Annotated in this window: 69 protein-coding genes and 3 tRNA genes (2 of these 72 cut by a window edge); 21 read left to right on the forward strand and 51 right to left on the reverse strand. The window is 60.6% G+C overall.

The features are described from left to right. On the reverse strand, window positions 1-86 hold the 5' portion of the coding sequence (locus tag M673_RS12105) for a hypothetical protein (RefSeq protein ID WP_061976294.1). 4135 nt of this gene lie to the left of the window's left edge; the window shows 86 of its 4221 coding nt (coding positions 1-86); the start codon lies at window positions 84-86; its stop codon lies beyond the left edge, outside the window. Then, window positions 83-424, reverse strand: a complete 342-nt coding sequence (locus M673_RS24210; protein ID WP_148640046.1) for a hypothetical protein — start codon at window positions 422-424, stop codon at window positions 83-85. Before M673_RS24210 ends, M673_RS12105 begins: the two co-directional genes overlap by 4 nt. Before the next feature lie 54 nt (window positions 425-478). Here M673_RS24210 and M673_RS12110 point away from each other — a divergent pair, with 54 nt between their 5' ends. After that, the gene (locus M673_RS12110; RefSeq protein WP_061976295.1) at window positions 479-829 is read left to right on the forward strand and encodes a hypothetical protein; all 351 of its coding nucleotides are present in this window, start codon (window positions 479-481) and stop codon (window positions 827-829) included. Window positions 830-865: 36 nt separating this feature from the next. Here the strand turns inward: M673_RS12110 and M673_RS12115 are convergent, their stop codons facing one another. After that, the gene (locus M673_RS12115; protein ID WP_061976296.1) at window positions 866-1795 is read right to left on the reverse strand and encodes a P63C domain-containing protein; all 930 of its coding nucleotides are present in this window, start codon (window positions 1793-1795) and stop codon (window positions 866-868) included. Window positions 1796-2557: 762 nt separating this feature from the next. Between M673_RS12115 and M673_RS24215 the strand changes: the two genes are divergently transcribed. Beyond that, complete coding sequence (locus tag M673_RS24215) at window positions 2558-2809, forward strand: hypothetical protein (protein WP_148640047.1); 252 nt, start codon at window positions 2558-2560, stop codon at window positions 2807-2809. Here the strand turns inward: M673_RS24215 and M673_RS12120 are convergent. The 20 genes from M673_RS12120 to M673_RS12195 all read right to left on the reverse strand — a co-directional run bounded on the left by M673_RS12120 (window position 2774) and on the right by M673_RS12195 (window position 22983). Beyond that, window positions 2774-4909 carry a hypothetical protein gene (locus M673_RS12120; protein WP_061976297.1) on the reverse strand — a complete coding sequence of 712 codons (2136 nt, stop codon included), beginning with the start codon at window positions 4907-4909 and terminating at the stop codon, window positions 2774-2776. The genes M673_RS24215 and M673_RS12120 overlap by 36 nt on opposite strands. Window position 4910: 1 nt before the next feature. Next, a complete protein-coding gene (locus M673_RS12125; protein ID WP_061976298.1) occupies window positions 4911-6428 on the reverse strand; it encodes a hypothetical protein in 1518 nt (505 codons plus the stop codon). 64 nt (window positions 6429-6492) lie between these two features. Continuing rightward, window positions 6493-7488: a hypothetical protein gene (locus M673_RS12130; protein ID WP_061976299.1), complete on the reverse strand. Its 996-nt coding sequence runs from the start codon at window positions 7486-7488 to the stop codon at window positions 6493-6495. 1 nt (window position 7489) lies between these two features. Continuing rightward, the gene (locus M673_RS24630; protein ID WP_156421119.1) at window positions 7490-7648 is read right to left on the reverse strand and encodes a hypothetical protein; all 159 of its coding nucleotides are present in this window, start codon (window positions 7646-7648) and stop codon (window positions 7490-7492) included. Further along, entirely contained in the window at window positions 7648-9801 is a 2154-nt protein-coding gene (locus tag M673_RS12135; RefSeq protein ID WP_061976300.1) for a hypothetical protein, read from the reverse strand. The genes M673_RS24630 and M673_RS12135 overlap by 1 nt, the downstream gene beginning before the upstream one ends. A gap of 9 nt (window positions 9802-9810) precedes the next feature. Then, on the reverse strand, window positions 9811-10614 hold the full coding sequence (locus tag M673_RS24220) for a hypothetical protein (RefSeq protein WP_148640049.1): 804 nt from the start codon (window positions 10612-10614) through the stop codon (window positions 9811-9813). 69 nt (window positions 10615-10683) lie between these two features. Beyond that, window positions 10684-11325 carry a hypothetical protein gene (locus M673_RS12145; RefSeq protein ID WP_148640050.1) on the reverse strand — a complete coding sequence of 214 codons (642 nt, stop codon included), beginning with the start codon at window positions 11323-11325 and terminating at the stop codon, window positions 10684-10686. A gap of 52 nt (window positions 11326-11377) precedes the next feature. Continuing rightward, entirely contained in the window at window positions 11378-11707 is a 330-nt protein-coding gene (locus tag M673_RS12150; RefSeq protein ID WP_061976303.1) for a hypothetical protein, read from the reverse strand. Further along, window positions 11707-13578, reverse strand: a complete 1872-nt coding sequence (locus M673_RS24225; RefSeq protein ID WP_148640051.1) for a hypothetical protein — start codon at window positions 13576-13578, stop codon at window positions 11707-11709. Before M673_RS24225 ends, M673_RS12150 begins: the two co-directional genes overlap by 1 nt. Beyond that, window positions 13578-13712, reverse strand: coding sequence for a hypothetical protein (locus M673_RS25095; protein WP_274534658.1), 135 nt, complete (start codon window positions 13710-13712; stop codon window positions 13578-13580). Before M673_RS25095 ends, M673_RS24225 begins: the two co-directional genes overlap by 1 nt. A gap of 4 nt (window positions 13713-13716) precedes the next feature. After that, window positions 13717-14352 carry a phage adaptor protein gene (locus M673_RS12155; RefSeq protein ID WP_061976304.1) on the reverse strand — a complete coding sequence of 212 codons (636 nt, stop codon included), beginning with the start codon at window positions 14350-14352 and terminating at the stop codon, window positions 13717-13719. 2 nt (window positions 14353-14354) lie between these two features. Next, window positions 14355-14885 (reverse strand): hypothetical protein, encoded by a 531-nt coding sequence (locus M673_RS12160; protein WP_061976305.1) that lies wholly within the window; start codon window positions 14883-14885, stop codon window positions 14355-14357. A 54-nt stretch (window positions 14886-14939) separates the two neighbouring features. Then, entirely contained in the window at window positions 14940-15968 is a 1029-nt protein-coding gene (locus M673_RS12165; protein WP_082639399.1) for a P22 phage major capsid protein family protein, read from the reverse strand. A 142-nt stretch (window positions 15969-16110) separates the two neighbouring features. After that, window positions 16111-16635: a hypothetical protein gene (locus tag M673_RS24230; protein ID WP_148640053.1), complete on the reverse strand. Its 525-nt coding sequence runs from the start codon at window positions 16633-16635 to the stop codon at window positions 16111-16113. A gap of 172 nt (window positions 16636-16807) precedes the next feature. After that, window positions 16808-16963, reverse strand: coding sequence for a hypothetical protein (locus M673_RS24235; RefSeq protein WP_148640054.1), 156 nt, complete (start codon window positions 16961-16963; stop codon window positions 16808-16810). A 54-nt stretch (window positions 16964-17017) separates the two neighbouring features. Continuing rightward, window positions 17018-18013, reverse strand: coding sequence for a hypothetical protein (locus M673_RS12175; protein WP_061976308.1), 996 nt, complete (start codon window positions 18011-18013; stop codon window positions 17018-17020). Between the two features lie 85 nt (window positions 18014-18098). After that, complete coding sequence (locus tag M673_RS12180) at window positions 18099-20402, reverse strand: portal protein (RefSeq protein WP_187301260.1); 2304 nt, start codon at window positions 20400-20402, stop codon at window positions 18099-18101. Further along, complete coding sequence (locus tag M673_RS12185) at window positions 20345-21901, reverse strand: hypothetical protein (protein WP_202814319.1); 1557 nt, start codon at window positions 21899-21901, stop codon at window positions 20345-20347. The genes M673_RS12180 and M673_RS12185 overlap by 58 nt, the downstream gene beginning before the upstream one ends. Further along, on the reverse strand, window positions 21898-22068 hold the full coding sequence (locus M673_RS24920) for a hypothetical protein (RefSeq protein WP_244493163.1): 171 nt from the start codon (window positions 22066-22068) through the stop codon (window positions 21898-21900). The genes M673_RS12185 and M673_RS24920 overlap by 4 nt, the downstream gene beginning before the upstream one ends. Before the next feature lie 354 nt (window positions 22069-22422). Then, window positions 22423-22983 (reverse strand): hypothetical protein, encoded by a 561-nt coding sequence (locus M673_RS12195; RefSeq protein ID WP_061976311.1) that lies wholly within the window; start codon window positions 22981-22983, stop codon window positions 22423-22425. A gap of 2167 nt (window positions 22984-25150) precedes the next feature. Here M673_RS12195 and M673_RS24245 point away from each other — a divergent pair. Next, the gene (locus M673_RS24245; protein ID WP_148640056.1) at window positions 25151-25489 is read left to right on the forward strand and encodes a hypothetical protein; all 339 of its coding nucleotides are present in this window, start codon (window positions 25151-25153) and stop codon (window positions 25487-25489) included. A gap of 329 nt (window positions 25490-25818) precedes the next feature. On the opposite strand, the gene M673_RS24250 is transcribed toward M673_RS24245, so the two are convergent. From M673_RS24250 to M673_RS25100, 15 genes are all read right to left on the reverse strand, one after another. Beyond that, on the reverse strand, window positions 25819-26061 hold the full coding sequence (locus M673_RS24250; RefSeq protein WP_148640057.1) for a hypothetical protein: 243 nt from the start codon (window positions 26059-26061) through the stop codon (window positions 25819-25821). Between the two features lie 24 nt (window positions 26062-26085). After that, window positions 26086-26162 (reverse strand) — tRNA-Met (locus M673_RS12200). Window positions 26163-26245: 83 nt separating this feature from the next. Then, complete coding sequence (locus tag M673_RS12205; protein WP_061976312.1) at window positions 26246-26845, reverse strand: hypothetical protein; 600 nt, start codon at window positions 26843-26845, stop codon at window positions 26246-26248. Then, window positions 26842-27051: a hypothetical protein gene (locus M673_RS24255; RefSeq protein ID WP_148640058.1), complete on the reverse strand. Its 210-nt coding sequence runs from the start codon at window positions 27049-27051 to the stop codon at window positions 26842-26844. The genes M673_RS12205 and M673_RS24255 overlap by 4 nt, the downstream gene beginning before the upstream one ends. 148 nt (window positions 27052-27199) lie before the next feature. Continuing rightward, window positions 27200-27664: a helix-turn-helix domain-containing protein gene (locus M673_RS12210; protein ID WP_061976313.1), complete on the reverse strand. Its 465-nt coding sequence runs from the start codon at window positions 27662-27664 to the stop codon at window positions 27200-27202. Further along, window positions 27661-28329: an FAD-dependent thymidylate synthase gene (gene thyX, locus M673_RS12215; RefSeq protein ID WP_061976314.1), complete on the reverse strand. Its 669-nt coding sequence runs from the start codon at window positions 28327-28329 to the stop codon at window positions 27661-27663. The genes M673_RS12210 and thyX overlap by 4 nt, the downstream gene beginning before the upstream one ends. Then, on the reverse strand, window positions 28329-29009 hold the full coding sequence (locus M673_RS12220) for a hypothetical protein (RefSeq protein WP_061976315.1): 681 nt from the start codon (window positions 29007-29009) through the stop codon (window positions 28329-28331). Before M673_RS12220 ends, thyX begins: the two co-directional genes overlap by 1 nt. Then, window positions 28984-29775, reverse strand: coding sequence for a hypothetical protein (locus tag M673_RS24260; protein WP_148640059.1), 792 nt, complete (start codon window positions 29773-29775; stop codon window positions 28984-28986). The genes M673_RS12220 and M673_RS24260 overlap by 26 nt, the downstream gene beginning before the upstream one ends. Then, window positions 29768-30274 carry an endonuclease domain-containing protein gene (locus tag M673_RS12225; RefSeq protein ID WP_061976316.1) on the reverse strand — a complete coding sequence of 169 codons (507 nt, stop codon included), beginning with the start codon at window positions 30272-30274 and terminating at the stop codon, window positions 29768-29770. The genes M673_RS24260 and M673_RS12225 overlap by 8 nt, the downstream gene beginning before the upstream one ends. Then, window positions 30271-30600 (reverse strand): DUF1064 domain-containing protein, encoded by a 330-nt coding sequence (locus tag M673_RS12230; protein WP_061976317.1) that lies wholly within the window; start codon window positions 30598-30600, stop codon window positions 30271-30273. Before M673_RS12230 ends, M673_RS12225 begins: the two co-directional genes overlap by 4 nt. Beyond that, window positions 30600-30818, reverse strand: a complete 219-nt coding sequence (locus tag M673_RS12235; RefSeq protein ID WP_061976318.1) for a hypothetical protein — start codon at window positions 30816-30818, stop codon at window positions 30600-30602. Before M673_RS12235 ends, M673_RS12230 begins: the two co-directional genes overlap by 1 nt. 3 nt (window positions 30819-30821) lie before the next feature. Further along, on the reverse strand, window positions 30822-31070 hold the full coding sequence (locus M673_RS12240) for a DUF2312 domain-containing protein (RefSeq protein WP_061976319.1): 249 nt from the start codon (window positions 31068-31070) through the stop codon (window positions 30822-30824). A gap of 24 nt (window positions 31071-31094) precedes the next feature. After that, window positions 31095-31409: a hypothetical protein gene (locus M673_RS12245; protein ID WP_061976320.1), complete on the reverse strand. Its 315-nt coding sequence runs from the start codon at window positions 31407-31409 to the stop codon at window positions 31095-31097. A 587-nt stretch (window positions 31410-31996) separates the two neighbouring features. Then, window positions 31997-32197 carry a hypothetical protein gene (locus M673_RS12250; RefSeq protein WP_061976321.1) on the reverse strand — a complete coding sequence of 67 codons (201 nt, stop codon included), beginning with the start codon at window positions 32195-32197 and terminating at the stop codon, window positions 31997-31999. Further along, window positions 32194-32457, reverse strand: a complete 264-nt coding sequence (locus M673_RS25100; protein WP_082639403.1) for a helix-turn-helix domain-containing protein — start codon at window positions 32455-32457, stop codon at window positions 32194-32196. Before M673_RS25100 ends, M673_RS12250 begins: the two co-directional genes overlap by 4 nt. A 114-nt stretch (window positions 32458-32571) precedes the next feature. Here M673_RS25100 and M673_RS12255 point away from each other — a divergent pair, with 114 nt between their 5' ends. The 16 genes from M673_RS12255 to M673_RS12325 all read left to right on the forward strand — a co-directional run bounded on the left by M673_RS12255 (window position 32572) and on the right by M673_RS12325 (window position 41889). After that, window positions 32572-33171: a LexA family protein gene (locus M673_RS12255; protein WP_062215165.1), complete on the forward strand. Its 600-nt coding sequence runs from the start codon at window positions 32572-32574 to the stop codon at window positions 33169-33171. 14 nt (window positions 33172-33185) lie between these two features. Then, the gene (locus M673_RS24265; protein WP_148640060.1) at window positions 33186-33410 is read left to right on the forward strand and encodes a hypothetical protein; all 225 of its coding nucleotides are present in this window, start codon (window positions 33186-33188) and stop codon (window positions 33408-33410) included. Beyond that, window positions 33394-33831, forward strand: coding sequence for a hypothetical protein (locus tag M673_RS12260; protein WP_148640061.1), 438 nt, complete (start codon window positions 33394-33396; stop codon window positions 33829-33831). The genes M673_RS24265 and M673_RS12260 overlap by 17 nt, the downstream gene beginning before the upstream one ends. 195 nt (window positions 33832-34026) lie before the next feature. Beyond that, window positions 34027-34284 carry a hypothetical protein gene (locus M673_RS12265; protein WP_061976324.1) on the forward strand — a complete coding sequence of 86 codons (258 nt, stop codon included), beginning with the start codon at window positions 34027-34029 and terminating at the stop codon, window positions 34282-34284. A gap of 363 nt (window positions 34285-34647) precedes the next feature. Next, window positions 34648-34992, forward strand: coding sequence for a hypothetical protein (locus tag M673_RS12270; protein WP_061976325.1), 345 nt, complete (start codon window positions 34648-34650; stop codon window positions 34990-34992). Next, window positions 34989-35705: an ERF family protein gene (locus M673_RS12275; RefSeq protein WP_082639409.1), complete on the forward strand. Its 717-nt coding sequence runs from the start codon at window positions 34989-34991 to the stop codon at window positions 35703-35705. The genes M673_RS12270 and M673_RS12275 overlap by 4 nt, the downstream gene beginning before the upstream one ends. After that, window positions 35702-36334: a lambda exonuclease family protein gene (locus tag M673_RS12280; RefSeq protein ID WP_244493164.1), complete on the forward strand. Its 633-nt coding sequence runs from the start codon at window positions 35702-35704 to the stop codon at window positions 36332-36334. The genes M673_RS12275 and M673_RS12280 overlap by 4 nt, the downstream gene beginning before the upstream one ends. Further along, a complete protein-coding gene (locus M673_RS12285) occupies window positions 36331-36843 on the forward strand; it encodes a hypothetical protein (protein WP_061976326.1) in 513 nt (170 codons plus the stop codon). Before M673_RS12280 ends, M673_RS12285 begins: the two co-directional genes overlap by 4 nt. After that, complete coding sequence (locus M673_RS12290; RefSeq protein ID WP_061976327.1) at window positions 36843-37238, forward strand: hypothetical protein; 396 nt, start codon at window positions 36843-36845, stop codon at window positions 37236-37238. The genes M673_RS12285 and M673_RS12290 overlap by 1 nt, the downstream gene beginning before the upstream one ends. A gap of 50 nt (window positions 37239-37288) precedes the next feature. Then, window positions 37289-37600 carry a hypothetical protein gene (locus tag M673_RS12295; RefSeq protein WP_061976328.1) on the forward strand — a complete coding sequence of 104 codons (312 nt, stop codon included), beginning with the start codon at window positions 37289-37291 and terminating at the stop codon, window positions 37598-37600. After that, entirely contained in the window at window positions 37597-38253 is a 657-nt protein-coding gene (locus M673_RS12300; protein WP_061976329.1) for a hypothetical protein, read from the forward strand. The genes M673_RS12295 and M673_RS12300 overlap by 4 nt, the downstream gene beginning before the upstream one ends. Next, on the forward strand, window positions 38250-38930 hold the full coding sequence (locus M673_RS12305) for a hypothetical protein (protein WP_061976330.1): 681 nt from the start codon (window positions 38250-38252) through the stop codon (window positions 38928-38930). Before M673_RS12300 ends, M673_RS12305 begins: the two co-directional genes overlap by 4 nt. 2 nt (window positions 38931-38932) lie before the next feature. Further along, window positions 38933-39811, forward strand: coding sequence for a hypothetical protein (locus M673_RS12310; protein WP_061976331.1), 879 nt, complete (start codon window positions 38933-38935; stop codon window positions 39809-39811). Continuing rightward, entirely contained in the window at window positions 39808-40305 is a 498-nt protein-coding gene (locus M673_RS12315; RefSeq protein ID WP_061976332.1) for a DUF551 domain-containing protein, read from the forward strand. The genes M673_RS12310 and M673_RS12315 overlap by 4 nt, the downstream gene beginning before the upstream one ends. After that, window positions 40302-40592 (forward strand): hypothetical protein, encoded by a 291-nt coding sequence (locus M673_RS12320; protein ID WP_061976333.1) that lies wholly within the window; start codon window positions 40302-40304, stop codon window positions 40590-40592. Before M673_RS12315 ends, M673_RS12320 begins: the two co-directional genes overlap by 4 nt. Before the next feature lie 199 nt (window positions 40593-40791). After that, the gene (locus M673_RS12325; RefSeq protein WP_061976334.1) at window positions 40792-41889 is read left to right on the forward strand and encodes a site-specific integrase; all 1098 of its coding nucleotides are present in this window, start codon (window positions 40792-40794) and stop codon (window positions 41887-41889) included. A gap of 63 nt (window positions 41890-41952) precedes the next feature. Here the strand turns inward: M673_RS12325 and M673_RS12330 are convergent. Further along, window positions 41953-42029, reverse strand: a tRNA-Pro gene (locus tag M673_RS12330). A 173-nt stretch (window positions 42030-42202) separates the two neighbouring features. Here M673_RS12330 and M673_RS12335 point away from each other — a divergent pair. Next, window positions 42203-42277 (forward strand) — tRNA-Gln (locus M673_RS12335). A gap of 528 nt (window positions 42278-42805) precedes the next feature. Here M673_RS12335 and M673_RS12340 read toward each other — a convergent pair. Then, the gene (locus tag M673_RS12340) at window positions 42806-43231 is read right to left on the reverse strand and encodes a hypothetical protein (protein ID WP_061976335.1); all 426 of its coding nucleotides are present in this window, start codon (window positions 43229-43231) and stop codon (window positions 42806-42808) included. Between the two features lie 310 nt (window positions 43232-43541). On the opposite strand from M673_RS12340, the gene M673_RS12345 reads away from it, so the two are divergent. Further along, window positions 43542-44009, forward strand: a complete 468-nt coding sequence (locus M673_RS12345) for a hypothetical protein (RefSeq protein WP_061976336.1) — start codon at window positions 43542-43544, stop codon at window positions 44007-44009. A gap of 920 nt (window positions 44010-44929) precedes the next feature. On the opposite strand, the gene M673_RS12350 is transcribed toward M673_RS12345, so the two are convergent. From M673_RS12350 to M673_RS12395, 11 genes are all read right to left on the reverse strand, one after another. Then, a complete protein-coding gene (locus M673_RS12350) occupies window positions 44930-47416 on the reverse strand; it encodes a hypothetical protein (protein WP_061976337.1) in 2487 nt (828 codons plus the stop codon). Between the two features lie 13 nt (window positions 47417-47429). Then, window positions 47430-49046, reverse strand: a complete 1617-nt coding sequence (locus tag M673_RS12355) for a terminase large subunit (RefSeq protein WP_061976338.1) — start codon at window positions 49044-49046, stop codon at window positions 47430-47432. Beyond that, on the reverse strand, window positions 49018-49419 hold the full coding sequence (locus M673_RS23685) for a phage terminase small subunit P27 family (protein ID WP_187301261.1): 402 nt from the start codon (window positions 49417-49419) through the stop codon (window positions 49018-49020). The genes M673_RS12355 and M673_RS23685 overlap by 29 nt, the downstream gene beginning before the upstream one ends. Beyond that, the gene (locus tag M673_RS12365; RefSeq protein WP_061976340.1) at window positions 49416-49736 is read right to left on the reverse strand and encodes a head-tail adaptor protein; all 321 of its coding nucleotides are present in this window, start codon (window positions 49734-49736) and stop codon (window positions 49416-49418) included. The genes M673_RS23685 and M673_RS12365 overlap by 4 nt, the downstream gene beginning before the upstream one ends. After that, on the reverse strand, window positions 49733-50197 hold the full coding sequence (locus M673_RS12370; RefSeq protein WP_187301262.1) for a DUF3168 domain-containing protein: 465 nt from the start codon (window positions 50195-50197) through the stop codon (window positions 49733-49735). Before M673_RS12370 ends, M673_RS12365 begins: the two co-directional genes overlap by 4 nt. Next, on the reverse strand, window positions 50194-50568 hold the full coding sequence (locus tag M673_RS12375) for an HK97-gp10 family putative phage morphogenesis protein (protein WP_061976342.1): 375 nt from the start codon (window positions 50566-50568) through the stop codon (window positions 50194-50196). The genes M673_RS12370 and M673_RS12375 overlap by 4 nt, the downstream gene beginning before the upstream one ends. Further along, window positions 50568-50849 carry a head-tail connector protein gene (locus M673_RS12380; protein WP_061976343.1) on the reverse strand — a complete coding sequence of 94 codons (282 nt, stop codon included), beginning with the start codon at window positions 50847-50849 and terminating at the stop codon, window positions 50568-50570. The genes M673_RS12375 and M673_RS12380 overlap by 1 nt, the downstream gene beginning before the upstream one ends. Window positions 50850-51447: 598 nt before the next feature. Then, a complete protein-coding gene (locus M673_RS12385; RefSeq protein WP_061976344.1) occupies window positions 51448-51804 on the reverse strand; it encodes a phage tail protein in 357 nt (118 codons plus the stop codon). Further along, window positions 51801-52157: an HNH endonuclease signature motif containing protein gene (locus M673_RS23690; protein ID WP_082639415.1), complete on the reverse strand. Its 357-nt coding sequence runs from the start codon at window positions 52155-52157 to the stop codon at window positions 51801-51803. Before M673_RS23690 ends, M673_RS12385 begins: the two co-directional genes overlap by 4 nt. Continuing rightward, complete coding sequence (locus M673_RS12390) at window positions 52157-52747, reverse strand: phage tail assembly chaperone (RefSeq protein ID WP_061976345.1); 591 nt, start codon at window positions 52745-52747, stop codon at window positions 52157-52159. The genes M673_RS23690 and M673_RS12390 overlap by 1 nt, the downstream gene beginning before the upstream one ends. Window positions 52748-52750: 3 nt before the next feature. Continuing rightward, window positions 52751-53114 carry the 3' portion of a hypothetical protein gene (locus tag M673_RS12395; protein ID WP_061976346.1) on the reverse strand. Its footprint extends 134 nt past the window's final position, so 364 of the gene's 498 nt are visible here — the last part of the coding sequence; its start codon lies off the right edge, out of view — the gene reads right to left on this strand; its stop codon occupies window positions 52751-52753.

The raw sequence follows: 53114 nt of genomic DNA on the forward strand, positions 1-53114 counted from the left end.
CCTTTGTCTGCACCCCCCGCACCAAGCGAGTTCGTCGTCAGAGCCGAGAGCGCCAGAGATCCAAACTCAGGGCTGATCCTGCTCATGCCGCCACCCAAGCCAGCTTGTCGCCAGAGTCAACGAACAGGTGAACATCGGTGCCAGCCGGGATGAGACGACGCGGGCCGATCGTCGCGTCAGGCGCTACGCCAATCGCCACCCACGCATCGATAGACGATCGGATGGTGAACACGGGAGCGCCAGCACCATTCCCGCCGGCAGGAGCCGAGCTTGTCGTCGTGGCGGCGCTCGCAAGCGTCTCAGACCAGACAGCCTTGGACAGAAGCGGAATGACCGCGATGGAAGACGAGGCGACACTGCCTGCTTGGCTGCGACCATAGCCACCGACAAAACCGCAAGCGACGTGGAGACCGGAAAGGGCCATGGGATTTCCTTTTCTGCATAAAAAAGGCCGCACGAGGCGACCGGGGGAACTGCTATGGTTCGCTCTCTGGATGCGGAGGGAGCGATGAGGCGAACTGTTCTGGTGCTCGGGTTGGCGATGTTGCCGCTGTCTTCAGCGCTCGCGGCGGAAGGATGCGGCGTCTACACGCTCGATACGCGGCCACCGGGCGAGAAGGTCGCTCGGATCGTTGAGGACCGCGATCTCACGATTGAGGAACAGGGAGCAAAACCGAAGACCTATGAGCTTCGATCGGCTGGAACCGGGATTGCTGCAATGGAAGGCCATCCGACTGGGAAGACGGGTGGCGAGTTGATCGAAGTGCTCGAATTCAGAGGCGGCTTGGTCGTGGATATGCAGCCGTTCGAGCCGTTCTGTAAGCCGTGAAGCGACTTGCCTCACGGCTTACAGGGCCTTGCCGGTCTATACCTTTGCACGAGATTGGGCGCTTGCGAATAATCGTTTGAACATCGGCCAGGAGTCAGACGCGCGCATTAGCGTCGTGGTGGCCGTGATCTGTTTCTGTAAATGTGGGTGCCCAACGTCCTCCGTGAGGAACTGGTGGTTGCGCCTCTTATTGTCAGGATTGCGGCTCTTTAGTTCGTCCAGCACGCCTTCCGGCAGAGCCTTGTAGATGAACTCGTTTGTGAATTTGCCGACGACACCGGGGCGAGCGACGGATTTCGGATCATACCTCCACTTGTGGAGGCGGAAGATCTCTTCGTAGAAGCTGTCAGGGAACCGCTTGCTCCAAGGCAGTAGCTCTTTGGCGATGTACTTCTCTAAGATCGAATGCAGCTCACCGCGCTTGCGGACGGTTTCATAGCCAGTTGCCTCATCGACCAAGGCTACGATGCCGACGCGCGCAAATCCGCGCATAAGGATCTCGCATTGCTGCGCGATAGGTTGCTGTTGCGCTTGGAGCTTGCCGGCTTGTCGAGCCGCTAGAACCGCCTCGCACAGCTCGACCAAGACCTCAGCTTCGTATCCGTAGGCCTTACCATTGGCAGGCGTTCGGAACAAAATCGGGTTCTGGACTCTCTCCCTTAACTCATTGGAAACAAAGGAGGAAATGATCTTTCCCCCGATGAAAAGCTCAAGCCGACTCAGGCCCTTTTTCATGGACCCGCCTTGGGCAATCGCCATTCCAGTTTGGACACCAGACGCACTCAGTACGCGCCTCTCATCGTCCAGAACATAGCACGGCAGGTCGATGTCTCCGACACGCAGTGGGTGATCGCTCGAACCGTAGACCGCACGCGGCAACGCCTTCTCGCCGCTCCATCGTGCAATTGCTGCCTTCTTGGCATTCTCTGAGCGTTGGGCATCCTGATTGATGAGGTCGTCTGACATGCTCGCATTCCTCCGTATGAATGCGAGCCAATTTAAGGCTAGCATTAAAGGCGTTCAATGCGAGCCTATAGATATCCACAAGACAACCCGCCCTATCCTCACTGGTGATCCGGACGAAATCCAGCCACGCGCTAGGCGGGTGTGATGCCATCTTCTCGTTTTGCGGGAGGGTGGAATGATACGAACTCAATACGCCGTCGCTGGAATGCTACTGGTCGCTTTGGCTGGATGCGGGACACCGGAAGAGCGCGCCGCCCGCGCAGCGCAGGAAGCCGCTCAGCAGGAAGCTCGCAAAGACGCTCAGTGCAAAAGCTATGGCTCTCGCCCTGACTCCGACGCCTATGTGAACTGCCGTGTCCAAATCGATCAAAGCGAAGCTGCTATCAACGCCGCAGCGGCCGAAAGAAGCGCGGCCGAGTTGAGGGCGACTGGCGCAAGGCTGATGAACGGCCAGCCCACCACCCGTTGCACGTCAACACCCTTCGGCAATACGATCCAGACGAACTGTTATTGAAGGCCCTCCTCTGGCCCACAGTCGCGGTCTTTGGCATTATGAGCGGATGAAGGTTCTTCACCGCTTTGGCGTTGTGTGTTTCTGGGCTTGCTGCGCAATCGCGGCGGCCAACCCAGCTATGGCGGTGATGATCGCCGCTGGTGGTCAGCCCTTCCCTGCTTCAGGCTGGCTGCAGATTGCGTTTGCAGTTGTCGCTTGGGTCGCAGGAGGAAGCGCGATCCGCTTCATTTTTGGATGGTCCGCGAAAGATGTCTGATCTACCGAAGACCATTGAACACGATGAGAACGAGCCGCCGCGCGACACCTCGAAACCGCCTTGGCTGCTTTTAGCCTGCATCCTGGTTTTCGTCTGGTCCGTCACGCTGACGAATGAGGGCATCGAATGGCGGTCTGTCCTCTTGGGAGGCTTCACCGCCATGATCTTCACTCTCTGGGCTATTGATGCGACCGGCAACAAGGTGCCGTTATCGTGGCGCCGCCGACCGACCGACCGCTTGTGATGTGATGCTGTTGAGAACGCCAATCACGACGTTCCTTCGGCCTTCGTCTGATAGCGCCTTGGTGTTCGCCGCCGTCAAGATTTTCCGTGCCGCCGATGGATTGGTCTCCAGAAGGCCTTGAGCCACCTGCTCCACGACACGCGGAGGAAGCCCCTTCGCTTCGTTTACCATCTTGGTCAGAGCCTGAAGTCCAGCGCCAACGAAGTCACGGTTCAGCAGACGGGACACCACAGCCGGGTCGAAGTTGGCAAAATCCTCGAAATCGGCCAGATTGTCAGCGGTCTTAGAGCCGCCCGTGGCCGAGGCCGCCGTTTCGAACATGCGCTGTTCACGCCCTAACCGTGCCACGAGTTCGTCGCCAGTGCCAGGTGCAGCAAAAGCCGGAAGCTCCCGTCGCGCCGTGTTGCTCAGGAACGGACGAGCAGCATTTGACATGTTGCCGGTCGAAGCTTCAGCCGCCGCTATCTTGGGGTCGAAATAGCCAACGCGCGCCGCATCCCGAGCGGCGTCGTCTGGAAGCTGTTCGAAGGCAACCAGATTCTCGTCCGTCCGAGTGCGGGGTTTCGCCATGTTTTTGCCGGTCTCAACTGCATCCACGCGAGCCGAAGCGGCCTTATAGGCGTCACGAGCACCGGCATAGGTCGGTGATGTCCGCGCCAGTGCATCATCAAGCGCTTGCTGGATAGGCATTAAAGCCTGAACTTCGCCACCGCGACCATTGGCCGTTGCTGACGCGATCATGGCGTCAATATTCGTCTTCGCCCGGAAGGCCTGGGAGACGTTCGTCACCGTCAGGTTGTCGCTTGCCAGATAAGACCGAGCCGTCCTCAGCGCTTCACGAATAGGATCGCGGATCTGCGCCTCGCCGGCCTCAATCGGCGCACGGATTGCGAGATCGGTTGGCACGGCACCTTGCGAGCGCGCGAACTGGTCGGCAAGCGGGCTGATGCGCTCATTGGCGTTGCCGATTGCTGCGTTCACATTGATCGGCGCCGTCTCGCTCATGACCGGGCCGTAATTGATGCCCGCTTCCGTCTGGCGAAGCTTCTCTAGCGTGCGGGTGTATTCAGCGGCCGAAAGCGGGGAGCCGGAAGCGTCAGTGAGCGCCGATGCCACACGCCGGCCCGCATCACCTTGGCGACGGCCGAGGAATTCGACCGCCCCCTGACGAGCCTCGTTCGGGGTGCGAGTGACGACGTTCAACATGCGCTGACCAGCATTGCCGAGAGCATCGGCCACGGTGAACACGTCTTGACCGGAAGCCTGCGCATCTTCGAGCTGGCGAACAATGCTATCAGGCGTCGCGCCGGAGCGTTTCATGGCCGTTGCGAGGGCCTTGTCCGCGAAGGGCTGCGGGGTAATGCGAGCGGTGACGATATTGCGGATAGGAGCCGTGACAGCGCCCGCGCCGGCAATAGCCAGCGGGATAGCGCCACCAGAAAGGCCTCCAACCAAGGCGCCATCACGCGCGCCAGCAAGACGCCCGCCAATTCCCTCACCCTCACCAGCGCCAGCGATGCCGCCCATGATCGCACCATCAGCAGCCGATCCAGCAGCGATGCGAGCCAGGCCGCCGCCACGAGCCATCGTGTTTGCGGCTACAGACAGGCCAGCCTTCGCCATCGCAGAACCCGCTCCGACACTGCCGGCGACCGTTCCCGCCGTCGCTGCCAACGGATGCTTACCTTCGGCGTATGCCATCAAATCGTCGCGCTTTCGCAGGCCACGATCGTAACCGTCCTTGATGCGCTGGGTGAGAGACTTCCCCTCATCCTCGCCTGAGTATGCACCGATCGCCGCCTCGATTGGCACGCCAAGGGCCGCGCCGATCTCATTGCCCCAGCCTAGCAGAAGCGAGTCGCCACCCTTCATCACCGAAGTCCCGAGCGCGCCGGGGTCACCGGAGGCCGGCTCCAGCGGGTCAAGCTCCTTACCAGTCGGGCTGGCGGCAACCTCGGGAGGCGTATAGCCGATGCGCTTCTGGAATTCGGCTTCCGGCATGTCGGCATAGTACTTACGATGCAGAGCGCTCGCCAGATCCGCGTCGCTCATGTCCTCGTACTGCGGGAATTTAGCCCGCACCTCCTGCATCGTCGGCATTTTATCGCAATCCTAGCGGGTCGGCGTCGGAAGCCGGGACAGTCGGGGCGGCAACGGGGGCGGCGGCTGGCGGAGCGCCATCCACGCGTGGCTTGTAGTAGGTTCCACCGCGAAGCTCGGAGGCACGGTCACGGTTGAATTCGACACGGCGCTGGACGGCGGCTTTAGCGCGCTTGATAATCTCTTCACGCACCGCCTTTGGCTGGCTCGACATCCCCTGCACATCAAGGAGAATTGCCCTCTCCCCTTCAGTCGGAGCACCACCGAAGATCGCCTTTAGGGAGCCTAGTGCCTGAGTTGTGATGATGTTGTCGTAGGTCTTCGTGGCTTGAGCGGTTTTCGCGTCAGCAACACCATCGGGTACGGCCCAATCAGGCAGGTTGTTGCCCATCCAAGTCCGAGCCCCTGCCGTTGCGCCCTCATAAGCGTCAGGGCTTAGCTTCAGAGCCTCATCTAGCAACCCAATCACGCCATCGCCGTCACGAGCAATGTCGTCCGCTTCCCGAATGGCAAGCCGATCGCCAGCGGTAACGCCCTTATCAGGCGCTGGCAGGGTGCCTGTCAGGATGAAACGCTGACCCTCTGGCGAGTTCGGATCAATTCCGTAGCGCTCCGCAAGGCTCTCACGCTGGCTCGCGTCGTTGGCCTCTTTCTGGCTGCTGCGACGCTGGTTGGCGAGGCTCACTGCAACATCGATTGGCAGGTCTGCCAGATCAGGGTGGTTCTGACGGAGCCAGTCACGCGTGACGTTCTTCTCGCGCTTGGCTTCGTCTAATGCGAGGCCGTCCATCGCGGCGTTCGCAACGCTCGGGTTCGAGCTGTATGCCTCAGCTTGCTGCGGGGTGAACCCACGACTTACGAGAAGGCTTCGCATCGCGGCCCGGTCGTTCGCCTTTTCAGCCCGGGCGATATCAAGAGCGTCCTGCCGCTGCCTCTGGCCCTGTCGGTTGGATAGGTTCTCGCTGAACCCCTGGAGCGGGTTGTTCGACGGCGAAGACATTAGACTGGCACCGATGGCCGAGAGCCAGTCTCCGAAGCCATCAGAGCGGGCAAAGCCGCCCAAACCACCCAGCCCGCCAGGATTGCTCGTAGACGCCATAGCATCACCACCCAGAGTATCGTCGCCTGCACCGCCAAAGGCCATCGTGTCGCCCGAGCCCGTGACAGGAATTTGCGTCGTGGGCGCTACTCCGCTCGGCTCACCAGCGCGAATGCCATCCCATTTGCCGATACCGGCCTTGGCCGCACCGTACCATGGCGACCAGCCGCCGGCCTTCGCCTGATCCAGCGCGAAATCGATCTGTTGCTGCACTGTGGATGGATCGCGAGGGTCTAGGCCGGTTTGTTCGATGAACGCGTTGCCGAGACCTTTGCCGTAGCCGGTGCCCTCGCCGCCAACCAGAAGCTGAAACGGGCCATAGGACGGTTCACGTCGTCCATTCTTGCCGAGGGTGGATTGGTAGACGCCCGGTGCCAAGCCCTCAGATCGCGCAACACGAACGGCCTTGTCGGGGTCCATACCGCGAGCACGAGCACTCTCTCGGATATAAGCCTCTGCGGCCTTCAAATCGTAAGCCATAGGATCACTTCAGAAGAGAGCTAAGGAGGGTTCCGCCGCCGCCAGTAGCGGTGCCGAGGAGGGATACGCCAGCACCAAGAAGCTGTTGGAACCCGCTCGGGCTGTTGTCCGGCGCAACGCCGGTCTGCGTGCTGCCGTAAACCTGCGGCGTGACGCCTAGGAGGCGCTGTAGCGTCGTCCACGGGAGGTCGATGCCGGTCTGTGTCAATGCCTGTTGCTGACTGCCGACGCCGAGAAGCTGAGCGAGCGCGTTCATGCGGCGCTGCTGCTCGGAGGATGCGAGGCTGTCCTCGACGCCCGGGGCCTGGAGATTGTACGAGTTCGTCGCGCCGGCATTGAATTGACTGACACCGTTCGCAGCATTTGCATTGAACTGCGATGTCTCGTTGGCCGCGCCGGCATTCGTGAGCGCCGTCTGCTGCCGCATCTGAGCATTTGCAAGAGCCGTCGCCGTAGCCTGATCGTGGCCTTGTGCCATCAGCTGCGCGACCGTGCTGCCGACGCTTTCGATGTGCGAGCGGTCGAGAAGCGCGCGCTGGACGGCCTCCCGCGACCCGCCGAAGCTGCCAGACGCCGCAGCACGAGCGCCGATCTCGGCCGCCGATGCATTTTTCTCGCGCGTCATTCGCTCAAGCGTCGGCGTGATGACACCGGAGACGAACGGGTTGAACGCAGCCTGCACATCGCCCGGATTGACCTGCGCCGCCGTGGCGTTCGTGACGCTGGCGTTCGACGCGGTGGCCGTCGCTGGGTTTGCCGCTGGACGACGAACCGGAGTGCTCGTGAACGCGGTCTGGGCCATGTCGCGGGCGAGGTCGAAGCCCTTCATCTGGTCCGGGTTGAAGCCGGCCACGCCATATTTCGGCACTTGAAGGAATGGCGTTGCCATCGCCGAGCCGGCATTGGATGCGGTCTGCTGCGCGCCCGAGATCCACGCCGGGTATTCCGTCGTCTGCGTCGTCTGTTGGGTCTTGTTGCCGCCGCCGAACAATCCGGGCATCCTACAAATCCTTCACGAAATTGACGCTTAGACACTCGTACCCAACGGCCTTGAGTGGTTTGCGAAAGCCTTCCCGGCAGTCCGCAAGCGAGAGAGTGGCGCCCTTCAAAATCGGCCACAGCCGATCAAGTTCGGCAATCTGGATGAATGCCGCGTCCATCAGCGTTTCGCCTCTGTCGGGCGGATATCGAGCGACTGAGCACCCCATCTGGCCGAGCGGGAGTTTGTGCCGTTCGAAAACTCAATCTGTGCCACCCGGCCGAGCTGCCGGAATGCGATTTCCGAGGTCTCGGGCTTCACCTCATAGGTTCGCGTTGTGAAGCTTGGCCCGCGCGCCCACTGCCAGAAGCTGAAGGTGGCATTGATGTTGCCGACCTGTCGGGAGAAGTCAGGCACATAGCGGAGGACGGCAAAGAGCGTGTCGCCGTCTCCGACATTGAAACGCCCGGTCTTCAGGCGCCATTGCAGCGGATCGCCATTGGCCGTGACCCCGCGCTCCTGGAAAAACGCCTGGAGGCTGACGGGATCGAACGCGATCGGGTGCGGGAAGACGCCGGCTCGGACCCACGTTGTCCGCGCCATCTCGCCGAAGAACCACTCGTTGGAGGCCCAATTATAGGCGATATACCGAGAGCACTCGTTCGTCCCGTCCCGCTTGTCGGGGTAGAAGAACCAGACCTCGTTGAACTCTGCATTGATGCCTGCGAACACCTTGTCGGACTGGCTGTTGGCGAGGTTCTGCCAAACATAATCGCGGTTCGGGCATTCGATGATTTGAGGCTCACCGCCACGGAAGATGTAGAACTGGCCGTTCCGGCCGAGCCAGAATGCCATACCCTGGTGTTCGGCCGCTGCGTTCTTGCCGAGAAGACCACAACCCGTGCCGGAGAGTTCGAAGGCAAACGGATCGGTCGCCGTGCCCGTAAAGCGCATCGTGTAAAGCGCATCGTCTGTCCAGATAAGGTTCTGGCCTCGCGTCGGAAGCCCGCCGATGATGCGGGACCCACGGGCGAGGATCGCCTCCCCGGCGAGATTGTCCTCGTCTGCCAGCCAGACCGTGTTGCGCTCGCGGTCGGACCAGCGGACACAGAGCGGATTGTAGTCGCCGTCGCTCTCCACTGTGCCGTAGCAGACCACGATGCGGTTCGGGTCCACGAACATGCCACGCGAATAGGCCGGGGCCGACTGGATGCGATAGGCTTCGCTCTCGGCCTTGATAGAGATGGAGCGGATTTGGCCGGCGAAGGTGTTGTTCTTCGCCAGAATGAGCTTGGTCGGATTGGCCGGCGCGTAGAAGCGGCGACGATAGATACCGGTGGCCGCAATCGGGTCGCCCACGAACTCGCGGATCGGCGTGTTGCTCTCGTTGAGGTCGGCGCGTTCGACTTGGAGCCGAACCGATCCCGCCGTCACCGTGGCGTCGATCTCCATCACGTAGACGAGGCCACCACGCAGCTTGCCGGTCACATCTTGCGTCAGGTCGGAAGCCGTGCCTGCCGTGGCGTTGGCTTGTCCGCCCGAGATGGACCAGCCCGTGCCTGCCGTCCAATCAGTGGTCGCGTCGAACGAGCCGTTGGCAAGCACCTCGTCATAGGACGTGAGCGGTTGCCACTCGAAGAGGCCGCCATTGTTCCGGAGCGCAAGGAGGTTGGAGCCCCAATTGTCGAGCGACCAGACGGCCGGGTCGATATCGCCGCCAGTCGGAAGGCCATAGGCGCCGAGGCCATAAAGGCCAGTGCCGTAGCCCGTTCCGCCGACGCCATCCACGAGACCGGCATCAAGGGGCACGACGAAGTCCACATATCCGCCGCCGGTTGCAGTAGACGTGGCAGCGGTCGGCGCTTCGATCGTGTAGCTGTCGTAGGTGGCGACCGTGACCGGGAAGTTGCCGTTGAGCGTGAGGCCGCCAACTGCCTGAGCATGGGTGAACGTGACGATATCGCCCGTCTTCAAACCATGGTCGAGGTCGCGCACCCGCACGGTCTTCGAGGCATTCGTGGTCGTGAACGGGTCCGTCAGCGTGCCAGCGGCTTTGTCCGGGGTGATGTCCACGAACGAGCCGCCGAAATACTGGATGAGCTGCGAGGCATTTCCGAAGGCCAAGGCGCGGTCACCAGACGAGGCGGCCCATGCGTGCGCGCCGCGTACCGGCTTCAGGTACGTGTCAGAGGATAGAAGCTCCCAGCCTCCAACGATCTCCGGACGACCACCGACGAACCGCACGTGATTGCCATCCACATAGCGGCTTTCGGACAAGGCTTCGCTGTCGTCGGCGAATAGGCCGGACTGGAAGTCGATAGCGGTCAGGGGCATGGATGCGCCTTAGAATGTCGCTCGGAAGGGGCCGTTGCCCCACGACCCGCCGAAGCCATTGGCGGCCTGCATGCCCGTGTCGGTCTGGCCTCCGGGGCGATAAACCGGGCTGTTTACGTTGGAGAACGAGCCGCCCGCGCCGGTCGGGTTGTAGGTCTTGTTGAAGTTGGCCCCGAGCGACTTTTGCCACTCGCTCATCATGTCGGTCTGGCTTTTCTGCCAAGCTGCCATCTGGTCCTGAAGCAGCTTCTGGTACTGATCTACGCCGCCGAGGCCGCCGAGGCCGCCTGTACTGCCCGTACTGCCAATTGCTGGTGTGGTCGGCGGGGTATAACCGGGAATTGTCGCGGGTCGGCCGTTCTGAGCCCCGCCCGTGTAGCCGCTTAACGAGTCTGCGAGAGCTATGGTTTTGGCGTAGTCAGGGCCGCCAAAGGTTGCAGCCCCGGTTGTAGGGTTGATGCTTGTGGCATATCCAGAGCCCCAATTACGCCCTTCATTCTTTCCAAATGTGTTGTAATGCTCCAGCGCACTTGAGAAGGCCCCGCTTCGAACACCCTGCGCCACATCAGGGTTGGCGATGAGATAATCTCGTCCGAAGTATGCAAGTTCAGGAGCGATGTTGCTCTGATAGGCCCAATTGTCGCGCGAGAGAGAACCGCCAGCCGAGGCAGCATTATAGATCGTGCTGTTCGGAGCGCGCCCTTCCAGAATGCCGAACTGCTGGAAATGGGTGAGCGGGTTGATACCTGCAGCGGCGACATCGGGGTTGTTCGCGAGATACCAAGAGGCGTCGAAGTCAGAAACGGATGCCATGGGCACTCTCCGAATACGAAAAAGACCCGCGTGAGCGAGCCTGAGAAGGGTCTGCGATGGATGGCCGAGTTAGGTGCCGATCGCTCGGACGGTGACAGAGACGTTCGCGCCAGCTTTAGTGAATGGGCCTGCCGTAAGAAGCAGCGTCCCACGCGAGATCATGGCTTGGACGGTGCAGCCAGTCACAGACGATGTGAGGATGCCGCCAGCAACCAACTGCTCGCCGCTCCAAGTGTCCAACACTTCGATGTCGAGAAGCGAGGCGAATGGTTGCTTAAAGGTGATGGTGGCAATGCCATTCGCGTTCGTTAGCTCGGAAAAGCGCATGAACTTTAGCGCCGGCTTGTCCTCCAGCGCCTTCACCCGAGCAGCCAGAGCCGAGATTGCTTGCGCTCTAGCCGTGGCCTCAGCCGTGTCCGCATTGGCTCGCGCTGTGGCTTCTGCCGTATCGGCGTTCGCTCTTGCCGTGACCTCGCCGCTCACAGATGTTGTGCGGGCTGAGACCTCGTCAGTGAGGGCCTTTGAGAGAGCCTGAAGCGCTGCAACACGGGCCTGCGTCTCGGCGTCCAGCTTGGATTGGCTGATAGCGCCGATCTCCAGCGCATGCAGCCGGTCCGCCAAATCCTGCTCTACGGCGGCGCTGATCTGGCGCAGCGTGTCGAGCGACACGAGGCCCGGCCCCTCCGCACCGTCTATGATGCGCAGAAGCATTTTCGGATCGGCGGTCGAGTACAGGACCGCAGTGTTTTCAGGCGGGAGCACGCTAGGCATTGGAGGGCGCCAAAATCCTGTCTGTCTCGGCTTGGCCGAAAGCTTGCAACATTGTGGCTTGGAGAAGCGCGAACTCTTCCGTGGAATGGTCGAGATACTGCGCGTCGTCCCAGAGCCGGCGCATCCGAACGTCCAGCTTGGTCAGTTCGGTGTCGATGGCGGCGGCTTGCTCTTCGGTTGAGCGCCGCCACACATCAGCTTTGTAGGTGATGGTAGCCTGAGATATTAGGGGTGGATCACTCTGCATCTTCTGATACTCGGCCCATTCGGCATCGGTGAGCGGGACGATTTGGCCGTCCACCATTTTATTCGGGCGGACCATCACGATTTCCTCATGCCATAAAGTTTGAAAGTACCGGAGGCGATGTTGCCGGAGCCCATGAACAATCGAACCGCATTTACGGCCGCTACTGCCCGCCTATTCCCGCTCGTTATCCCTGTTGCCAACTGATCCCCACCCGGAGGCGTGAAAGTCGATATCGTCCTGATTTGGGTCCCTTCAGTGGTCGAGGCTGGTCTAGAGATCACTACCTCACCGCTAGCCCCACCAAACTGTTGCCCCAACCTCAACCCATTCAGAAACCCAGCCACAGGGATAAGGCTATTGGCAGGGCTTCCGCCGCCGTTATTTACTCCGTTTAAGGACTCTAAAACTGAATGTGAGTAGTCAGTCGAACCAGCATCGAAACTTGAACCGTTATTGGCGGATGTCCTGAGGTTAAAGTTTGTGTCAGCGGAGGGGACGACATTCTGAAAGTGAATGACATATTCATCGTAGGCGTTTGACAGTCCTGTGAAGTCCACCGCTGCCACAGCCGACGACACCGTTTGAGCCGAAATGAAGACTAAACCGGGGACTGGTGGCGCCGGGGCCAAAGCGGCAATGGCTTGGGCCACGCGCAGCGGGTTCATGGACTTGCCGGTAGCGGTTCCGGCCTGCGCCTCAGCTTGAGTGGCGAAGTCTGCTGAGATGGTGCGATCTGCCGATAGATCGCCGCCGCCTGTCAAGCCGGTCCCAGTTGAGACTAACCGTGTTTTAGGGACATAATCCGCAGCAGCAGGAACAGGAGATTGCCAAGCAGCCCCATTCCAAACACGCATTTCATTGGAAGCCGCATTGAAATATAGAGCCCCGACGAGCAAAGCGTTGCCATCGTTGTCAGTCGTCGGGTTGGCGGCCTTGCTACCTAGATAGCGGTCATCAAACGCATCGTAGGAGTCTGCCGCAGCGCTCGCACTCGCGCTTGCGCTCGAAGCAGAATTGGCAGATGAAGTTGCGCTGCTAGCGGCGTCCGACGCGTAGCTTTTGGCGCTTTTATTGGACGTTCCATCTGGGCTAACGGCATCCATAGCCCAAGCCTTCGAAGAGCCACCAGTCGCCGTCAGATCACCAACGGCATACTCTTTAGCGGAGAACTCGCTAGAGGCGACCGCGCTGCCCGTCTTGGATGCCCATTGCTGCGCCGATCCAGCCGGAACCGTTGTGCCTACTGCGTGCTCGCGGGCAGAGTAATCTGTGCCCGAAACAGCCGAGCCGACCCTCAGCGACCATTGCCTAGCCGATCCCGAAGGCACAGCAGAGCCCGAGGCGTACTCTTTTGCAGCGTACTCGGCGCCATCAACTGTGGAGCCAGTCTTCGTCGCCCAGCCTTTAGCCGAACCGGCTGGCGCTGTCGTACCGACCGCATATTCCTTGGCCGAATAGTCTGTGCCTGCGACCTGAACACCGGTGAGCGAGGCCCAAGACTGCGCGAGATCGCGCGCGGCCTGCGCGGCGATCCGGGCGTTGTCAGTGTCGGCCACCCAATCAACGACCGACACGTCAGCGCCGTTGCAGAGGACCAGAGCCTTCCGCCCCGGAGGCAGCACGCCCGCTGCATTCCCAACCGTGAACGTGATGGCGTAGGTAGATCCACGGTTTTCGACATAGCGAAGCCGTTTGACCGGCGGGAGGGTAACGGTCGGAGCCGATGTCAGGCCGCCATCGGTGAACGCCAAAGCCGCCTTGCGAGCTTGGTTCGGTTGGTTCATCGTGTTCGACAGAGACAGATTGCCCGTGAGCGGAATGACCTCGAAGCTCTGGCTATCGTCCACCAGCCGCAGAGCCTGATTGAGACGAGCGCCCCACGCGTTTAGATTTTCCCCGGTCTCCTGAAGCTCAAGCCCGAGAATGTCGGTGTAGGTTGACGGCATCAGGGGGTCTCCAGCGTCTTGACGCGCTTCTCAAGGTCCGCGATCTGCTTCTTGAGCCGATCGACCTCGGCATTCACTTCTCGAGCGAGAGCGTGCGCCCACGAAGGCGCCTGACCATCGGCTTGAACGCTCATGGGCTTAGCCTCGTGTGATGCTGAAACGGCTGGTCAGGAGCGCGGGGTCGACGGTCGCCGTCGTCAGGCGCGAGCGGCTGATCTGCCAGCCGATGGAATTGATGGCCTCTTCGGCCAGAGCCTTCCACTTCGCCAGCGAGGCATCGTCCATGACGAAGGCGGCACCCCATCCAAGGGACGCAGCGAGATAAACGTCAGGATGGTTCTCGATCAGCCAGTTCGTCGGCTTGTCGTCGGACAGCGCGAACTTGGCCCGGTAGCGGAAAGAAAACGAATAGGCGCGGTCGCAGGGCGTGTCGATCTGGATATTCGAACCGTTGATGGCCCAAGCATTCGGAGAGCCCTGCCCGCTTTGGAGAGGCATCTCGCCAGCCACATCAGGGCGAAGCTCGACATAGGATCCGCCGCTCGTGAGATGGAGCGAGATAGGCTCCACGAAATCGGCCGGGAGTGCGAGATTGCGAGAGCCGACCTCCCCGGTGAGGGGAAGATCGGTTTCAGTGAACATCGGTTGAAGCTCACGGTTGAGGTGAGCCTCGCCTAGTCGGATAAACCCTTTGACGGCGCCCTCGAACTCGGCGTCACCCACCCGAAGCGCATAGAGAGGGATATCCCGCTGGAGGTCCGAGTACGCCGTCATGGTTAGCGTGCCTGGCTCGCGCGCAGCTCATCGAGCATGTCGGCGAAGTTCTTGCGCCGGTCGAGCTTGACGCCCTTGCTCTTGGCGTAGGCGTCGAGACGGGCCTTGTCCTCGGACGCAGCGATCTCGGTCAGTTCGTCGTCGGGACCATCACGGCCATCGCGAGGAACGACCGGCTTGTTGAACGTCTCGGCGGGGCCGAGCTTGCGATCGATCCCGTCATGGTTCTCGTCGTCGGGATGGATGTCCGTGCTGCCGAGCTGATGTGGGTAGGTCGTCGGCGTCTCAAGGAAGCCGCCCTCGTTCGGGTTCTCGCTGTGGTCCTTCTCGCTCTCGGGCACTTCGGGCGCCGGGATCGTCTTGAGGCTCGTGCTGTCGGGAGGCGTGACGGAGCCGTTGGACAGGTCGCCGTCTTCGACCTTGCCCTTAGGCGAGGTGAAATAGCCCGGGGGAAGGTCTTCACCTTCTTCGAGATAGAAGAGCTTGGCTTCGCCCGTCTTGGAATAGCCGTAGGTCGGGGTGTTCTTGGTCATGATCTCGGTTCCCTGATTGAATGAAAAAGGGGAGCCGAAGCTCCCCTCATGTCATCAGTTGCTGGCGACGCGAACAGCGAGTTCGGGGCGGATCACCTCATCGCCGTAAAGGATATCGAGGCGACATGGAAACGTGTCGTCCGAGATCGAGTAGGCGCGAACGATACGCATGGAGATGCCGTCGAGGACCTGCCGCGAGGCGAAGTCAACGCCCTTCGGCATGACCAGATCGGCCGTGACGAACGCGAAGGCGTCCTTGTCGAACGCGAGCGAGATGCCCGATGCCGTGCTCGCCGGACCGGCGAAGGTAACAGCCGCGTTGGCAGCGGGCGCCATCGAGACGTTCTGGCGAGGGCCGGTCGGAACGATCGCGGGCGAGATCGCCAGCGTGCCGGCGCCGCCCGCATAGTTCGTGGTGACGACGAACTGCTGGAGCAGACCAGTCGAGGTTTTGGTTTCCGGATGGACGCGAAACACGCCTGCGATGGTGAACACGTCGCCCTGGTTTACGGCGCCCGTGCCATTGGAGACCACGAGCGAGTTGCCGGTCTGACCAGCGCCGTTGACCTGATAGGCCGCGCCGGCACCGCGCGTATGCGCCGGCATGAAGGTGTTTTCCCAGAAGTCGAAGCCAGCGGCTCGACCCATCGAGCCGTCCTTGTACTGCTTCGAAATCTCCTTCTGGTCATTGAACAGGTTCTTGTTGTCGTTGACGATATCGACGTTGTCCTGCGTGTTCAGGAGCATGTTGAGATCGGGCGACGCGAGGCTATCCACGAGGATCTTGCGGGTGGCGAGCACCTTGGCGAACGTCGCCGGGGCGCCCTGATTGTTCACCTGCTGGTAGACCTTCTTGTACGACCGATTGATGAGGTCGCCTTCGATGTTGGCCGCGAGGACCGACATGGCGGGCTTCAGGATGCGGTCGGAGAAGTCGTCCAGCGAGAGCGTCAGCTCGGCCGACGTGAAGTTGAGATCGACGCCCTTCTGTGTGGCGACGGTCAGCGACACGTTGCTTTCGACGGTGTCCTGCGTGTTCAGGATGCGGCCGGTTCGCACAGTGTATTGATTGGGGAGCCATATGTTCCAAAGGGCTCGCTAGTTCCCTTTGCGCCCTTCCGGGCAGCTTAACCTTTCGGCTAAGAGCAGGTCATCTCATGAACTGGCCGAAGCCAGTCCCGACGCGCTTCCCCCCGCTTGGGGGTACGGGCTTGCGCCCTGACCGTCACACGTTCTTTGAATGCGGGCAGATCCCATTGTTCCGCATCTTCCCAGTCTGGCAGTTCATGCACAAGATCTGGAAACCTGCGGGAAAGCCCTGGCGCTTCAGCCATACATACATGCTGTAGCCGCCGTTGACCTTTGGGATCTCCTTGCGATGCAAATTCCCATCGTTATTGACGTGGTCAATTGACAGGAACAATGGTTCAGTTTCGCCGCAGCAATTGCAGACCGGGCCACCATAAGCAGCGTAGGTCTCGCCTTTCAAGGTGCTCATACGGAAGTCTTTCTTAGCCTTGATATCGGCCTTGTAGACCGCGATCTCGGCTTCTGACATCTTCGCGAAGCGCCGTTCGTCACTCTTTTTCTGATAGAGGCGATGCTTCTCGCGGAGTTCCGCAATTTGCTCTGGCGTTCCAGTGTCTCGGGTTTTCACCCAAGTGGTTGGAGGATTAGTCCTCGCCCGCCAGTCTTTAGTCTTTGCTGCATTGCAGGGCTTGCACAGCCAAGGCTTGCCCTGAACCATCATTTTGGCCGGGACCTTATCCCCGCACCGTTTGCACGCAATCAAAGCTTCGCTCGGTATTGCCATGTCATTCCCTGCGAGGTGATACCCTTAAAATCTATCGCAGAGAAGCTTACGGTGTCCACCGAATTCACGTCGTTCTTCACTGCCGTGTCGCCACGGCAGGCCGCCTAAATTAACGGATCTTCAGCGTGTCGCCGATCTTCGCGCCGTCCTTGGCGAAGCTGTTGTCATAGGTCCGGTTGATGGCTCCGATGAAGTTCAGCCGCTGGTGGAGGATACGCAAAGCCTCGCGCGTGATCGCCGTCGAGGTCAGGAGAGTGTTTGCCACTGGTGGTGTCCTTGATCATCCTCACGCCGCCCTGGGCTGTCGAGGATCGTTGGGTTAGCGCCCGCGCTTGCGGACTTGTTCGTTGCGACGGCGCGCCCATTCGTCGGCAGACAGTCGATCATCCAGACCTGTCGGCGCGGGCGAAGTGTTGCCTCGCGGGACAGTGGTGAGGGGAGCGACGGCTTCCTGCTGTCGTGCCTTTGCGGCGCGATCTGCTGCCTTTGCCATGGCCTTGTCGTAGCTCATGGCCTTGTGGAGCAGAATGAATGCTCGCGGGTCGCCGACTGCGTTCACGAGCTCGTCCTGGGAGTAGCCGCTCACGTTCATGGCGTAAGAGCTGACCTCCGTTGCGACCTCTTGGTTCCAGCCGGGTACTTTGCTCGTCAGGACCTTCATGGTTTCCTCGGCGCGCTTGGCGATCTCCGCTCGGGAAGACTGCTGCGCTTCGAGAGTGCGGCGCTGATGGTCCTGCTGTGCCTGCTGCTGCTTGTGATGGAGTTCGCCCGCCAGATTGTTGCGGGCCTTCTCCAACTGGTGATATTCCCGCCACGCGGCGTTCGCGGCGAACGGGTCCTGCTTCTCGTAGGCTGCCCAATCAACCTGCTCATACTGAGCGAGCTGATCGTTGAGGTTCACGAGGCGCGCGAAATCCTGAATGTTCGCGTGCTGCATCTCGGCTTGCTGGGTCATCATCTGACGCTGCTGTTCGACAGCGGCCTGATGGGTTTCCAGTTCCTTGCGTGCGGCGGCGACTTCCTGGGTCTTGCGCGTATAGTCGGCCTGCATCATCAGCTCGCCCTTGAGGGCGGCCGGGATGCGGTATTTCTTGCCGTTCCGTTCGATCTCTTCGAACTCGTCGGCGTTCTCATCACCCGGCTTAGGAGCCTCGGCTTCAAGGTCGAGGTCTAGCTCGGGCTCTCCTTCGTCACCTTCCGGCGCGAGATCGTCGTTCTGCTGCTCGGCAGTGTCACTTGCCGTGGCGTCAAAGCCATCATCCGGTGTGATATAGTCGAGCGAAGGTGCGGCTTCTGCGCCGTTGGTGTCGGACATGTGGTCGAACTCCTAGAAGGTTGGTTCGGTGTTTAGGGATGGACGCCTATTCGCTGGCGTCGTGCGACAGGCCCTTGAGCCGTGTTCAGTAGCCGCGCATCCGGCGCGGGAGCGGGGGCAAAGAGCCGTCCATCGGCATCTGCACTGCCTCAGGCAGACGCAGTTCCTTGATGGCCTTCGCGGCATTCAGATCAGCGGCGGAGCGCTCTTTCTCCGCCGTCGCGTGAAGCTTGTCGGCCTCGGCCGCAGCGACGATGCCTTCCCAGTCTCCATTCGGGCCGGGCGCGTCGGTGACATTCGCGCCGCCGTCTGCCTGGATTTTGCCGAGAGCCGACAGACGCTTGGTGAAGGCCTCGTACTGCTTCACGCTGACGTTCGCCATGTCGGCGGTGTTGTCGCCTTCCAGCTTGCCGATATAGGCCAGCATCTGCTGGATCATGGTCTTGGACTGCTCCAACTGAGCGCCCATGGACTGGATCTGCTGCTGGGCTTCGGGAGGCAGCCCGCCATTGAGCGGAGCCGGAAGCATCGCCTTCAGCCGCTCGGCGATCTCTTCCGCACCCTGCCAGTCGAGGTTCTTGACGAGGAGATCGCCGGCCAGTGGGATAATCTGCGGAAACGCCCGCATCATCTCCGTCATCTGGACGGCGGTTTCCTCGCGCTTCGTCGTGTAGCTCGGGCCGGTCGTGACGGTGAGGTCGTACTTGCCCTGAGCGAGATCGAACGTCTTGATCTGCGGCGCCTGAGACTGTCCGGGCATTACCTGACCCACACCCTGCATCGGCTCTCCGTTTGGCCCCTGCTCCATCACCTGAGGCATTCCCTGGCCCATTTGGACGGGCACGGGGCGCATCAAAGGCACGTTCGACGGAACCCCGTCCTCGCCCATGACGCGAATGATCCGCTCGGAATTGTAGACCTTCGGAATGAGGTCGATCAGGATGCGGCCGGTGTGGCGGATTGCCCGGCTCATGTTGTCTTGAAAGTGGAAGGTCGAGGTGTCGCTCTCGCGCTGGCGAGCGAGGATCGCGCGACCGCTCGTCTCGTTGCCCTGAGAGCCCATGCCAGCGTCGAAGATGCCGATGGTGGCCTTGATGTCGTCTGAGGCGTTCATCGCCTCCTGAAGGGCTCCTGCTGCCGCTCCCGTGTCGAGAGGCTGGCGCTGGGGCGGGCCGCCCGCGGTGATGTCGAACTCAAGATACGGATGGTTCTCGCTGTTCGCGGTCGCCCAGCGCCGGCCATCCGACTTGAATGCGCCCTTAGGTCCGATCCACGGCGTCTTAGGCGCGAGGGCCACGAGTTCCGTCGCCTTCGACCGCCAGTAGTTGAACATGCGCTGCGGGTCTTTGGCGTCTCGGATAAGAGACCGCAGATGCCGCTTGCGCTTGTCGTCAATCACCTCGTCGCCGTAGACGGGAATGATCGGAATGTACCGGCCCGGCCATTTGTCCGTCTTGATGACGCCGCCGCCGTTCAGGATGTGCCGGCTGACCTTGTGAGACCGCGTCTCGCGCTCGGCCTTAACGGTGATGCCCTCAAGCTCGAAGAGAAGGAGCTGAGGGACCATGTAGCCGTTGAACTCGACTTCCTTCTCGGCCTCATCCTTGTCGATGATGACGCCGTTTGAAAGCTGGAGAACCTTACGGCGAACCTCCTCGCGGCGCCACCATTTGGCAATCATCACTTTGCCGTCGCTGGCCCAATTCGCATTGTCTCCAGACCAGTTCGTCGGGTCCTCGTCGGGGTACTGGTCCTTGAACTCGTCTTCCGTCAGCCATTCCGTCTCGAAGGCGCTGTTCCAGTTCGCGCTATCGGCATCCATGCAGGACGGGTCGCCGTAGATGGAGAACGGGTCCGACACGCGCTCAATCGACAGGTCGAGGTCGAACGTGTCGTCATAAGCGTAGTCGAGATCGACCTTCAGATAGCCCCAGCCCATCGAGACGGCGCATTCGGTGGCCGTATCGTAGGCCACGTCAGCGTTCGAGGTGTACTCGATGTTGCGGATCAGGCCGTTGATGATGTGCGCCGTGGCGACATCGGCCTTGTCGTCGGCCGGGTGAACCTTGATCGACGGCTTGTTCTGCCGCGCGTCGTTGACGACCTGGCGAATGAATGCCGGGAGGCGGTTGATGGTCAGCATCGGACGCCCGTCCGTCTGATACTGTTTTGCGATCTGGTCGGGCCACTGCTCACCCAAACGCGAGAACCGAAGATCCTCGGCCGCAAGAGCGCGGTTGTCGGCTTCCGCCTCGTGAGCGGCTTCAAACGCTTCCTTGGCTTCCGCTAGCAGGTCGTGCTTTTCGCCTTTGGAGGTGGTGTCTTCGGCCATCAGCCCATCCATGAGTGAGCAAACGAAGCGCGATGATCCTTCACCGGCTCCGCCCACTTCTGTTCGACAGGCTGCGCGAAGGTGAGAACAACCGCGTCCCATTCGTCGGGGGAGCGAACCCCTCGGGCTCGCATATGCTCTTTGCTCTCGATCAGAAGGCGCTGGTTCGTATCGTAGTGATACCCAGGCGCGCAGGCATCGGCTTGCAAGCTGTCGTCGTCAGGGATGTCCACGCCAGCCGGCTCTTCAAGCCAATCTCGTGAACGCTCCCACATTTCCGCCCGCCGGTTCTTTGGGCCGGGCCGCTTGGAGCCATCGGCCATGAACTTGATCGGCTCCTGCGGCTCGCCTGCGAAGTTGATGGCGATGCAGATTTCCGAATACGGTTCGCCGTAGCTCTTCAGGATGTCGTAGGTGCCGGCACCCAAGCCGCCCACGTCGATGAAAACCGCGTCGGGCTTGTCGGCGTCGATCACCTGCTTGATCCAGTTCGCACCGGCCACGATGTCCAGCTTGGTCTTGCTCTCGCGCTTGATGATCTTCCGACCGCGACGCCATGCCAACGAGAACCGATCATCGCCAAAACGAGCCGGGTCAGCGCCAATGACGAGAGGCCCGACCCCTTCGCATTCCAGCTTTCGAGCCCGCAGAATGGCCTCCGGCTTGATGAAGCTGTCGTGACCGGTCATCTGGAAAGCTTCGTCCGCAGTCGCCGGGTACTCCTGTTTGAACAGCAGCGGGTCTTTCAGTTCCGCCATCTTGTTCCGCCGCCATGCCATCTGTTCGAGGTCGAGGCCGTGTGCGTACCTATAGGCTTCGTCCTCATCGGTCAGAATGAAGCCCTCTGGTACGGCACGGCGATATTCCGGTTGCCAGAACCACGGCATGAAAACCGGGATGTAGTCTCCGATTGCCTGCTCGGCCTGCTGCCAGCGAGCGTGAAACTCGCCGCCAACGCCGTTCGCCGTGCTCTCTAGAATGATCTCCGTCCCGGGCAGATCAGGGATGGCCTGAACGACACCGGCGAAGTGAGTCTGCGCATTAGGCCAGAAGGCGACTTCCGACCCGTGGAAGAGCTGCACCGTCTGAGAACGGCCTACCGCCTTTGCGCCTGCCGTGCCGACCGCGTAGCCGCTTCCCAGCCGGTCGAAGTAGAGTTCCTTCGCGTTCGACGCCGAGGTGGAGGGCTTCACCAGATCGGGGCAGTGCTGGTGATAGCGATCCACCATGCCGAAGAGGTTGTTGGTCGCGTCCTGCTCGTGCGTGAGGATGAAGCACCTCTGGCCGCGCGAATGCGTCACCCGATGATAGAAGCGACCGCCAACATAGGTAGAGACGCCTTGCTGCCGTCCCTTAAGGACGAGAGCGCGAACCTTGCCCGTCTCCGCCCTCTGCTGCTCTAGGCGCTCGTGGAGATATGTCTGCGCCCGGTTGAGAGTGAGCGGCACGATAGCGCCGGATTTCGATCGAATACGAAGGCACTTGCCGGCATAGTGGAGGAAATCGTCTCGAAGGCGAACCCGGATGGCCCGCTCTCGATCGCTCATCGTGCTCATTCGAGACCTGCCAGCGCGTCCTCATGCGAGACTGTGACATTGGCCGTCATCTCGACAGAGGCCAGTTTTGAGTGGACATACGGCGCGGCCTTCTCGGCGGCCCACATCCTGTTGTCCTCTGTCTGCCGTTCGTCGCGTAGGATCGACAGCATATAATCAAGCGGCATTAGCCCCGCAGCTTCCGCAGCAGCGACGCGCTCTGCGTTCTTCCTGTTTAGGGTCCCCTTCTGTCGCCCCCCGCGACGCTCCCCCGGCTTTGATCCGGCCATTGGCTATCTCTGGCTACTTTAGCCAGCCTCTGGCTCGCGGTTCTGCACGGCAGGGTCAACCCGTACGGCGTTCCACGAGCCTGGGGCAAAGACGGCGATGATACCGTCCCACCCCGTGATGACGAGATGCCCGTCTTCAACCGTTGCAGTCCGGCACGGAATAGACCCGAACGGCCCAACGTGGCTTGTGACTGTGGCCCTGTAATCGTTCTGCATGGCAGTTCCCTTCGGATTGTTGCCGGCTTCGGTGTGTCAGTAGCGATTGCCGTATTGAGCGGCGATGCGCTGCTCTTTGGTCGGGGCAACGGATGTCAGCGGGCCAGAGCCAAGCAAGAGCGCGGTCGGGTCCATCGCCTGCCCTAACTGAGCAGCTGAGGTGATGCCGGCGAGAAGCGGGTTGACGGCAGGTGCGGTTGCGGAGCCGGCGTAGAGAAGCGCATTGGCCGCTTTATCGTCGGTCGGAATGGAGCCATAGTCGGAGAACACGAACGGCATCTGATTGATGCCCTGCGTCGCTGCTTGGGCCTGCTTGCGGTAGCTGTCCCAGTTGTCTGCGCCGTTGCCGTACATGGAGGGCATCGCTGCGGCGGCAGGAGCCTGTGCTGGCTGAGCGGCGGGTTGCTCGGGCTCTCTGCCCCAGACCCATCCTGCATCCTTGCCAAACGTCGCATAGTGGATCTGCGCCGTGTTCGGACCGTACTGCTCTACTGCTGCACCAACCTCAGGGTAGCGCTTCAAGTACGCGATGGCGTCGGGGTCGGTGATGCCCTTAGCGGCGAAGTAGGCGTCGCGAGGATCAACGGCGTTGCTCATCGAAAACCCTCATCGAGAACATTGATTGACCATCCAGATTTGCGCTTGGCATCTTGCGGACAGGCAGCGCTTGACCTTGTCCAAGCTGGCGAAGTGCTATTGGGCACCGGCTTGGGAGGCATCGTGGACCATGACGGCGGGTCGTCGCCGGAGACAAGGATAGCCTGTCGCCCGAATGATTTTCAGGAAGGGACGCGCATCTCAGACAGAGAATAACTCTTAATGGACCGTTCGAGCATCGGGACCCCGCTCAGTGCTTTTCGCTCCGGAAGGGGTGCCCACTTCTGCACATATGGCTCGTGATAGTTCGCGCCATTCTCGTTTGCCCACCAGCAATCAGGCTGAGAAGGATGTCCTTCGAACCTGCTAGGCCAGCCCTTCTGCCACGATAGGATATGATAGGTCGACTGATCGTCCATGTAGGGCGACGCCACCAAAGCGAGGATCTGAGTACCGTCGCGCGGGGCCGTTTCAATTGGCTGCCATTCCATCATGACATTCTCACCTTCTGTCACTTCTTACCCTTCCCGCCGCCGCTCGACTTACCGCCTGACGATGACGACGATTTGCTGCTGCTTGACGAGCGGCTAGAGGACGAGCCCCCAACCTTGCCGCCGTCCAAGCCCACGGCGCTGTCTCTCTCGCCAAAGCCTGCGAACGAACCCGAGCGGTCCGAATATCCACCTGCATTGCCGAAGCCGCCGCTGCGAGTGTCGTTGCGACCATAGCCGCCAGACGACGAGTTCATGCCACCGAGACCACCCAGACCGCCGAAGCCGATGGACGCGCCGCCGGCGGCAGGAGCCGCAGCTTGGGGGCCGGAAAGGCGCCCGCCGAGATATCCGCCCACGAGGCCGCCGATAGGACCAGCGACTGCGGACCCGATTAGACCACCTGCAATCCGCCCTGGCGTTAGACCAAGGCGAGACATGAGGCCGGGCTGTACCGTGGCAGAGGGCGCTGGGGTCGCGACAGCCTGTGGAGCCTGTTGCATTCCACTCCATGGGTCGGAGACTGCCGGTCGAGCGGTAGGCATTGCGACCCGGGCCTGCGGTGCCTGTGAAGCCACCCGAGCCTGAGGCGCGTTGATCGTCGGCCGCGAACTAGGAACCGACACTTGAGCCGGGGCAGCGGTCATGGCCGCAGTCCTTGGCGCGGCAGTCGGGACGGCGACACGAGACGGAGCCGAGATCCCGCCGAGTGCGCCGGCAGGAAGCGAAGCCTCCACACTGCGAGGTGACCCAATTCTCCCGGCGAAGTTGGTAGGAGCGGCGATGCTCGGCGATGCCGTGACAGTCGGCGTCGTGATCGTTGGTGCCGCGACAGGTGCAGAGCGAACCGGTGCCTGCGAGACCATCGGGTTCACCGACGCCAGAGAGGCGTTGAGCCGTCCTTCTAGAGCACGGGGTGAACCGACCTGTCCTGCAAAGTTCGTGCGAGTCGGTACGGTCGGCGCCGTCATGGCAGGCGTGACAGCCTGCGCGGTTGTCCTAGGCGCTGCGGTTGGTGTCGTGGCCGCGGCAGCAGGCGAGATGCCGACTACGCTTCCGAGGCTGAACGGTGATGCTGGAGCCGTGCGAAGAGATGCAGCCGAACGGGTCGGCTCGAATGTACCCAGACGATCAGCGACGTTCTGCGCCTTCACACCTGACAGAGGTTGGCCGAGACCTGCCGTCACGCTCTGAGGTGCAACGCGATCGGACAGTCTGCCTGCGGTCTGTGTTGGTCGGCTATCCGCATATCGGTCCAACATCGCTGCCGGCATCTGAGCCGGGAGGCTCGGGCCGAAGCGGGAGGCGTCTGGCGCAGCTCGTGACGCGCTCTGCATGACCTGCGTCGGACGAGCCGAGGGTGTCGGGACGCCAGTCGTCGTGTTCAGACCAATGCGCCCGCCTCGAATGGCTTGGGCTGATAGTGAGGATGGCAGCGATCCCGCCGCACTGACCGCAACAGAAGTCTGAGGCTGACCAGCGAGCGCACTAGAGAGTGTTGGCATGGGGCGCTGCGCGAACGAAGGCGTCGGGACACTGCGAGGCGCGGAGGCCATGGCGACATCAATTGCTGCCTGGGCGCCTGTTTTCTGCGTCGGCTGACGATAACCAAGAGCCGTGCCAATGGAACGGTTCTGCGGGTCGCTATAATAGCGGTGTCCGCTGGTCGAGGTGACGTGCTGAAGACCGGACGGGAGGTTCTTCGCCGCCTTCGGTGTGGCGTAGAACGTACCGGTGTGGACCGGGCCTTTGGTCTGCACTTCGCGGATGGCCTGTTCTGCCAGATCACGATAGGCGCCGACACCCTTGGGCAAAGCTCGGCCGTAGGCGTTGAATTCTCGGCTGTTGGCGACGATTTGCTGCGGCGTCAGGCCCGTGAGTGCTGCTCGGTTGGCGATGGCGGAATAGATCGCCTTCATATCGGCAAGGCGCTGAGCCTTAGTGCCGCTGGTCGCTTCACCCAGCACAACGTCAGTGACGGATCGAGCGACCATCTATCCGTCCTTTCGTGCTGAACTTGGGAACGAGGTCGCCCCGCCTGCCGAAGCGGACGGGGCTGTGTGTGCGAGAGCGGCGTTGCAACGTTACCTCGCGGTCGGCAATACCAACCCCTTGGAACCGCTCTCACCTATGCGCCCTCTCGGGCATTCTGTCAGGACGGGCTACCTAACAATCTCCTGGCACTCCCTCACTGTCCATAGACCCATCGGGCGCGCGCTGTTGTGCGCGCCCGACACCTCCGCCCTCCTTCGGGCCTTTCGGCTGCGGTGGAGTCTGGAGAAGGCGCTTTAGAACCTCGTCCCGTTTCTGGCCATCGGAGTTTGCCATGGAAAACCTATCGAAATCAGAGGCGCGCGATTTGGCGAGTGCGATGGAATTCGAGAAAACTTAATGCTTCTCGCTCAGCTGATTGAGCCCTCACTCCTCCAGAGCAAGGATTGTTCAGCGCTCGATCCAATAGCTCGAAAGCTAGGGTTGGCGGTACAGATCCCGTTCCATCCTCCCCAATGAACCCAGACTCTTCCAAGGCCTCAATGAGGCGAGCCATCATGCCAGCAGTGATCTCTATATCCAGATCCTGACGCATGAAATCTTTCCTACGCTTCGATCTTGGTTGCAGAGGCCCGATTTGAACGGGCGACCTTCAGGTTATGAGCCTGACGAGCTACCGGGCTGCTCCACTCTGCTGAACTGATGGATTTAACGGCGTTTCTCGCCTTGGGCGCACCACGCCATCTTAAAAACGAACTTGGAGCAAACGCGATCGCTAGTCAACCCCTCTTTTGTGACATGATGGTGCGGTGGATGGCATTGCAGCCAATGCGCAGCGAGCCGACGAGAGCCGCCGACATCTTGTCCTCGCAGACAATGGTTTCGAGCGCCATGATGGACATCGCATCAGCATCGAGACACACGCGGCGGATCTCGGCATACCGTGCTCGCGATCGTGCGCAATGTTGCGCGTAGGCATCGCTTTCGTTATCCACCCCAATGTGACGGCCACCGCCCGATAGCTCGGAGCTAGAGCGAGGCGAAGGCGGTGCAGAGATGGCCGAGAGGTAAGCCTTGCGACGACGGGCGAACTCCATGCCCGCCTCATACACAGCTTCAGCCATCCCCTCTTTGCCTCGAACAGGACCAAGCTCGCCTTGGAGGTACATGCGGCCGAAGACAGACCCGGCCTTGTCGGACAGGGCGTCATTGGCTGCGATGCCGAAGAGGCGAACACGGGCGGCCGTGGCGACCGACACGATGTCCTTCTGCTTCTCGATAGCAGCGTGGTTCACGTCACCAGAGGGATAGCGGGGGACGCCCAGCTTCTTGTTGTGGCCGCCTCGACCGCGCTTCTTCTTTTCGCTGGCGGTTCTCATGCGGAGGGCTCCAAAACGCGGTAAGCTACGATCTCATGCCCGAACATGGCCTCCGGCTCCCAAACCCAGTGGCTATTTCGCGGGTCTTGGGCATGCCATTCACCAGCGAAATCGTTGAGCATACAGCCGTCCTCAAATCGAATATCGACGGCTGTCTGTGGCGCAACTGGCAGCGCCTTGCCATCATGCTTAATCCAACCGCTCATGCCACCTCCCTCACGCTGTACGCTTTCCCGCCGTGCTCAAAGGCCCCGGCCTTGATGATGTTGAGCAACCGACGCTCGGAGACGCAGGCCGACATGACGAGGCCTAAGCATACACCAGGCACAGTCAAAACAGCGACAAGTGAAGCCATCAATCCACCTCTTCGCGGCCAAGAGGCAGCACCGGGATTGAGTACTTCTGTGCTTTCTCGGGCCAGACGCGGAGAGCATGAATGATTGTCGTATGGTCTCGATCGAACAAGCGCCCGATCTCTGACAAGCTCATCCATGAGCAACGACGAGCGACTTCGTAGATCGCCTCGTATCGAGCGATGACGACTGACTGAGCGCGGCTTGGCCCCAGCAGAGCTTGCATGGGCATGTCTCTGCGCTTGGAGACCTCAGCCATGGTGCCGCGAGCGGAAACCCTCGCGCCAGTCTCCATGTCCTTAAGCGTCTCTTTCAGTTCGGCTATCTTCTCGTCTTTTGCGGCGAGCTGCTTGCGAAGCTGCGCAACGATCTGCGAGGCGTTGGCGGCGGCCTCAATCGCAGCCGCATCCAGCGCGCGTCTCTCTCGGATGCTGGCGTTAATTTTGGTGGCGGATGCGGAGATCATGCTCCCATGCTCCTATGGTCGTTGGAAAAGATGAGGGGTGCGGCGGCAACCAGCTCGGCGCGGATCGCCTGAGCAACCTCGCGGTGCTCCTTCTGCGTTCCCTCCGCCTCGCGCTGGTCGAGGTAGTGCAACCAGGAGCGGAAGGTGCCGGACATGTAGAGGGTGGAAGGCGTCAGCCCCTCAGGCAGAACGGCGCGGGCGACTTCCTTGGCGATGCCATTCTGAATTGCCCACTCATAGGCTGCAGCACACGCATCCGCGACGTGCATCTGCCGTAGCTTCCACTCGTGATATACCTCGCTGTCATCATCAATATCGACGCTTGCTTGCCGGTTCGTAGGGTGTTGCCCCCGTGCTTCCCGCAAGACCGGCTCGACGCTGGCCTCGGCATATCGCTGGCTGAACTCCTGGAAGGAGAACGAGCGGTGGCGAAGCATCTGACGGGCGGTATCGCGTGTTGTGATCACCTCCAGCGTGGCTGACGCCATCTCCGCAGGGGACCAGTGCTTGTTTCGGATGAGGTAGGCCAGCAAACGCGCATCGGTCTCGCGGTTGGCCTGGTTGCCGGGGTTGGAGACGCGGGCGGCGTAGACGATGAACTCTTCGGCCGTTTTGCATTCCGGCACGAGAGGCTGGGTGATGGCGACGAGACGGGCGGTGTTCATTAGCTGGCCTTCTGCATTTGGAAAGTGTCGATGGCGGGAAGCTTGGCGAAGGTACCCGTCTTGGCCGGCGCATCAGGGATGCCAGCGGCGTCTAGGGCTTCCTTCGTGATGGGGTTGGGATCGACATAGGCGGGGATGATGCTCTGGCCTTGGGTTCGTTCTGCCAGAGCGCCAGCCTTCAGCCGGGCGATAGCCGCCTCTCCGCGAGCGCGAGCTTCCGGCGAGAGAGGCCCATAGCCTTCAGCCTCGCTATCGAGCTGGCGCTGTTCGTCGGCCATCTTCCGAGCACGGCCTAGCTTCAGGCGCCAGGGGTCCACGATGCGGGCCAACTCGCGACCAACCATCGCGGCCTTCGGCATGAAATCCGGGTTGTGGCCTTCGACAGAGCCACGAATGAAGTTCGTGCCCGCGTCGATGATCGCCCAGACGGGGTAGCCCCTCATCGCGAGGAGATAACCGTTGTTCAATTCGACACGCTCTTCGGCTTTCGAGGGCGGCGCGAACGCGAAGTGCCGATAGAGCTTTTCAAGTGTCCTGAGGCACTGCTCTTCGTTCGCGGCTTCGAGGATGCGATCAAGCCGCATAACCTCAATTTGGAGGTTGCTCTGCGCGCCCATCGCGATCAGGTCCACGACCCGGGCGGTGGCGATGCGGTTAGTGATTATGGTTGGCACGGACATCGATCGTCATCCCTGGGTCATTGCGCCAATCGTTAGGGTTTGAAGGTTGCCTCGCGGCGAGCATTTCCCTGGTCGTTTCAATCATCAGGTCTGCGCCGGAAGGCTTTGAAGAAGCTCGGGATACATCTCGGCAAGCCGCAGCGATCCATGACGCCGGCTCGCCTATCCGGTCGATTTCGGCTTGCCGAATTTTCGTGAGAACTAGCCTGCAATCGTCCTTGGCGTCGCGAAGGCATTTCCCAATGAAGGACTTGGATGCTTGGATCGTCTTCCCCGTCTGGCGAGCAAGGCTTTCTGCTCCTTCAGTCCAAAGAAGATCACGATAATCTTTGGCCGACGCGGCGGAAGTCGCGGCAGATGCGTTAGCATCTGATATTTCTGTATCTGTATCTGCCTCTGGGCGTTTATCAGAGTTCGCTTGCGTTCGCTTGCGTTCGCGCCACTGTTTAGCCCGTTCAGCAGCGCCATCTTCCCTTTTGGGTTGCCGCTTATCCCAACCCGTAAGCTTCATGCCATCAAGGACCTTGCCTTGCATGGCATCGGTAATTGCGCGGACATCTTCGATTTCCATGTCAAGCGCTGCGGCAACATCCTCATCTTCCCATGATGTCAGTTCGCCGCGTTCGTTTGCGTTCGCACTGGCGTTCGTCATCATGAAAATGAATACGGAGAGAACAGCGGTGATGGGCTGACCAGACCGGCGGGCTACGGAGCGCCACTTCGGGTCGGTCGGCATATCGTGCCAAAGGCGGACCCAATCAGTCATCAGACTGGTCCTCCCTGTGCATGGTCAGCAAATTGCGCATGACCTCATCCGCACAATCGAAAGCGGATCGGTGAATATCGGAACCTGTAAACCGCAAAACCCTCCAGCCAGCAGCTTGCATCTCCCTATCTCTACGCCGATCGCGAGATACGGTTTCTTTCGTGATGTTGTGGAACGCATGGCCGTCGCACTCCACAACAACCATCTTTTTGTCATTTGCAATGTAAAGCCCTGCAACAAAATCGGCTCTGTACCCTAGCAAATCAACTTGAGGGGTAATGTAGAAAACGGCCTTGCTGCCGGACCTAAGGTTTGCCTGGGACTTCGGGAAAATTTCCACATCGACGCCCGCCGATCTGGCAGCCATAACAAAGGCCACCCCGAATGCCACCTCAATTGGGCTCTCACAATACTGTTCGAATTGCTCTTCAAGCTCATAGGCAAGGTCGGCATTGTAATCGATTAACGACTGGAAAAAGCCGTTGGGAAGCTTGCTCATGACGCCCTCACGATCTCGACTTCGACGCCGAAGAGCGCTCGGACGAGCCTCCGCTTGAGGGCGGACACGGGCGTGTCCATCCCCTTCACGTCCTCGACGCGCTGGCGCTTCTGGCGGTTGTCCCAATAGGAGAAGTCCGCCCGATAGGTGCAGACGACCACGGCCTTGTCGCCTACGGTGCAGGCGAAAGGCTCTTGCAGCTTCAAGTCCGATATCTCGCCGGCACGCTCCAGCAACCGCAGCTCCATGAAGCGGCGGGCCTCGGCCTTACTGTCGAACGTGATGCCGTCTACTTCCGTCTTCTGAGCGCGGTATTTGTTCTTCATCAGGCACCTACCGGCATCTGAGCAACGGAGGCTTTGGTGGTGCGCAGGGCGTCATAGATGTTGGACTTGCACGAGACACGCTCGAAGCGGTCCAGGAGCGCATCCGCAATCTCGTCGTAGCTCGCGCCATCAGCTTTCATAGAAGCGGCGAGAGTGATCTCGTCGTCGCTCCAGCGGCGATGTTGGCGCTCTGCGCCGGCATAGGGGATACGGCGCATGAATCAGGCCTCCGAAGCCATGCCGAGGGCTTCGAGGTAGAGATCGAGAATGGCAGACTGCTCCTGCCGCTCCTGTGCGTCCTGCTTGCGCAGCGACACGACCTTGCGCAGCACCTTCGTGTCGAAGCCGTTGCCCTTCGCCTCGGCGTAGACATTGGCGATGTCTTCGGAGATGGTGGCCTTCTTGGTTTCGAGATTTTCGATGCGCTCGATGATGGAGCGGATCTGGTCTTGTGCGACGGCATCGGTCATGGCGTTGACTCCTCGTTGTCTCGTTCAGGAAAGCGTTCGCGCCTTCGCGTCAGCCGCCTTCGCAGCCAGCTCGCGAACCGCTGCTTCAGCGCGCTCCACAGCATCGGTTTCTCCCAGGGTGGCTCGTTCGATTGCGAGCTCGTGCTGAAGCTTGGAAATCTGCCGCTCGACTTCAGCGAGGTATGCGGCGCGGATACGGGAGAAGAGACCCGCTTCGATGGTCTTGTTTCGGCCCTTGCGAAGCCGCTCCACCTGCCAGACAGTGAGCCCATAGCGGCGGGCGATGCGGGCCATGGCGCCCGATAGATCGCCCTCCCCGCGAGCTTCGCGCTCGACCATGACCTTCACGTAATTGGATGCGGTAGCTGCTGGCATGGCGGGTGCCTCACGCCCTGAATTCGGGTGCGTCACGCTCGGTCTCCAGTGTCATCTTCGGGACATGGAGACGGACCGATTTGGTTTTTCGGGCTACCTGGAAGCGCGCATCTGGGGAGATCGGCGCAACCGGGAACGAATGGAGAAAGGCGCGGCGGGGACGCGAGACAAAACCCCGCCGCTCAGACACGGCCACAGGACGAGAGAGGAAACTGCAGCCGATGGAGGAGCGCATTCAGACAGTCTCCCGGGTATCGACGGGAGCCAGCAGTTTGCGAAACTGGTCTAGGCGTGTTTCGGAGAGAGGCCGGAAACGGCGAGCATCGAAGCCGGCGAAAAAATAGACGCCCCGTTCATGCCGCCGCTTGATCTCAGACAGAATGAGAAGAGGAGCGCTTGTTCTGTGGTGAGCCTCAATGGCGGAGACGGTGTAAACCGTTCCCTTTTGAAGCCCGTCCAAACAGTTTGTAGTCAAAACTCCAGGACCATTGAACCCAATCAAGCTGTCATTCACGCACACACACCGCATGCCGGGTTGCCACACGGTCATCTCAGTGGCTCCGCGCTGCGTTGCGACGAGCCTCGTCAATGAGGCTGTTCACCTGCTTGCGGCCGTGAACCGTGTCCTCTCCGTACAAGCGGACTGTGATCTGCGAGATCGACAGCTCTTGCTGCTGGTAGAGGGCATAGACCTGCGTTGCGAGGGAGATGCCGCCGTGACGGGTGATGTTGGCTTCGTGGTGGCGGGTCATGCTGCGACGCCGGGGCGCATGGCGGCTTGAACGCTGCGTGACCGCAGAAAAGCAAGCCGCGTGAGATGCATGTCAGAAGCCGTGACCTTGCCATCGCTGATCTCAACGATCTTAGCGACTACGTCGGCATCTGGTCTGCTACGGCCAGTTTCCCAGCGCCAGATTGTGCCGGCGCCTGAGGCGTCATCGAGGCCGAGGGCTTCCGCAACCCTACGGGCGCTCAAGCCTGCCTCTTCTCGCCAATCCTTTAGAGACTTCATTCCAAGGGCTCCAGTGTGGAGGCCTTAATATCGCACATTCTGCGATATCTTCAAGTTGGAACATCAAATTTCATGCGATACGCATTTTCTGCGATGGCTGGTAGCGGTTGTGGCATGGACAATCGCATCAAGCATTTTCGGGATTCGAGAAAATGGACGCAGTCCGACCTAGCGGACGAGTTGGGTGTTTCCTGGCAAACCGTTAGCCGAATGGAAAATGCGCACACGCGCATAATGCCCAAGCACGAGACCCGGCTATCTGAGATTTTCGGCGTAGATCCGTCGGATATCTACGTTGCCTCTGAGGCGGGCGAAGCCGACGATACGGTTTTGGTGCCCGTTCTTTCGCGCATTAGCGCTGGCAAGTTCCGCAATCAGGACGGGGTTCGAGAAGCGGATATTGAGCGCCACATCAAGGTCTCCCACCTTCCGCGTGGTGACTGGTTCGCGTTGGAAGTGGATGGCGACTCAATGGACCGGCTAGCCCCTCCGGGTTCGGTCGTGATCGTGAACCGCGCCGAGCACGATCCGATGGATGGAAAACACTACATTTTCTCGCTGGACGATGGCGCTGCGACCTTCAAACAGTTTCGGAAAGAGCCCGAGCCTATGCTCGTGCCGCAATCCTTCAACCCAAACCACTACGCTGTACCTGTCGGAGAGCGAGAGCTTTACGTCTTCGGCCGGGTGCGTCGCGTAATAACGGATCTCTGATGGCGGGCTGTTAGATGCCGTTTGATGATGAGAAATACGACGGAACAGCGACCCGTGGAGACGTTGCCTACGTCGCGCTGGTCGCTGCCAGCGGGCTTCTAGCGATACAGCGAGCACTGGCCTCCATTGCGATGGACGGAAAGCCTTCCGTTGAAGCCATAGAGAAGATTGGCAAGGCATCTGAGGATTTGAACAAGGCCTTCGAGACGTTAACGGGGTGGCATGATGGGAGCCGTTGACGAATCTAGGCAGGCTGACTTCGAGGCCAAAACCGCAGCGGCGCAAGCTCGTCGCCAGGATCATCCCTCGACAACAGGGGGTGGCGGGGGCACATATGACGGCATGGAAACTCGTGTAGCCAAGCTCGAAAGCGATATGACCGACATCAAGGTGCTCCTGGGGCGCATTGATGAGAGGCTGATAGCTATGAGCGCGGTGATGGTCACGAAGTCTGACCTTGCTGATGTCGAAAATCGCCTCAGCGATCGGATCGGGCGGGTAGAGTCTCGGGTTAGCCATATCGAAGGGGCGCTAGAGGCGAAGATGAGTACATCTCAGTTCGTCCAGTATGGGACTGGGTTGGCGGCCCTATCAGTCGCGGCGATCACCTTGCTTTTGAAGTGGCCCATCATATCAACATTCTTCACCGCCACCCCTTAGTCGCCCCCCCTATTAGCGCTTCCTAGCCCCGCCTGAGCGATCCGGCGGGGCTTATTTTTTGCCAAAAATTTTCTGCGAGCAGTGCGCCTAGGTAGCGTGCCTCTCACTTTATATCGCATATTTTTCGATAATGGTCTTGTCGAGCATCGCATAAAGTGCGATATTGCCTCCATCCCCAGACGATGGAGCGCCAAGATGGCCCGCAACGAAGCCCACGATCCCGGCCCCTTCTTCACAGTCGCCGACGAAGACATTCGCGGCGAGTACGGCAACCAGCGTGACGATCACGGCCGGTTCTTCTGCGGCCTGATGTACGGGCTCTCCATCACCGCTGGTGTGATGTTCCTCGCCTACTTCATGTGGGTTGGAATGGGCATCGCCAAGGTAGACGCCCTTCGCCATCAGGAAGCCTTCAGCGGCTATCGCACTGCTTCGACGGAGCAGGGACGATGAGCGCCTTCATGGCAATGCTGACATCGCCCGTGAAGGGTCTGCGTCGGCTTCCCCCATACCGTCCCGCAGTTGGCACTCAATGTGAAGTGTCTGGTCCGAATTGCGATAACGACGAAGGCTATACGTGGAGTGACACGACCGTTTTATGGTCGGACGACACTTTTGTTCTCTACGGCAGGCAGGGTTACTGGCCTGTCCTGAACAAGTGGGAGCATTGCCTCTTCCGCTCTGCCGCCATCGCCAAGGCGGAGGGCCGAGCATGACGCCGCGTACCGACAAGCTCCCCGCCCGCATCCTCATGGTCTCCATCATCCTCACCGCCGCGCTGGTTCTCTACCTCGCGCATAGCCTCGGAGCATTCGCATGAACATGCTCTCTCACAGCCGCTTCAGCACCTATCAGCCAGCAGAAGGCCCGGCCAACGCTACGATCGATCTCGACGTGCCCATGTACGTCGGCGGCGCCTACTTCTGCGACTTTCAGGCCAAGGTCTCTTTCATCCGTGACGAGACAGACCGAGACGGCTTCAGCGTCGAAGAGATGACGGTCGTGGATCTTCGGGGCGGATACCCCGGCAAGATCGTGCGTCGGTACAACGGCGGCGGTCCGCTCGAACACGACATGGCCTGCGCGATCCTCAAGGAGTTTCACGCGGACGGTTCGCTCCGTCGCGCCGAAGAAGCCATGAAGAAGGCGGAAGCGGCATGAGCAACGCCCTCACCCACATGGATACGGCGCCCGTTGCAGAGCGCCAGCCTGTCACTCCGATGGAGATGCTGAACAATGCCCTTGCCAAGGGCGCAAGCGTCGAGATGCTGGAGAAGCTTCTGACACTTCAGGAAAAGTGGGAGTCGGGGCAGGCACGGCGCGCCTTTGACGCTGCCCTGTCGGCTGCGAAGTCCGAAATTCCGGTCATCCTGAAGAACGCCAGCGGACACAACAACAAGCGGTACGCGGACTTCGCGGCCATCGCCCGTGTGGTCGATCCGATCATCTCCAAGCACGGCCTGTCCTACCGGTTTCGCACGCGGCAGGACGAGCGAATCCATGTGACCTGTGTCCTCTCTCACGAGGCTGGCCACAGCGAAGAGAACACGCTTGCCGGCCCTGCCGATAGCTCGGGAAGCAAGAACGCTATTCAGGCGATCGGCTCCACACTGACCTACCTCCAGCGCTATTCTCTGACGCAGGCTCTTGGGCTCGCGGCCTCTGAAGATGACGATGGTCGCACCGCGAACGTTCGTTCGGTCGACACTATCAGCGAGGATCAGGTGATCCAGATCCGCGAGATGCTGGAAGCCACGAACTCGAACGTGAAAGCCTTCTTAGAGGTAGGCCGGTACGAGCGCTTGGAAGACATCCTCGCGAGCGACTTCGACAGCGCCATGCGGATGTTGAAGCAGAAGGCGGCGCGCCGGTGAGCCCTCAGGTCTTCGACATGGAACAGGGCGGGCCGGAATGGTTCGCCGCGCGCGCCGGCATCCCGACCGCCAGCATGTTCGCCACCGTCCTTGCCAAGGGCAAGGGGGACACCGCGAGCAAGACGCGCCGCACCTACATGCTCAAGCTCGCCGGCGAGATCCTGACTGGCGAGCCCATGGAGAGCTACACGAACGCGCACATGGAGCGCGGCCGGTCCATGGAGGACGACGCGCGCCGCGCCTACGCCTTCATGGCTGACGCCGACCCCGATCTCGTCGGGTTCATCCGGTCCGGCCAGAAGGGGTGCAGCCCCGATAGCCTTCTCGGCGCCGATGGCCTTTTGGAGATCAAGACCAAGCTCCCGCACATCCTGATCGACGTGCTTCTGCGCGGTGAGATCCCGCCCGAGCACATCGCACAGTGCCAGGGCCAGCTTTGGGTCGCGGAACGGGAATGGGTGGACTTCGTGGCCTACTGGCCCGGCCTGCCCTTGTTCGTGAAGCGCGCCTATCGCGACGAGGCCTATATCGCGGACCTCTCCAAGGCCGTGGACCTCTTCAATGATCAGCTGGCCGATATGGTCGCGCAGGTGAAGGCGTTCGAACCGCCTCAGGCGGTGGCGGCATGAAGACCCCCGCCTTGATCTTTGATTGGGACGGCGAGTGCCTTCGTCCGGCCGCCCCGTACATGGCGAAGCTGGCTGACCGCCACCTGACGATCGGCGAGCGCTATCGCATGTCGGCTGAGGAAGAGCGTTCGATCGCCTCGCACAACCACTACTTCGCGGCCCTGCATGAGGCCTGGGTGAACCTGCCCGAGGGCATGGCCCGCGACTTCCCGAGCGCCGAGCACCTCCGCCATTATGCGCTGATCGCCACCGGCTACTGCGACAGCCAGACGATCACCTGCGCTTCGAAGGCAGAAGCTGTTCGGATTGCCGCCTTCATGGAGCCCATCGACCCGTTCTCGGTCGTTACGGCGCGCGAAGCCACGGTGACGCGCTTTGTCGCTCGCTCGCAGTCCATGAAGGCCATGGGCAAGCAGGAATTCCAGCAGTCGAAAGATCGTGTGCTCGATTTCGTCGCGCAGATGATCGACACCGACGCCAAGAGCCTGACGCAAGTGAGGGCCGCGTGATGTCCATGATCCGCTTCCCCGACACTGCCTTCTCTCTTGACCGCCACGACAAGACGACGAAGCGCATCGAAGACAAGGATCACCTCGCCTTCATCCGCACACTGCCGAGCGTCGTATCGTTCCAGACCGGTGTTGAAGCCTGCCACATCCGCTTTGGCGAGCCTCTCCATCGCAAGCCTAAGACAGCGGGTGGACGAAAGCCGGATGACTGGCACGTCCTGCCACTGACGCCGGAAGAGCACCGCGAACAGCACTCCATGAACGAACGGCACTGGTGGACCCGACAAGGTTTCACCGACCCGGTTGGCGTGGCTTTGAAGCTGTACGAGGTCACCGGCCAGTTCAACGAAGCCATTGAGATCATTCGCGCTGCCCGTCGTGAGGCCCGCCGATGAGTGACCTTTCCCGAAATCACGCCGCTCTGGCGATGCAATTGAGGCCTAAGATGAAGGACATCACCCACACGCCCGGGCCTTGGCATGTCGCAATGCGGCAGCGAATTGGCATCACAGTCCGCGCAGCCGAAGAGAAGCCGATCGCTGATATCTGGCAGAACGGCGATGACCCAATGGCCAACGCCCGTCTGATCGCCGCCGCGCCCGATCTGCTAAAAGCGCTCCAGACCATCGCTCACATCGCGCACCACAACTTCGGCCGTCAGACCGAGAAGCTGGCCGACATCGAGCCGATCGCTCGCGAAGCCATTTCCAAAGCCTCCCCCAATCTTCCCTCCGCAAGCCAGGAGGGCGGGGAATGAAGGACTGCGCCATCTTCCTCTGCGACCGGACTGGCGTTGCAGCCCAACCTTGGGCTGAGGCCGGCATTGAATGCTTCTGCGTTGATGTTCAGCATTCGATACGCCGCGACCGCACCGAGGGTCTGATCCATTTCGTCTGGGGTGATGCCCGCTCGTGGACGCCGCCCGAAGGCTATCGACCCATCTTCGTGGGCGCATGGCCTCCCTGCACCCATGTTTCAGTCAGCGGCACCCGCGATCACGGAAAGAAGCGCGGCCACATGCTGCGCGACGCCTTGGAAATCTTCGAGGCGTGCCGTCAGTCCATCGCTTGGTCAGGGGCTCCGGGCTTCCTCGAAAACCCTGTCGGCATCCTTTCGAGCATCCCGCACATCGGCAAGCCGGGTCACTACTTCCACCCGGCCGACTACACCGGCTGGTGCGAGGATGACCACTACACGAAGAAGACCTGCATCTGGCCCATGAACGGGTTCGTCATGCCGCCCAAGTTGGTCGGCCAGCAATTCTCCGGTGTCGTTCCCGACAACCGCATCCACTTCGCAAGCCCGTCAGACGATCGAGGCGACATCCGGAGCGCTACGCCGCTCGGTTTCTCGCGCGCCGTCTTCCACGCCAACGCGCCCGCGCACCTTCGCGAAAGGCTCGCCGCATGACCAAGACCCCATCAGCCACGCCTTCCGTGAGCGTGGAGAGCGAAGAGTATGTGCTGGTTCCGAGGGAGCCCACGCGCGAGATGGTGGACGCTGGCCGCATCTATGGCTGGGACGATCCCGAGCACGAGGCAAGCTGCATCGGCCATCCTGAAACGCGCGCGAGCATCTACCGCGCCATGGTTGCAGCCGCCCCAAATCCGACGCCTGATTTCGTGCAGGTGCCCTACGACGATTTCCACTCTGCCTACGGTCATGTCCCGCGCTCAAAGATGTCGCCATACCGCTGTCTCAAGACACGGCTGCGGTCTCTCTTGCGCGCTGATGATTTGGACCACGCTGACGAGGCCGAAGCCTTGGCCGCCGCTCCTGCCCCCAACCCCTCACCGGCCGCAAAGAGCGGGGAAGCCGAGGCGGCGGCAAACTATGACGGTTGGAAGTCGATCGACACGGCACCGGAGGACGAGCACGTACTGCTATCCACTACGGGAGGTCATGTGGGCGAGGCCCTCATGCTCATTGATGAAGACACCGGCCAGCAGAAATGGACATGGGCTGGTGGCCCAGTGTCAAAATTTCATCAGCCGCTTGGGTGGATGCCAATGCCCAAAGCTCTCTCAAAGCCTGTTCTTTCCGATCTCCGCAATGGCGGGTTCGATGGCCCGACAGGAGCCGAATAAACATGTCTATTTCACACACGACCCGCTCGGCTTCATTTGATGAGGTTGTCAAAGAGATGGATCGGCGCGGACATGTGATCGAAGCGCTTGAGGCGAAGATCGCCGCCCTCGCCACCCCTTTACCCCAGCCGGCAGATGCCGTGCGGGAGGGTGCAGAAGCCGCCGACCTTTTCGTAAAGCTCTTCTTGTCGTTCGTAGGACGCGATCGCGGGACAGACCGCTTCGAAAAGACGATGGACGACCTAACGGCAGAAGCCGCAAAGGTCGTGGACAAGATTGAGGCCGTCCGCGCCGCCCTCACCGAGCCAGCCCCGGCTACGATCGGCAACCCTGCGACGGAAGAAGAGTGGCAGGATCGCAACGGCCTGAGTTCGGACGAAACCTCCGAGCCAGCCCCGGCCGGGGAGGCAGTGGAGCCGGTCGCTTGGACGTACGAATATCTTTGTGAGGGGTACTGGACGTCAGCACTGGAAGGCTACCGCCCAAAAGCCGCCCCCTCTATTCGGAACATTCGCCCCCTCTACGCCCACCCCGCCCCCGAAGACACCGCGCGCCTGCGGGAGGATTTGGAACGGGCAAATGCTAAAGCGAACGGTTTCACCAAAGCCTATGGCATGCGGTTGGCTAGATTTGTAACTCAAGCAGAAGAACTTGAAGTCACGAAGCGCGATCGTGACGATGCGCGGAAGGCGCTAGAGGCGGCGCAGACGAAGGTGGCGGTTCTTGATGGGCTGCTGACCGCGAAGGACGTGTGGTTTGACTTCGGGTCTGGGTTCCGCGCTCATTTCAGCTTCGAACCCTTCACGGACAGCCCGTGGCGGGCTGATCTACACGGCCTCCACGCCGCCGCCCGCTCCGCTTCCAGGGAGGCCACCCGATGAGCAAGGGCAACGACCTGATCGAGCGTCTGCGCGAACCGTTGGCAACCGAAAAGACTATGCAGCGCTGGGATGCTTGGCGCCGCTACCATATGGATGGCGGCAAAGCGACTTGGACTAGAGACGAATTCGAGAGCCTTCTTGAAAGTCTGGACGAGGATCGATGTGATGCTCTCGCCACCATCGCCAGCCTCTCCGAAGCGCTGGCAGAGGCGGAGAAGAAGGGGGCTGAGGACGGCTGGATGCCAATCGAGACGGCGCCGAGAGATGCTGAGGCGGTTCTCATCACAGGCGGCACGTGGCTCTACAGTGAGAGCTTTGCAGATGGCATGTGCGATTGGACCGCTATTGCCACCTTCGATCCAAACGCATCAGGCGACCATAAATGGAATGGCGGCAACGGCACTGAGTACGACGGCATCTATTATCACAATCCAACTCACTGGCGCCCCCTTCCACCCCCGCCCCGCGATCTCTCCCAAGGAGGCCAGCCATGAGCGAGAAGCTGACGGAGGCTTTCGGGGTACTGATGGATCGCGTCGTGAACCCCACTTGTGACGAGTGCGGAATTTCACTCAATTTGCGCGGTCGCAATCACTGGGGAGCCCACCTTTGCGTCGTCTGCCAACAGCGCGGGCGACTGGAAATGCGAGCTCGTCACGCAGACGCAATGAGCCAAGAGAGGCCAGATAGGAAGATCCACACGGTAAAGCTGCCTGAAGCAATGCAGCGCGAGTTCGCCGCTGGCCGCGCCGCGATCTCTCGCGAGGATGGGGAGCGGTGATGGGACAGCAAATCACGCCTACCGCTGGGATTGGGCCGGATGTTCCCGTTCGCCTCTCTGATGCCTGCCGCCTCTTCCTAGGCGGCATGATCACTCCAGCCAGCCTCAGAACCGAAGCCCGCAAGGGTAATCTTGAAATGCTGCGAATCGCGGGCAAGGACTTCGTCACCCGTTCCGCATTGGAGGCTATGAACCAGAAATGCCGCGTCCAAAGTCACCCCCAAGGCTCCAGCGTCGCGCCGACCGCCCGACCGATGCGGAGCGCGCAGCCGGCATCGTCCGCTACAACTGGGTCATCCGAGACGGAGACAAGTACGTCCGCACAGGATGCGCTGAGGCTGACCGCTCAGAGGCTGAGAGAAAGCTCGCGGAATACCTCGGCGAGAAGCACGACCCGGTCCACAGAAACAGCGCAAGTGCTGAGCTTGAGATAGCGGACATCCTCAACGTCTACGGCCGGGAGAAAGGACCCGACACGGCTCGCCCGGCTGAAACGGCATCCGCCCTACTCCGCCTTGATGCCTTCTGGGGGAAGATGAAGGCCTCCGACATTCTCGGCCCGACCTGTCGGGCGTACACCGAACACAGAGGGCGGCCTGCTGCAGCAAGACGCGATCTGGAAGTCCTGAGAGCCGCCGTAAAGCATTACAAGCGGGAGTACGGCATGGAGGCCGAGCCGGTCTTCACCTTGCCTCCCAAATCAATCCCGCGAGAGCGCTGGCTGACCCGGGACGAAGTCGCAAAACTGGTCTGGGTCTGCTATAGATCGAAGGGAAACGACAAGCGCCTTCACCTCGTTCGGTTCATCCTCATCGCCGTTTATACAGGCACTCGGCATGATGCGATCCTTCGGCTTCAGTGGATGCCGAATACGACTGGGGGATGGGCGGATCTGCAGAGCGCCCGCCTCTATCGACGCCCAGCCCTAACCCGCGAGACGAAGAAGAGAACGCCGACCATCCGCATTCCCGACCGTCTGCTGGCTCACATGCGGCGCTGGAAGAAACAGGACCAAGGAATCCTCAATGTGATCCACTACCAAGGTCGGGCAATTGGCCGGTTGGAGAAGTCGTTTCGAAGTGCCCGGGAGGATGCTGGGCTAGGAGAGGACGTGATCCCTCACGCTCTTCGGCATACAGCTATCACCTGGCTCATGCAGGCGGGCGTGAACATCAACGAGGTGTCGGGTTTCACAGGGGTGACGACTGAGGAGCTGCAGCGGACCTACTGGCATCATTCGCCAGACTTTCACTCCAGCATCGCCACGGCTCGAATGTCACGAAAACCGCGTATCTGAGCGAATATCTGAGCGAATTTTTGGAGGAAGAGGAAGTCGGTATGCCTAAGGCCTTGAGAGTGTTGGTCGGAGTGGCAGGATTTGAACCTGCGACCCCCTCGTCCCGAACGAGGTGCGCTACCAGGCTGCGCTACACTCCGTGGCCGAGCGGGGATATAGCCAAACGCAGATGAGTCCGCAACACCTTTCCACGCTCGGCGGGCGGAATTTCGAAAGAGCCCGATCCGCTCTCGCCTCGCCACCTGATCGGCTCTCGCCCTGTTGCCAGCACGCCCGCGCCCGACTATAGAGAGCGCGGACTTGCCGTCGGTCTTGGGGCGTAGCCAAGCGGTAAGGCAGCGGTTTTTGGTACCGCCATCCCCTGGTTCGAATCCAGGCGCCCCAGCCAACCGCCTGAAATTGTTATATTTCAAAGACTTACGGGTTCGGCGATTTGGCCATGTGTACCAGTCACATGGCCTGTACGCATATTCCAATCGATAGAGCCAAATCTGACATCATCGGTGTTGACCCGCTGGGTCAAGCGCGACTTTTCCCCAGCCCAACCGCAGTATTTCAAAACAGCCGAAATTTTCGTGAACGCCTTTCTGCTCTAAGGCGCAAAAATCTTATCCACATGTTTATCCACAGGTTATCCACAGGCTTTCAACGAATTTGAGCGTTGGGCCTGTGGATACTGCGCTCAGCGCATTTCCGTCGCTGTTTTCAGTGTGCTAAATCGGAAGGGTCGATAGGGTGGGTAGCCGGCAAGCTCACTCCCACCCCACAATCGACTTTCAAACGGACCCCTTCCAAAAGGGTCACGGGCGCACCTAGCCCTTCCACAAGGCTGGCTCTGCCAGGGCGGTACGGTCTCCACAACCGTGCCGCTCTTTCCGATTCCGTATCAGGGAAATCGGGTTTCCGAAAGGTGGAATCACCTGACGTGGTCCAAGCCCTCTATGAGTTCGTCAAGCGTGTAGCTGGCGAGTTCATTTAGCTCTTCATTAGAGAGGGAAGCCGCGACCTTAACCTCAGTATCGATAGTCAAATTCCGCTCAGGGCGCCGCGCACTGGCGAGAACGCTCGCGAGCGACAGGGCGGCAGCGGCCGGGACTATCTGAGGCGACGGCATCATGCTGGCGAGCGTTGTGCGGCGGGCCTCGCGCTCTGCATGATGCATGTCGTCTAGGTCGCGCTGCACACTCTCCGGCCATAGGTCGAGATACTGGCCGAACCAGACTTTCACGTCCGACACATCGAGGGCCGAACGCTCGTTGATGACGCGCGCGAGCGTTACGAACGCTTGTGCGATGGTGTTGATTTCCTGATCTGGAAGATACTTCGACGGCTCGGAATACAAGTTCGAACGCTCCGGGGATGGTTGCCGGAGTGTTATGCTTTATTCGAAAAGGCTCTGCAATAGTTAAACCCGCCGAAGTCGAAATATTATCTTCTGGTTCAATCAACGCTGACTTATCTTCTACTGCAAGCTCAGCCTTTACCTTCTCTACTTTGCGCCACTCTTCGAAAAATGCCTTCGCGCCATCCCGTAGCGCTCGCGTCCCTGTAATGAGACGGCCGGGGACGACCGACCTTGTGTGAGAAAGCGTCTTCTGCCCGTAGCTGCGAAGCCAGAAGTCGTCAGGGCGTCGGAAGCGTGAGAAGTCAACTTGGCGTTCACCGCGTCGTTTCGGCGTCCAGTCTTTACCGCCGGCAGCAACGAGGGCTTCGGCAACAATGGGCGCCTCTTTGCGCTTGAAGACGAGTTCGCCGTGAACGTGAGGCCGGTCAACCTTGCTGGTCTTCGCTTCCACCACGAAAACGAAATCGCGAGGCTCGCCGGGAAGACGCTTTCGGAGTTCAAGGGCGATGCGCGCGGCGACGTAGCAGGCGAACTTGCCGGAGTTGATGGCTTTCGCGCGGATGCGGTCGGAGAACTCAAGAGAGAAGGCGTAAACCTCGCGCTCGGGATCGGCGACGAGCGCGCGATGATAGGCCAGGGCAACCCCGCGTTCGTCCAGGTCTCGCCAGCGGGGAAGAGAGCGCCGGGTGATCGCAACGAGCGAGTTCGGCGAGGCGTAGGTCTGGCCGTGTGTGAACGTGAGTGCCGGCGTCGGAAGGTCTACGTCTGCCAGTAGGTCGTTAGGCGGATCGGCCGGGAGTGGTGCGGGTGTGGAAGCGGAAGCGGACGCCTTCGTTGCGTTCACCGCTGCGAGGATGTTGCGAACCGACGAGGGTGACCGGGCGGGTGTCAGCGTGTGAGCCGGCGATGCTGGCGCTTCGATGACTGGTGAGGCGAGAGCGGCGTCTAGCTCTTCGAGGTCGAGGGTGTAGGGGTCAGGGGAGTAAGTACCCTTTAATACAGCCGGGGTGCTCGTCGCGGCATCAGCCGACATGTCGGAAGCGCCCGCAATACCCTGTGCGACAACGGTTCCGCATGAGGTCCACGCATCAGAATGAGCGATGCCAGAATTAATCGATTTGCCAACTTCGGCCGCGAACTCATCGAACGCGGGATCGGCTGTGATCGCGTCCAGTTCATCGAAGAGTTCCGCTAACTCGTCGCGCGTAGGCTCGTCATCGCTTCTCTTTTCGTCGCCGAGAAGCTGGCGTCGGAGAAGATCGGCGATTTGTTGCGGACTTAATGCGGGAGTGGTCGGCGACGGGTCTTCGTCGTTTTCGTCAGCGGGAGCTACTAGGGCGTCCAAATCAGACAACGCGGCCTCAAGGGCGGCATTCTGCAAATCATCTAGCTCAAGATCGTGTTCCGTGTCGGATGCTGCGATCCGAACGATACGAAAGCGGCTTTCAGTAGACGAAAGGGAAAACACAGGAGACTCGCGAATGGTGGTAGACAAAAGAAAACCGGCGCGACCTTTCAGCCGCGCCGGGCACCATTCGTAGGAGTTGCGCCATGCCGTAGCGCTTTTCAGAACGACTATAGAATCTCACATCTCACGCTTGAGGCACAAGCTTTGCTTTGTTGTCGTTTGCATTTTGTTTGCAGCGGAGCGCACACAGGGCAAGTGAAACCGCAACGTAAGTGCAACGGCTCGATTCATCTTCCGCCCCGCATGAGACCGCCCGGCCGCATCGCTGTTCGAAGCTCTTGGGCAACCGTTGCCCGAATTTGAGCGTCTACGGCTTGGGCGATGGCCTTTCCCTGCTTCTCGTCAGCTTCGCGGCCCTGCGATCCGCCCTCGACGTTCACCGTGATTGCCGGCGCTAGGGTGATGTTGGACGTCGAAGAGCCACCCATGTTGCCGATGCGGGGCATGGGTGGTGCTGACAACGTGACGGGAATCGATCGCCCGTCAGGGAGCGGAACGGCTGCTTCCGGCCCAGCTTCGCCGAAGATCGCAGCGCTACGCGAAACACCTCCCTTAGCGAACTGAGGCAGCGGTTGCGGGCGCCCGTTCGCAGCAATGCCGCCGTCTGCAAAGCCGAAGAGCTTCCCCAGGATGCCGGCGCCCTGCCCGCCGCCGAAAAGGCCAGCCATCGGCCCCTTCCCAAAAAGTGCGGCTTCGATCGCCGCTTCTGCCAACATAGAAAGCATCCGCTGCAACGCCTCTTCGGCCGTGGCGCTTCCGGTGATGATGGACGAGAAGAACCCGGAGACGCCGCTTGCAAGGAAGTCTTGCGCGGCCTTGAGTTCTTCCTGCTTGTGCGCGGCCTTTTCAGCGGCGTTCTCGACTTCCGCCATGCCGGCCGCAAGCTGGCTTAGCTGCGCGCGCTGTTCGGGCGAAAGCGCGATGCCGCGCGCACTGGCCTGGTTCAATAGGTCTTGTTCGATCCGAAGGCGGCTCGCAGCGCTGGCCGTCATGCCATAGGTCTGAATCTCGACATTGCTGTTCGCGATCATCTCGACGGCGCCGTTGATGATCTCCCGGTAGCTCGTCGCGAGTTCCTTGTTCTTGTCGATCTTCGTTTGAACGCCTTCGTCGCGCCCCGGCAAGGTCTGCGTCGTGGCGCCCATGGCCGTGCTGATCGCGCCATCGGGAACGCGGCGAAGTCCCTCCCATTCATTGCGCAAGCCGCCGAGGTCGTTCCCACGGCGCCGGAGAAGCTGTTGCGCCATGCGGTCCTGCATTCCAGCGTCGAAGAACTCTTCGCCGGTTAGTCCCATGTCGCCCATGAGGCCGCGCATGGTCTTCGAAACGATCTGGTAGCGCCCGACGGCTGACGAGTTGAACTTGTTATCAGGGTGCGCCAGCATCTTCTTTTGAAGCGCCAGAACCTCGTTCAATGTCATCTGAGTGAGGTTCACGTCGCCGCCCGTGAACTTCCCGAAAGCCAGGGTCTCGTTATAGCCCCTGCCCTTGTCGGTGCCTTCGGCGTACCCGATGAGGTCGAGCATCCCTTTCTTAGCAATAGTGCGGGCTTCCGCATCGTTGAAACGGCTAAGCGCGGCCATGCTCGCGGTCTCGGCTTGGCGCGCGGAAGTCGCGGGCGGGGTGATGCCACCAAGCTTATTCGCTGCGGCATCAGCCGCGGTGCCAAGCCGGTTGATCCCGTTCGCTGCGGTGTCGCCACGCGCGGCGAGCGCCTTGTCGATACGCTCGATTTCAGCGTTCGACGCTTCGACCTGTTTACGGAGCGGCGTTAGAAGCATTTCAGGCAGATAGCTTCCATCGATCCGCCGTTGGGCGTCGTCGCGAGACCTTACCGCGAGCGAACGCGAAGCGAGAAGCGTCTGAGACTGCTGGTCCTGATATTCCTTGAATCGGTCGAGAAAGATGCCGAGGGCGTCGGTCGCCTCGATAATTGCGCCCTTGACCCCTGTCCCGATGCGCTTGGACAATAGGTCGAACTTTCGATCAACCTCGTCGGCCTTATCGATGAAAGCGTCGTCCATAACGAGGCCGAAAGAATTCGCTTCGGCGATCATGGTTCGAATGCCGGTCGCACCGTGGCGCAGGAGCTCGACAAACTGCTCGCCGCCCGTTCCACCGAAAAGCTCGTCAGCAACCCGGATTTGAGCCGCCTTGTTAAGTTTCTGCATTCGGGAGACGATCTCAACGAGAAGCGCCGAAGGGTCTTTCAGCGCCTCTTTGAGGGTCGTAGCGTCATAGCCGATGCGTCGGAAGGCTTCTGCGGCTGAGCCAGCACCTGTTACGGCGAACTCGTCGGCGCGAAGGGAAAGCTCCTTCATGCCGTCAACGAGCGCGTCCATAGGAATGCGCGTTTGTGTGGCGACGTGCTGAAGTTCCTGAAACGCTTTAGTCGAGAGGCCGGCGCGACGAGCCTCATTGCCGATGTTGGCAATGCTCGTCACAACTTCTCGGTACTGAGAGACAAGCTGACCAACGCCGCCGATAGCCAAGGCGCCGGCAAGCCCCTTCCCGATCGTGCTGAGCGATTGGTTGATGCGAGAGGCCGAAGACGACATGCGATCTTCCATAGCCTTCGCAGAGCGGTCGGCCGACCGCTGCATGTTCTGGAACTGGCGAGCGACGAGCTTGTCCGCCCGGTCCATCTGCTTTTGCAGACGATCCATCTTCGCTTCGATTTGAACGGATAGGTCGAACTCGGGCGCGCGCGCCATTCGTCAGGATTCCTTATGCAAATTCGGCCGCCGCGTCATAGTCGGGATCGGCCATAGGATTGGGTTTGGGTCGGTTGAACGCGGCACGGGAGACGGCCATCCACGCGGCGGAGGCACCATCGATGCGGGTACGCGACTTGCTCTTGTGCATCGTGCGAAGGCCGGAAGGTCCCTCATAGATGGAGACGTTCTCGACGTTCCATCGAAGGATTGGGTGGCCACCATGCCGAAGCTTCAGGCCAACAATTGCGCGTTCCAGAACGGCAACGCCTGCGGCTTGCGTCCTGTTATCAAGCGGCAATGCGTGTGCTGCGATCCCAAGCCCCTGCAAGCCAAGTGCGATCGGAGTGGCATACGCCCGGTCATAAACGATGTCGGTCACATAGAACCGATCGTGCAGACGGGCGATGTGTTCGACCACGTAGCTATAATCGATCGCGCCGCCAGGGGTCGGAGTGATGTAGCCGGCTTCGGCCCAGGCAACATACGGCACGCGGTCAACGTCGCTTTTCTTCGGAAGCTCATCCTCCGGACAGAAGAAATGAGGAAGAACGATGAAGCCATCCGGGTCTTCGGGATCGCGCCACGCCGCGACGACGGCCGTAAGATCGGTGGAAACGGATGCGTCAACGGCGATGTAGCAATCTTCGTCGCGAAGGCGCTCGAAAACGTCTTCGCCGAGCGGCGCGGCACCCTTGTCATAGGTTGCCGTGTCCACGAACGGCGAAAGGCTTTGGTCCTGCCAGATATTGAGGTTGAGTTGCTGAAAAGAAGTTCGCTCGCTCGGGCGGTTCGCGATCTCGCGGGCGTACTGACGCAGGCCGGCAAGATCGGGATACCCACATGCGAGGCCGGGATTCACCCGGTGCCAAATCGCTTCGTCAGTCCAGTCGCAGTCCTTGGGCGCCTCGAAGAGGATTGGTAGGGTCGCGGGGTCATCTATCTCGCCGCGCGCAACGGCACGGGCGTATTGGTATTGCTCCCACGCAATTGAGTTCTGCCCGCGCCCTGCGGTCGTGGTGATGACGTTGAGCGAGCCCGGCGTCTTGATAAGGCCGGTCTTGAGAGCTTCCCAGAGGTCGCGCTTCGGCCACGCATGAATTTCATCCATGAGCGTGAACGTCGGCGTTCTGCCGTGTTGGGTCTTCGCGTCGGCGCTAATAGCCTCAACGATCGAACCGGATCGAAGATCGCGGAAGCGGTTCCGATAGTCGGCAATGTCGGTGATGGCGCCAAGGCGACGATCGGCGCGGATCATTTCGACAGCTTCCTCAAACGCAATGCGCGCCTGTTTCTGATCTGCCGCCGCGCAAACGATCTGTCCGCGCGCCGTCTTCTCCGGGCCGATGGAATGGAGGAGCGTCAGCGCCGCGCCGAGCGTCGTCTTCCGGTTGCCGCGCGGGATCATCGCGAAAACGGTTTTCACGATACGCGTCTTGTCAGGATGGCGCGGCCCATAGATGCGGCGGACGATTCGCTCCACCCAAGGGTCAAGCTGGAAGCGTCGGCCCGGTTGGGCCGATTTGGGGTGTCGAAGTTCACGGAGGAAGCGGACGGCGCGCTCCCCATATCCAAACGGATCGGGGATCGGCGAACCGTCATCAATCCAAGAAGGATAGGTCGTCGTCATTCGCTACCTTGAAATTGGATCGCGCGCGAGAAACGGGCGTCAGGCCGAGTTCTGCGCAAAGCTGTTTGTGACGGATCGCGGCTTCGTTCTTGATCCCGGTCGCCGGATTCCGCTTAAGTTCGCCGCGCGCATTCGGGATCGTCGCGCCTTCCGTTTCAATCTTCCGCGCCATGGCGACCATGGTTCCGAAGGCATCGCAGCAATTCGCCAGAATGGAGAGGTCCGCGTCTTCGAGGTGGCCGCGTTCAACAAGGATCGGCGCGACCCGCTTCCACTCGCGTTTCGCATCCGCTGACAGCCAGGCCGGAGGGCGCGGGACGGTGCCGATCGGTGACGAGCCGGCCGCGATCTCATTTGGCTTGCGGCCCCTCACGCGCGAACCTCGCATGTGATCTCGACGCCGCGCCGGTCTTCGGTCGGAGCGAACGAGACGATCGCAAACGTCTGGCCGGCTAGGGTCACACGGTCGGACAACGAAAGGCCAGGAAGGCGACGAGCGCGCAGGACGATGTTGGACGCATCAATCTCGCGCTCGTCTTCGTTCTCGCGCTGGTGACGTTCCTCGACAATCTCAGCCCGGACGGAAGCGAGCGGCGCCCATGTCTCGATCATAGCGCCGTAGCGGTCAGCGGTTTGATTGGCGCGTTCGATCGTAATCCGATGCACGAGCTTCGAAGCTATGAGGCTCATTGGCGCCACCGTGCGATAGCCTCGACGCTGACGACGGCGTGGCCGTGCTGGCTAGAAGAATCGCGAAGGATGCGAGTGCCCTGATAACGAACGTCCGCAAAGCTGATTTCCGGTGATGTGAGAGGGGAAGCGAAGAGCGCAGAGCGGACGATTCCAGCGAGCTTGGAAGCCTCGACGGATGCCTCTTCCCGCGTCCAAATGTGAAGGTCGAGCGCGATCGTCGCATGACGACGCGCTAAGGTTAGGTCGTTCGCGATCGTCTGCGGAGTGCCGAACGTGATCGAAGGAAACATGTTCGGATGACGCGGGCCATCCACGATCGCCATAGGAGCGAAGATCGCGCCCATGATCGGAGACGAGAGAAGGCGTTCACGGATAGCGGCTTGGAGTGCGAGCGCGGGGTCGGCGGGAAGCACGGCATAGGCCGCTTCGATAGCCTCGCGAGGTGTAATCGCGGTCATCGGCCCCATGCCTTTCGGATGGCCTTACCGCTCGCGTTCGTCAACCGGCGCTGAAATTTGTCGCGCAGAAGCCGATAGGCCGGGAAGAGGAACGCTTGCGCGGGCTGCTCGACGGTGCCGAACTCCACCCATCGGGCGTAAAACGCTTCGGCATCCCCGGCCACGATCTTGCGCGCGAGGTCGTGTTCACCCTTCACGAAATGGATCGAAGCCTTGAGGTCGCCGGAGTCGGCCGGCGCAAGCGTCACGGCCAGGGCGACGAGTTCGCGAGCGCAACGGTCTAGCTCGATTTCGAGGGCCGCTTTCACGCTCGCCGGGACCGCTTCGAACCGTTTCCGAAGGCGCGCAAGCTGTTGATCGGTGCGGGCCATTAGATAGGCCAATCGTAGTAGGCAGCGACGAGACGGCGAGCGGTCGCGGGAATGTCCACGATTTCGGAGCCATCGCCCCGGTGTGTGTAGAGATGCGCGGCCGTTAGAAGGATCGCTTCGCGGTAGGCGCTCGCCGCCCGCTCCCCTTTGGGAATTTCGTCGCGTCCCGTATAGTCGAGCATGTAGCCGGTCGCCGCCGTGATCTTACCGGCGAGAAGAGCGTCGTCTTCATCGTGTTCGATCGTCAATTGCGCCTTCAAGTCGGCGACGGAGGGTGCCATTTCGAAAAAATCCCAATTTCAGACAATCACGCGCGGAGGGAACCGCGCCGGTCCTCAGCTTTTCTTCGAAAATTCTAACATACCCCCGGTCCAGACTGTTAGCGTTTACTTACCGGCCTTCCTCGTAACCTACCGGACTTCCTCGCCTCTACAGCCTCTTTGATCGCGACTTCGAACTGCTTACCCGAGTTCAATCTGTTAGCGATCGAGTACGGCGGAATGTTCATGCGCCGAGCCCATCCCGGTATCGTGTCTTCGATCCCATCCATAATGTAGATTGCGCCGATACGGCCGCGACGATCGCTCCGAACTGATGCTTCCTTACGTTTTTGTTTCCCGCATCGTTCTCTTATGGCAGTGAACTCACCCTCGTCTTGAGCGAGAATTGTCTCCTTCATAGATTCCTTGACGTGAGCCGGGTTTAGCTCGGCCATTTCGCAGACTTCGCGGAAGTCCTCACTATTGGACGCGAACCATGCGCGCGCCGTCCTGCGATTATGAGCGCTATCTACGTCTTTCCATGTAGAAAGAGCGTCCCTAACGGCTTGGGCGACAACTTTGCGCCAAAGCTCGCGCGGATCAAACTCGTCTAAAACTCTCATGACGCGTATCCAAACCATTGACGGAATGTGGCATCAATCGATGCGTAGCCGCCGCTGGTCTGCGTCATGTTCCAATCTTCACAAGTCCAGACGAGCGCTTGGGAAGTGCCGGGAGCCGTGTAGGTGAAGGGGCGGTCGCCACCTTGGATCGCGAGGAAGTCGTCAATCGCAACTGCGTCGTCTAAATCGAGGGCTTCCCAACGGAGGCTTACGACGCGGCGCATGTGATTGAGCCCGTCGCGTGTGGCCTGAGAATAGCCATCGCCGAATTGCGTCTTGTTGAGCTTGATCTCACGCTTGAGGGTGGAACCGATGACGGGCGGCTCGGGCGGGATGAATGTTGGAAGGGTCATGAACTGCCGCCTTTCTCTGCGGCTTGTTTCTTCGAGTTGTGACAGTGAGCGCAGAGCGGTTGCCAGTTCCGGCGATTCCAGAAGAGGCCGCCCTTTGAGAAGTCGCCGCGATGCGGAATGATGTGATCCACGACGGTCGCGGGCTCGTCGCACATGCGACAGGTTCGATGGATTGCGAGATATGCGAGGCGCGCCATGCGCCACTTCCCGTCATAGCCGCGCGCCGCTGCGCTTGGGCGGCTGGCATCATGGCGGGCTTTGCGCTCGCGGTTGGCTTGGCGTTGGCACTGGCATAGCTCGCCGCCCGCGACCTTGTTTCCACATGCGCAGATGCGCCCCGGCTTCGATGGCATTAGGTTTCGATCCGGGTGCCGATATTGGCGAAGAGCTTCCTTGCCTTCTGACTAAGGGTGAGCTGGTCGTAGGGAATCTCGTCTTTCCGCTTTTTTTCGTCCTTCGGCGCGTAGACCCGTTCACGGAAGGCCATTGCCGCACGAATTTCGCCGGGAGTAGCATTCCAGGCGGTCTCGGGAGGCCACTTAAGAATGCCGATCGCGAAGCCGAAGAGGTCTTCGAAGTAGCGGACGGCATCGAAGGGCTTTTCACCCTCGCGGCTGGCACCCTGCGCGGTGCTATCCGGCTTGTCTTCCTGCGGGCTCGCCAGGAAGCCGCTCACAAGAGCGATACAGGCAAGGCGATAGTCCGCGATGGTTTGCGCGAGCGGGCGATCGTTCGGAAAAAGATCGTGCGGGAGTGCCGGACGAGGGAAACACTCCCGCACGATGCGCGCGAGAACGGTCATAGAGCCTTCCGACATGGCGGACAGAAGGCCCTGATAGCCGTTGAAGTCTCGCGCGAGACGTAGTGCGGCTCGCAGGGTCGGCCGAAGCTCGACAGTTTCACCGCCGATCGTCATTTCGATCTTTTCAGCGAGCCACGTCATTCGTTATGCGATTGCCGAAGTCGCGGGAACCTCGATAGGCTCGCCGGTCAGTGACGCCTTGAAACGCTGCATCAGCATTTCGTTCGGGCCGCTCACTACGTACTTCCCCGACAGGATAACGCCGAGGCAGTAGACGACAGTGGGTGTACCGCCTCCAGGCGGTACGTCATCGAAGACAACCTTGATGGCTTGGGTTTTGCCGCCTTTCAGAGCATTACGGGCGATCGTCTGGCCGGGATCGAAGACGTTGCGCAGAACTTCAAGCTCAAGGGCGCCGGCATCGCTGACGCCTGAACGCTTGATGCGCCGGCCACGACCGAAGGTCTCCTTCGTGATTTCCTCGCGCTCGTCGCCAAACTCGCCCATG

This window comes from Aureimonas sp. AU20 (genome assembly GCF_001442755.1).
Classification (GTDB): domain Bacteria; phylum Pseudomonadota; class Alphaproteobacteria; order Rhizobiales; family Rhizobiaceae; genus Aureimonas.

What these genes read in the sequence shown, in the direction of transcription:
- M673_RS12225 (WP_061976316.1), bottom strand. Translation starts at nt 30,274, where the DNA reads ATGAGCAAGCTTCCCAACGGCTTTTTCCAGTCGTTAATCGATTACAAT.
- M673_RS12220 (WP_061976315.1), bottom strand. Translation starts at nt 29,009, where the DNA reads ATGTCCGTGCCAACCATAATCACTAACCGCATCGCCACCGCCCGGGTC.
- M673_RS12375 (WP_061976342.1), bottom strand. Translation starts at nt 50,568, where the DNA reads ATGGCCCGCACCGATCAACAGCTTGCGCGCCTTCGGAAACGGTTCGAA.
- M673_RS12285 (WP_061976326.1), top strand. Translation starts at nt 36,331, where the DNA reads ATGAAGACCCCCGCCTTGATCTTTGATTGGGACGGCGAGTGCCTTCGT.
- M673_RS12355 (WP_061976338.1), bottom strand. Translation starts at nt 49,046, where the DNA reads ATGACGACGACCTATCCTTCTTGGATTGATGACGGTTCGCCGATCCCC.
- M673_RS12380 (WP_061976343.1), bottom strand. Translation starts at nt 50,849, where the DNA reads ATGGCACCCTCCGTCGCCGACTTGAAGGCGCAATTGACGATCGAACAC.
- M673_RS12290 (WP_061976327.1), top strand. Translation starts at nt 36,843, where the DNA reads ATGTCCATGATCCGCTTCCCCGACACTGCCTTCTCTCTTGACCGCCAC.
- M673_RS24220 (WP_148640049.1), bottom strand. Translation starts at nt 10,614, where the DNA reads ATGGCATCCGTTTCTGACTTCGACGCCTCTTGGTATCTCGCGAACAAC.
- M673_RS24920 (WP_244493163.1), bottom strand. Translation starts at nt 22,068, where the DNA reads ATGCCGCTTGATTATATGCTGTCGATCCTACGCGACGAACGGCAGACA.
- M673_RS12250 (WP_061976321.1), bottom strand. Translation starts at nt 32,197, where the DNA reads ATGACCCGCCACCACGAAGCCAACATCACCCGTCACGGCGGCATCTCC.
- M673_RS24210 (WP_148640046.1), bottom strand. Translation starts at nt 424, where the DNA reads ATGGCCCTTTCCGGTCTCCACGTCGCTTGCGGTTTTGTCGGTGGCTAT.
- thyX (WP_061976314.1), bottom strand. Translation starts at nt 28,329, where the DNA reads ATGAACACCGCCCGTCTCGTCGCCATCACCCAGCCTCTCGTGCCGGAA.
- M673_RS24230 (WP_148640053.1), bottom strand. Translation starts at nt 16,635, where the DNA reads ATGATGGTTCAGGGCAAGCCTTGGCTGTGCAAGCCCTGCAATGCAGCA.
- M673_RS12125 (WP_061976298.1), bottom strand. Translation starts at nt 6,428, where the DNA reads ATGGACCCCGACAAGGCCGTTCGTGTTGCGCGATCTGAGGGCTTGGCA.
- M673_RS12120 (WP_061976297.1), bottom strand. Translation starts at nt 4,909, where the DNA reads ATGCCGACGATGCAGGAGGTGCGGGCTAAATTCCCGCAGTACGAGGAC.
- M673_RS12265 (WP_061976324.1), top strand. Translation starts at nt 34,027, where the DNA reads ATGGCCCGCAACGAAGCCCACGATCCCGGCCCCTTCTTCACAGTCGCC.
- M673_RS12135 (WP_061976300.1), bottom strand. Translation starts at nt 9,801, where the DNA reads ATGCCCCTGACCGCTATCGACTTCCAGTCCGGCCTATTCGCCGACGAC.
- M673_RS12145 (WP_148640050.1), bottom strand. Translation starts at nt 11,325, where the DNA reads ATGCTTCTGCGCATCATAGACGGTGCGGAGGGGCCGGGCCTCGTGTCG.
- M673_RS12350 (WP_061976337.1), bottom strand. Translation starts at nt 47,416, where the DNA reads ATGGCGCGCGCGCCCGAGTTCGACCTATCCGTTCAAATCGAAGCGAAG.
- M673_RS24255 (WP_148640058.1), bottom strand. Translation starts at nt 27,051, where the DNA reads ATGAGCGGTTGGATTAAGCATGATGGCAAGGCGCTGCCAGTTGCGCCA.
- M673_RS12160 (WP_061976305.1), bottom strand. Translation starts at nt 14,885, where the DNA reads ATGACCAAGAACACCCCGACCTACGGCTATTCCAAGACGGGCGAAGCC.
- M673_RS12390 (WP_061976345.1), bottom strand. Translation starts at nt 52,747, where the DNA reads ATGACGTGGCTCGCTGAAAAGATCGAAATGACGATCGGCGGTGAAACT.
- M673_RS12245 (WP_061976320.1), bottom strand. Translation starts at nt 31,409, where the DNA reads ATGGTCGAGCGCGAAGCTCGCGGGGAGGGCGATCTATCGGGCGCCATG.
- M673_RS12310 (WP_061976331.1), top strand. Translation starts at nt 38,933, where the DNA reads ATGTCTATTTCACACACGACCCGCTCGGCTTCATTTGATGAGGTTGTC.
- M673_RS12175 (WP_061976308.1), bottom strand. Translation starts at nt 18,013, where the DNA reads ATGTCCGACACCAACGGCGCAGAAGCCGCACCTTCGCTCGACTATATC.
- M673_RS24215 (WP_148640047.1), top strand. Translation starts at nt 2,558, where the DNA reads ATGTCTGATCTACCGAAGACCATTGAACACGATGAGAACGAGCCGCCG.
- M673_RS25095 (WP_274534658.1), bottom strand. Translation starts at nt 13,712, where the DNA reads ATGAGCGTTCAAGCCGATGGTCAGGCGCCTTCGTGGGCGCACGCTCTC.
- M673_RS12270 (WP_061976325.1), top strand. Translation starts at nt 34,648, where the DNA reads ATGAACATGCTCTCTCACAGCCGCTTCAGCACCTATCAGCCAGCAGAA.
- M673_RS12365 (WP_061976340.1), bottom strand. Translation starts at nt 49,736, where the DNA reads ATGAGCCTCATAGCTTCGAAGCTCGTGCATCGGATTACGATCGAACGC.
- M673_RS12325 (WP_061976334.1), top strand. Translation starts at nt 40,792, where the DNA reads ATGCCGCGTCCAAAGTCACCCCCAAGGCTCCAGCGTCGCGCCGACCGC.
- M673_RS12195 (WP_061976311.1), bottom strand. Translation starts at nt 22,983, where the DNA reads ATGAGCAACGCCGTTGATCCTCGCGACGCCTACTTCGCCGCTAAGGGC.
- M673_RS12320 (WP_061976333.1), top strand. Translation starts at nt 40,302, where the DNA reads ATGAGCGAGAAGCTGACGGAGGCTTTCGGGGTACTGATGGATCGCGTC.
- M673_RS12255 (WP_062215165.1), top strand. Translation starts at nt 32,572, where the DNA reads ATGGACAATCGCATCAAGCATTTTCGGGATTCGAGAAAATGGACGCAG.
- M673_RS24225 (WP_148640051.1), bottom strand. Translation starts at nt 13,578, where the DNA reads ATGCCGTCAACCTACACCGACATTCTCGGGCTTGAGCTTCAGGAGACC.
- M673_RS12110 (WP_061976295.1), top strand. Translation starts at nt 479, where the DNA reads ATGGTTCGCTCTCTGGATGCGGAGGGAGCGATGAGGCGAACTGTTCTG.
- M673_RS12275 (WP_082639409.1), top strand. Translation starts at nt 34,989, where the DNA reads ATGAGCAACGCCCTCACCCACATGGATACGGCGCCCGTTGCAGAGCGC.
- M673_RS12300 (WP_061976329.1), top strand. Translation starts at nt 37,597, where the DNA reads ATGAAGGACTGCGCCATCTTCCTCTGCGACCGGACTGGCGTTGCAGCC.
- M673_RS12210 (WP_061976313.1), bottom strand. Translation starts at nt 27,664, where the DNA reads ATGATCTCCGCATCCGCCACCAAAATTAACGCCAGCATCCGAGAGAGA.
- M673_RS24250 (WP_148640057.1), bottom strand. Translation starts at nt 26,061, where the DNA reads ATGCGTCAGGATCTGGATATAGAGATCACTGCTGGCATGATGGCTCGC.
- M673_RS12385 (WP_061976344.1), bottom strand. Translation starts at nt 51,804, where the DNA reads ATGACCCTTCCAACATTCATCCCGCCCGAGCCGCCCGTCATCGGTTCC.
- M673_RS12150 (WP_061976303.1), bottom strand. Translation starts at nt 11,707, where the DNA reads ATGGTCCGCCCGAATAAAATGGTGGACGGCCAAATCGTCCCGCTCACC.
- M673_RS12185 (WP_202814319.1), bottom strand. Translation starts at nt 21,901, where the DNA reads ATGAGCACGATGAGCGATCGAGAGCGGGCCATCCGGGTTCGCCTTCGA.
- M673_RS24265 (WP_148640060.1), top strand. Translation starts at nt 33,186, where the DNA reads ATGCCGTTTGATGATGAGAAATACGACGGAACAGCGACCCGTGGAGAC.
- M673_RS12155 (WP_061976304.1), bottom strand. Translation starts at nt 14,352, where the DNA reads ATGACGGCGTACTCGGACCTCCAGCGGGATATCCCTCTCTATGCGCTT.
- M673_RS24630 (WP_156421119.1), bottom strand. Translation starts at nt 7,648, where the DNA reads ATGGACGCGGCATTCATCCAGATTGCCGAACTTGATCGGCTGTGGCCG.
- M673_RS25100 (WP_082639403.1), bottom strand. Translation starts at nt 32,457, where the DNA reads ATGAAGTCTCTAAAGGATTGGCGAGAAGAGGCAGGCTTGAGCGCCCGT.
- M673_RS12295 (WP_061976328.1), top strand. Translation starts at nt 37,289, where the DNA reads ATGAAGGACATCACCCACACGCCCGGGCCTTGGCATGTCGCAATGCGG.
- M673_RS12235 (WP_061976318.1), bottom strand. Translation starts at nt 30,818, where the DNA reads ATGCGCCGTATCCCCTATGCCGGCGCAGAGCGCCAACATCGCCGCTGG.
- M673_RS23690 (WP_082639415.1), bottom strand. Translation starts at nt 52,157, where the DNA reads ATGCCATCGAAGCCGGGGCGCATCTGCGCATGTGGAAACAAGGTCGCG.
- M673_RS12260 (WP_148640061.1), top strand. Translation starts at nt 33,394, where the DNA reads ATGATGGGAGCCGTTGACGAATCTAGGCAGGCTGACTTCGAGGCCAAA.
- M673_RS24260 (WP_148640059.1), bottom strand. Translation starts at nt 29,775, where the DNA reads ATGACTGATTGGGTCCGCCTTTGGCACGATATGCCGACCGACCCGAAG.
- M673_RS12230 (WP_061976317.1), bottom strand. Translation starts at nt 30,600, where the DNA reads ATGAAGAACAAATACCGCGCTCAGAAGACGGAAGTAGACGGCATCACG.
- M673_RS12130 (WP_061976299.1), bottom strand. Translation starts at nt 7,488, where the DNA reads ATGCCCGGATTGTTCGGCGGCGGCAACAAGACCCAACAGACGACGCAG.
- M673_RS12205 (WP_061976312.1), bottom strand. Translation starts at nt 26,845, where the DNA reads ATGAGAACCGCCAGCGAAAAGAAGAAGCGCGGTCGAGGCGGCCACAAC.
- M673_RS12240 (WP_061976319.1), bottom strand. Translation starts at nt 31,070, where the DNA reads ATGACCGATGCCGTCGCACAAGACCAGATCCGCTCCATCATCGAGCGC.
- M673_RS12315 (WP_061976332.1), top strand. Translation starts at nt 39,808, where the DNA reads ATGAGCAAGGGCAACGACCTGATCGAGCGTCTGCGCGAACCGTTGGCA.
- M673_RS12115 (WP_061976296.1), bottom strand. Translation starts at nt 1,795, where the DNA reads ATGTCAGACGACCTCATCAATCAGGATGCCCAACGCTCAGAGAATGCC.
- M673_RS12370 (WP_187301262.1), bottom strand. Translation starts at nt 50,197, where the DNA reads ATGACCGCGATTACACCTCGCGAGGCTATCGAAGCGGCCTATGCCGTG.
- M673_RS12305 (WP_061976330.1), top strand. Translation starts at nt 38,250, where the DNA reads ATGACCAAGACCCCATCAGCCACGCCTTCCGTGAGCGTGGAGAGCGAA.